This is a genomic window from Allobosea sp. 67-29 (assembly GCF_001898115.1).
Lineage (GTDB): Bacteria > Pseudomonadota > Alphaproteobacteria > Rhizobiales > Beijerinckiaceae > Allobosea.
The window spans coordinates 528,579-583,364 of the sequence record NZ_MKSQ01000007.1; the positions used below are offsets into that span (position 1 = coordinate 528,579).

Below are 54,786 nucleotides of genomic sequence, written 5' to 3' on the forward strand. Positions count from 1 at the left end.
CGCCTGTCACTTCACCTGCTGGTAGTTCTGCGCGTTGAAGGCGTCGAAGGGCAATTCGGCGATGCGGAACCAGAGCTGCTCCTTCTTCCAGTACGGCAGGAAGGAATCATAGAAGGTCTTGAAATTGGCGTTGCTGGCGGCCAGCTCGCCATACATCGCGAAAGCCTCCTTGAACGCCGCCGCCATCACCTCCTGCGGGAACGGCCGCAGCTCCGCGCCGGTGCCGGCAAGGCGAATCAGCGCGTCGGGATTGTTGTGGTCGTACTTGGCGACGCAGAGCGCATTGGCCTCGGCGCAGGCCGCTTCCACGATCGCCTTGTAGGAGGCCGGCAGCTCGTTCCACTTGTCCTGGTTGGCGAGGAAGCTGACATTGGCGTTCCCCTCCCAGAAGCCGGGATAGTAATAGTACTTGGCAACCTTCACGAAGCCGAGCTTCTCGTCGTCGTAGGGGCCGGAGAACTCGACGGCGTCGAGCGTGCCGCGCTCCAGCGCCGGGTAGATGTCGGCGCCGCCGATGGTCTGCGGCACGACGCCGAGACGCGCCATGATCCGCCCACCGAGGCCGGCGATGCGGAACTTCAGGCCCTTCAAGTCCTCCAGCGACTTGATCTCCTTGCGGAACCAGCCGCCCATCTGCGCGCCCGTGTTACCCGACGGAATGGTGTGGATGTTGTAGGTCTTCATGAAGGCGCGGCAGAGCTCGAGCCCACCACCCTGATAGAGCCAGGCATTCTGCTGGCGCGTGTTGAAGCCGAAAGGCAGCGAGGTCTCGAAGGCGAAGGCGGGGTCCTTGCCGATATAGAAGCTCGACAGGGTGTGGCTGCATTCGACGGTGCCGTTCTGCACGGCATCGAGCGCCTGCAGCGCCGGCACGATCTCGCCCGGCGCGAAGACCTGGATCTGGAAGTTGTTGTCGGTCGCCTCGGCGACGCGCTTCGCGACATGGGTCGAGATGCCGTAGAGCGTGTCGAGGCTCTTCGGATAGCTCGAGGTCAGGCGCCAGCTGATCTTGGGCTGCGACTGTGCGAGCGCGGGCGCGGCAATGGCGGCACTGCCCGCGGCTCCCGCTCCGGTGACCTTGACGAATTGACGACGATCCATGGGCAGTCCTCCGATCGATGCTCCCTTGCGAGGACGGCGAGCGCCGCGGGAGCATCGTTGGCGCCTAACTCGCATGCAGGTCGGGACGCGGCAAGAGCGCCCGACGCGCCGTCGCGATGCGCTGTGCGGCGATTCGGAGCGATCCGCGGCCCCGTTGGAGGAGCAGCAGGTCAAGGCGATGCCGACGAAAAAAGCAGCGCCCAGGAGGGCGCTGCCTTGTCGAGGATCGGAGATCGCGGTCTCAGTTCTTCGCGATGAAGCACTGCCCGCCCGCGGCCTGGAGCTGCGAGCACATCGAGGTCGCTCCATCGCGGGAATAGGGGCCGACGCGCAGCCGGTAGACGATCTTGCCGCCAGCGAGCTCCGTCCGACGGATGATCGGCGACTGGCCGTTGAGCTGCTGCGGGTATTTGCGCTGCAGCGCTGTGAAGGTCGCCTTGGCTTCCGCCTCGCTGCCAGGCGCACCGAGCTGAACCACAAAGTCGCCCGTGCCGGCGCGGATAGCGGCATTCGCGGGAGCCGGCGGAGGCGCCGCAGCCGCAAGCGGCGCACTGGCGAGGCGCATCGGCGGGACGGGCGTGGTCGCCGACGGCGTCGCGGCGCGCTCCTGGGCTTTCGGAGCCGGCGGCGCGGCGGCCGGCTGGCTCGTTCCCGCAGGAGCCGCCGCGATCGAACGGCTCGGTGCGGACCCGGTGGCGAGCGGACGGCTGCCATTGGCATCGGCAGCGGCCGCATTCTGCGCGGGAGTGCCGTCGGGGCGGATCGAGACCGTACGAACCTTGCGCGGCTCGCCGAGGCCCGGCACGGCCGGCATCGGCGTCAGGGCAGGCTCGGGCATCACGATGCTCGGCTGCGCCGCGCCTGCGTTCAGCGCCGGGGCCGCACTCGCCTCGCCCGCGGCGGAGCCTGGCCCGGGCAGCACGACCCGCGCCGGCATCGAGCGGGCGGCCTGCTGGATATCGACCGGCTGCTCCTGGTTGTCGACCAGCTTGGTCTGACCCTGCGGCGCCTCTGCCGAGCGCTCGTAGATCTGCTTGTTCTGATTCGGGACTTCGGTGCCCCCGGGATTCGTCGGCTCGACCTTGACCGGGCCGCTATCGGCCGCGATCACCGGCGGCTGGCCGGAGGTCGCGGACGAGCCGCCGCGCAGCAGCATCGCGCCGCCGACGCCGACGACGCCCACAGCGATCACCGCGGCGGCGGCCCACAGCCCCTTGCGCGAACGGCGCGGCTCGAGGTCAGGCAGGTCGTCCTCGGCATATTCCGGCTGGTAGGTCGCCTGTCCGGCGGCATAGCCGTGGGCCGGCATGTCGGCCTCATAGACCGGCTCCTGGTAGAAGCCCTGCGCCTCGTCGAGATCGCGCGGCTCCGGGGCGCCCTGCACCGGCATCGGCCGCGCATAGGCCGCCGGCGCTGGCTGGACGTAATCCTCGGCCGGCGCGGCGGGCCCCGGCTGATATTGTGGCTGCGGCTGATACTGCTGCTGCGGCCAAGACGGATCTGCCGGCGCAGGCGCGATCCGCCGCTCCGGCTCGGTCCGGCGCAGCAGGGCCTCGAACTCATCGAGCGCGCCGCGCATCTCGGCCGGCGGTTCGGAAACGGCCGGCGGCGCGGCGGCCGGGCGCGGCAGCACCACGGAGAGGCCGGGTTCCTGCCGCATCGCCGGCTGCGCGGCCTGTGGCCGCCGCTCGGCGAAGATGTCCCTGAGCGGGTCGTCCTGGCTGACGATGCGGGTCAGCTCCGCCAGCGGATCGGGCGACTGCGCGGGGCGCTGCCCCTGCCCGGCGCTCCGGAGCTGGCGCTCGAGATCTTCGAGATCGAGCGCGAAACGATTCCTAGCTGGCTCACTCATGGCATGATCCATTCCAGCACAAGCCGTTTCCTCCTATGGAAGAACCGGGAACTCTGTGCGGTCAACCTGACCTTGTGCGCGCCAGCGGAAAAGCGACCGTCAGCGCATCTCTTCCGGCGCCGCAACTCCGGCGACAGCCAGACCGGAAGCAAGGACGCTGCGCACCGCGTGCACGAACGCCAATCTTGCCAAGGTCGACTTTCGATCAGTTTGATTAACGAACCGTAATTGCGGCGAGTCCTTGCCCTTGTTCCAGAGCGAGTGGAAGGCGCTCGCCAGTTCATGCACGAAAAATGCGACGCGATGCGGCTCGTGCGCCGCTGCCGCCGCCTCGATCAACCGCGGATAAGCGGCGATCGACTTGACGATACCAACCTCCGCCTCGTCCGTCAGGATGGAAAGGTCGGCCTGCGACAATGCGGCCGGCGAGAGATCGAGATCCGGGAAGGCCTCGCGCGCCTGCCTGAAGATCGAGGCGCAGCGCGCATGCGCGTACTGCACGTAGAAGACCGGGTTGTCCTTCGACTGCTCGACCACCTTGGCGAGATCGAAATCCAGCGTGGCGTCGTTCTTGCGGAAGATCATCATGAAGCGCACCGCGTCGCGGCCGACCTCGTCGATCACCTCGCGCAGCGTGACGAAATCGCCCGAGCGCTTGGACATGCGCACCTGCTCGCCGTTGCGCAGCAGCCGGACGAGCTGGCAGAGCTTGACGTCGAGCGAGCCCTGCCCGTTCGTCACCGCCTTCACCGCCGCCTGCATGCGCTTGACATAGCCGCCATGGTCGGCGCCCCAGACATCGATCATCTCGGCAAAGCCGCGCGTGAATTTCGAGCGGTGATACGCGATGTCGTTGGCGAAATAAGTGTAGCTGCCGTCGGACTTCAGCAGGGGGCGGTCGACGTCATCACCGAACCGGGTGGCGCGGAACAAGGTCTGCTCGCGATCTTCCCAGTCCTCGTCCTTCTGGCCCTTGGGAGGCGGCAGGCGACCTTCGTAGACGAGATCGCGCGAACGCAGATCCTCGATCGTCTGATGCACGGCGTTGGTATTTCCGTCCCGCCCCTGCAGCGAGCGCTCCGAGAAGAACACGTCATGGACGACGCCGAGCGCGGCGAGATCGTCGCGGATCATCGCCATCATGCCGTCGATGGCCACCTGCCGGACGAGCGGGAGCCAGTCCCACTCGGCCTTGTCGCGCAACGCGTCGCCATACTGCTCGGCCAGTGTCTTGCCGACCGATACCAGGTAGTCGCCGGGATAGAGACCCTCGGGGATCGCGCCGATATCCTCGCCCAACGCCTCGCGGTAGCGCAGGAAGGCCGAGCGCGCGAGCACATCGACCTGCGCGCCGGCATCGTTGATGTAGTATTCCCGCGTCACGTCGTGGCCGGCGAAGGCAAGCAGGCTTGCCAGTGCGTCGCCGAACACCGCGCCGCGGCCGTGGCCGACATGCATCGGCCCTGTCGGGTTCGCCGAGACGTATTCGACGTTGATCTTCGGATCCGGCTTCGGCGCGCCGCGCCCGTAGTCGAGGCCCGCCGCGATCGCCGATCTCAGCACCGCGGTGAACACGGCAGGCTGCAGGGTCAGGTTGATGAAGCCGGGTCCGGCGATCTCCGCCTTCGCGATCTCGGCGTCCTTCGACAGCTCCTCGACCAGCAGCGCCGCAAGCGCGCGCGGATTGCTGCCGGCCTCCTTGGCGAGCACCATCGCGGCATTGGTGGCGACGTCGCCATGCGCCGGATCCTTGGTCGGCTCGACCACGACGCGCCCGAGATTGAGCCCGGCCGGAAGAGCGCCGCGCTCGGCGAGGACCGAAAGGGCGGCGTGGAGGCGGGCGGAATAGGTCTCGAACAGATTCATCGCGGTCTTGATCGTGAGGGAGAAGCCGCCCGGCCCTATCGCAGCGAGGGGGTGACGTCAAACAGCCGGCGATGCTCGTCGAGCGCGTACCAGTCGGTCATGCCGGCGATGTAGTCGGCGATGCGGCGCATGCGGCGCGCCTCGTCGAGCCCGTCGCATCCGGCCGCCCACTCCTGCGGCATCGCCCCGGGCTCGGCGCGGAAGCGGGCGAAGAGCTCTCGCACCACCTGCGCGGCCTGGGCCCGGATCGGCGCGATCCGCGGATGCCGATACATGTTGGGATAGAGGAAACCCTTGATGTCCCGGTCCGCCGTCTCGATCGCGGAGGAGAAGGCGACGACCGGCGCCGCCGCCCGGCGGATCGCGTCGGCATCCACCGGAGCGAGCCGCGCGAGGCGCGCCTGCGCTTCGCCGATCACGTCCTCGACGAAGCGGGTAATGATGCGGCGCACCAGTTCGTTGGTCAGCCGCGGCGCTTCCAGCCCCGGGTGCAGCCGCGCGATCTCGTCGAGCAGTTCCGCCAGGAACGGCACCGAGCGCAGTTCGGCATGGCCGAACAATCCGGCGCGCAACCCGTCGTCGATGTCATGGGCGTTGTAGGCGATGTCGTCCGCAAGCGCGGCAGCCTGCGCCTCGGCCGAGGCGTAGCTGTCGAGCCAAAGGTCCTGGCGATGCTGGTATTCGAAGATCGCCGCCGGGATGCCGGTCTTCGCATAGCGCGCCGTCGGCCGGCCTTCGCCGTCGAGCAGCGGCCCGTTGTGCTTGACCAGCCCCTCCAGCGTCTCCCAACTCAGGTTCAGCCCGTCGAAATCAGCATAGCGCCGTTCGAGCCGGGTCACGATCCGCAGGGTCTGCGCATTGTGGTCGAAGCCGCCGAACCCGGCCATGCATTCTTCCAGCGCATCCTCGCCGGTATGGCCAAAGGGCGTGTGCCCGAGGTCGTGGGCCAGCGCCAGCGCCTCGGCGAGATCCTCATCGAGGCCGAGCGCACGCGCCAGCGCACGCGCGATCTGGGCCACCTCGATCGTATGGGTCAGGCGCGTGCGGTAATGGTCGCCTTCATGCGAGACGAAGACCTGCGTCTTGTGCTTGAGCCGACGGAAGGCGGTCGAATGGATGATGCGGTCGCGATCGCGCTGGAACTCCCCGCGCGTGGCCGAGGCAGGCTCGCCGATCAGGCGCCCGCGGCTCCGGCTGGAGCGGCAGGCATAGGGCGCGCGCCAGCGCTCTCCGGGTTCGTGGCCGGCTGGCGGGAACGAGCCTTGTGATTGCGGCATGGCGGCCTCGTCGCGCCCGCCTGCTTGTGGAGGCGCTGCCGGGCCATTACCTTTCCGGGCAGCAAGGGTGCAAGGCGCATCTGCCCAGGGAGCCCCGAATATGTCGACCGATCTCGCGGTCAAGCCGCGCGGAATCGAAGTGACCGAAAGCGCCGCCAGGCGAATCCTGTCCGTGATGGCGCAGGAACCTCCGGGATCGATGCTGCGCGTGAGCGTCTCCGGCGGCGGCTGTTCCGGCTTTCAATATGTCTTCGACGTCGAGCGGGAAAAGGCGCCGGACGATCTCGTCATCGAGCGCGACGGCGCCACCGTCCTCATCGACGAAACCTCGCTCGACCTGCTCGAAGGCTGCACGATCGACTTCGTCGACGATCTCGTCGGCCAGTCCTTCCGGATCACCAATCCGAACGCGACGAGTTCCTGCGGCTGCGGCACATCCTTCGCGATCTAGCCTTTCAGGCCGCCTCTTCGGCCCCGCCGGCGCCGGGCGGCGTGGCCAGCCTGTCCAGTCGCTTGACCGAGGCGCCCAGAACGACGTCGCCAAAGGCGCGCACGAGGTCGACGTCGAGCTTGCCGCCCATTCCGACCAGCGTCGCGAAGGCGTCCGCGGGTGCCATCGGCGGCTTGTAGGAGCGCCGCTCGATCAGTGCCGCATAGATGTCGCAGATCGTCATGATCCGGACCGGATCGGATATCCTGTCGGCGCCGAGCCCCTGCGGGTAGCCAGAGCCATCGAGCAGTTCGTGATGGGAGAGCACGGCCGCTAGCACGGCCGGTGAAAAGCCGCCCTGGGCCACCAGCATGTCGTGGCCGATTTGCGGGTGCTGGCGCATCACGCCGCGCTCCTCCGCCGTCAACGGGCCCTCTTTGCGCAGGATCCCGAGTGGGATTCGCGCCTTCCCGACATCGTGCAGCACGGCTGCCGTCGTCATCAGCCGCCGGTCGCTTTCGCCGAAGCCGAGCTTGCGCGCGAAGGCGGCGACCAGGCCCGAGACCAGCAGGCAATGCTGGTAGGTCGCATCGTCGTGCTTCCAGACCAGATCCAGCCAGACGTCGAGATCCCCGCCATCGGCCGCCCGATTGATCGCCTCGACACTGTCGTCGATCGTCTCGACCGGCAGCGGCCCGCCGGAGCCGGCGGCATCGAGCAGTCCTGCGAGAGCGGCGGATGCCCTGACGAATCGCTTCTGCAGAACCGCGTTCGGCGTGTCCTCACGCAGCAGACCGAGCATGGCGCCGACCTTGTCGAGCAGAATTGGCGCCTGTGCCTCCGCCGGCAGGATGGCTTGCGCTCCGAGCGCGTTCGCCTGCATCTGGCTGCGCGGCGACATGTCCCGCAAGAGAAAGAGAGCCGGTGTGCCGGCCTGCCGATGCGCCGCCAGCGCACCGCGCGCCGAGCCGATCAGCTTGGGCTGCGAGAGGTCGAGATCGACGACGAGCAAGCGCCCGGCCGCCGCGCGCATCTGCTCGATTTCGGCGGGGCTGAAGGCTCTGCACGCCCCCCAGACAGAGAGCATGCGCTGCAGCGGCTGGCGCTGCTGATCACGATCGCTGAACAGAAGGACGATGACGCATGGTCTCCGGCTGACCAGCCAATCCTAGCGCAGCCGATTGACGAAGTGTAAAAATCGCGGCCGGAATCTGCCCAAATGCCGCGCAGACCCATGAAAACGCCGGCAAGATGCGATCTCTTTGCCGGCGTGCTTACCGAATTCTCAATCCGCTCAGTGCGCGGCGGCGACCCCGCCCGACTCCAGGCGAATCTCGGCTGCCATCAGCCCCTTCGGTCCCGGCCCGTAGCGCACCAGAACGGTCTGGCCGGGGATCAGCTCGACGAGCCCGTAGCGGCGCAGCGTTTCCATGTGCACGAAGACATCGGGCGCGCCCTCGCCCTTCGAAACGAAGCCGAAACCGCGCAGCCGGTTGAACCACTTCACCACCATGCGTTCCAGCCCGCTGGTCGCGGCGACGGAGACGTTGGTGCGGGCGAGCGGCATTTCGGAAGGATGCCGGGCAACCGTGGTGTCGATCGAGAGAACGCGAACGGCCTGGCGCCCGCGCGCCTTCTCCACCGCTTCGAGCACGATGCGAGCACCTTCGGCTATCGCGTTGAATCCGTCACGTTTCAGGATGGTGACATGGAGCAGGATATCCGCCCCGCCGGTCTCGGGAACCACGAAGCCGTAGCCTTTCGAGACGTCGAACCACTTGACGTATCCGGCGATCTCGATGGCGACCTCGGCCGTCCCCTGACCGGAGCCGTCGAGCCGCACGATGCGGTTGAGTGATTGAATCGGACCCATCGGTGGCCGCCCGCTCTCACCGAATTCGTCGGTCATGTGCCGCTCACCCCACGCACAACATCTTGATTCGTTGCACGACGATAGCACCGCTGCGGATTCGGGAAACAGCCCCCATCTTTTCGTCCACATGATCTGTGGCCGGGAAATGTCCGTGAGACCCTGATATTTGCGCCGGTCCGGCCTCTGCCGCCCATGACGCGGCGGAGCGTCAGCCCTGTCTTGCCGGGCCTCCCGGGCCGGACGCCAGAGGCGCCAGCGCTCTGCCGCTATCCGCCCGGATCACCAGATCCGCGATCGGGTCGAGTTCGGTCGGCTCGCGGTTGAGGATCACCAGCCGCGCGCCCTGGCGCTTCGCGATCACCGGCAGCGTCGCCGCCGGAAACACCACCAGCGACGATCCGACGACCAGGAACAGGTCGCATTCCAGCGCCAGCGCCTGGGCCCGCATCATCTGCTCCTGCGGCATCGCCTGGCCGAAGGAGATGGTCGCCGACTTCACCAGTCCCGCGCACATCAGGCAGACCGGCGGCTCCCCCGTCGCCTCGAAGACCGGGCGGATCGCCGCGAGCTCGTGGCGCCAGCCGCAGTCCAGACAGGTCGCATACGTCCCGTTGCCGTGAAGCTCGACGACCTTCTCGCCCGCGACGCCAGAGGCCTGGTGAAGGCCGTCGATGTTCTGCGTGACGATCGCCGGCGAGCGCCCGTCGGCAACCAGCGCGGCCAGCGCGATATGGCCGATATTGGGCTGTGCGTCACGATAATGGTCGTCCATCGCGAATTTGCGCCGCCAGGCTTCGATGCGCGCCTCGCGGCTTTGCACGAAGGCCTCGAACGGGATCGGCTTGTTCACCATCCAGGGCGAGCCGGGCGAACGGAAATCCGGCACGCCTGATTCCGTCGAGATGCCGGCGCCGGTGAAGCTGACGATCCTGTCCGCCCTGTCGAGCATGGCGTGGAGTTCGGCGATCGCATCCTCGGTCTCGTCATGCATTCGTTTCACCCGGTCGCTGGAGATGGCAGCCTCGCCCGATATGGCGAGGCGTTGCGACGGTTCCAAGGCGATTGACGCAAGGCCCGCGCCGCCGCAAAGCAGACAGACCATGCCGATGTCCTCGCCCGCCGCGCTGAACCCCGACCTTCTCGACACCGGCACCCCGCCCATCCCGGAGGCGCAGGGCTGGGCGCGTGCCTATGACGGCAGCCGCGGACCGCTCGTGGACCTTTCGCAGGCCGTGCCGGGCTCGCCCCCGCCCGATGCCCTGCTGCGCAAGCTGGCGGACGCGGCGGCAGAGCCGGGCAGCGCCCGCTATGGTGGCATCACCGGCGACGCCTCGCTGCGCGAACGCTATGCCGCCGAGATCTCCCGGATCTACGGCACCGCCTTCGCCCCGGCGGAAATCGCGATCACCTCCGGCTGCAACCAGGCCTATGTGGTGACGATGATGGCGCTGGCCCGTGCAGGCGACAACGTGTTGCTGCCGACGCCCTGGTACTTCAATCACGAGATGACGCTGACCATGCTCGGCGTCGAGCCGCGCCCGCTGCCCTGCACGCCCGGATCCGGCTTCGTACCCGATGTCGAAACGGCCGAGGCACTGATCGACGAGCGCACGCGCGCCATCGTTCTGGTCACGCCGAACAATCCGACCGGCGCCGTCTATCCGCCGGAGACGATCGCCGCCTTCGCGGCGCTCTGCGCAAGACGCGGCCTGTGGCTGGTGCTCGACGAGACCTATCGCGACTTCCTGCCCGAAGGCGTTGCCAGACCGCATGAAATGTTTGCCGCAAGCGGCTGGCAGGATTCCGTGATCGGTCTCTACAGCTTCTCGAAGGCCTACGCCGTCCCGGGCTGGAGGCTCGGCGCGATCACGGCCGGGGAACGGGTCATCGCCCAGATCGGCAAGGTGCTCGACTGCGTGCAGATCAGCCCGGTCAGAGCCGGCCAGGCCGCCGTGACCTGGGGCATCGACGGTATCCGCGCCTGGCGCGAGCGCAACCGCGCCGAGATCAACGCCCGCGCCAGCCTGTTCCGCGAGGCGATGGCGCCGCTGAACGGCTGGCGCGTGCTCTCGGCCGGTGCCTACTTCGCCTATGTCGCCCATCCCTTCGCCGGCGCGCGGGCAGCCGCCGTCGCCAGGCGGCTGGCGGAGGAGCGCGGCGTGCTCGCCCTGCCCGGCCCCTATTTCGGCCCCGGGCAGGAGGATCACCTGCGGATCGCCATCGCCAATGTCGCGGCCGACCGGATCGGCCTGCTCGGCGAGCGCCTGGCCGGATTGTCGGCTTGAAGCAGCCGCGTCAGCGGAACATCGCCGCGTAGCGATCGCGATAGGCCCAGACCAGCAGCAGGCCCAGCACCACGAGGATCGCCGCGACAGGCAGGCCCTGCGGGTTGATGGTGGCGTGGAACAGAACGATCACCGCCATGACCGGCGCGATCAGCGCAAGGCCGAAGGCCGGCGCGACGTTGAGCAGCAGGCTCAGCCCGCCGGCCAGGTTGACGACCTTGACGAAGGGCCAGAGGAAGCCGGAATTCTGCAGCGCCGTCTCGAAGACGACACCACGCTCGCTGGTCGGCGGGTGGATGAGCGTCGTCCCGGTCGCCAGCCACCAGAAGCCGTCGACGGCGCTGACGAGGAAGATGAGCCCGAGCAGGACGCGCGGGACGGTAACGAGAAGAATGCGCTGCATGGATGCCCCCAGCCGACAGAAAGACGGCCGGCCCGCAGGACTGCGGCGCCGGCCCGGATCTTGGTCGCGTCAGCCGTGCATCCGGTTCAACCGGCCGGCTGAGATCTACATCGTCGCGCCGATCTGCCAGGGCACGTATTCGGCGTCGCCATAGCCGAGCTCCTCGGACTTCGTCCGCTCGCCCGAGGCGACCTTGAGCAGCTTGTCGAAGATCTCGCGGCCCTTCTGCTCCAGCGAGACGCCGTCGAGCACGTCGCCGCAATTGATGTCCATGTCGTCGATCATCTTCTCGTAGATCGGCGTATTGGTCGCGAGCTTCATCGAAGGCGTCGGCTTGCAGCCATAGGCCGAGCCACGGCCGGTGGTGAAGGCCAGGATGTTGGCACCGCCTGCGACCTGCCCCGTCGCCGCGACAGGATCGTAGCCGGGCGTATCCATGTAGACGAAACCCTTCGCCTTCACCGGTTCGGCATAGTGATAAACCGCCGAAAGCGTCTTGGTGCCGCCCTTGGCCGCCGCGCCGAGCGACTTCTCCAGGATGGTGGTGAGCCCGCCCGCCTTGTTCCCCGGCGAGGGGTTGTTGTTCATGCTCATCCGGGCGCGCTCGGTATAGTCCTCCCACCATTTGATGATGTCGACGAGCTTCTCGCCGACCTCGCGCGTCGCGGCCCGGCGCGTCAGCAGATGCTCGGCGCCGTAGATCTCCGGCGTCTCGGAGAGGATCGCCGTGCCGCCATGCTCGACGAGGACATCGACGGCGGCGCCCAGCGCCGGGTTGGCGGTGATGCCCGAATAGCCGTCCGAGCCGCCGCACTGCAAAGCCAGCATCAGCTCGGAGGCCGGCACCGTCTCGCGCTTCGCCCGGTTGGCGATCGGCAGCATCACCTTCAGCGCCTCGATGCCGGCGGCGACCGCCTTCTTGGTGCCGCCCGTCTCCTGGATCGTGAGCGTCCGGAAGACGTCACTCTCGGTGACGCCGTAGGCCTCCTTCATGCGACTGATCTGGAAGCCTTCGCAGCCGAGTCCGACGACCAGAACCGCCGCCATGTTCGGATTGCAGGCATAGCCCCAGGTGGTGCGCTTCAGCACCTCGAAGCTCTCGCCGTTGTAGTCGATGCCGCAGCCCGTGCCGTGGGTCAGCGCGATCACCCCGTCGACATTGGGATAGTCGGCGAGCAAGCCGGAGCGCTTGACCTCCTCGGCCATGAAGCGCGCGGCCGAGGCCGAGCAGTTCACCGAGGTCAGGATGCCGACATAGTTGCGCGTGCCGGCCTTGCCATTGGCGCGGCGGAAGCCCTCGAAGGTCGCCTGCTGCTCCACGGGCAGCACGAATTCCGGCTTGGCCTCGGCGGCATAGGCATAGTCGCGCTCGAAGGCGTGGAAGCCGGTATTGTGTTCGTGCACCCAGTCGCCCGGCACGATGTCGGCCGTGGCGAAGCCGATGATCTGGCCGAACTTGCGGATCGGTTGATCCTTCGCGATCGGGGCGATCGCCATCTTGTGCCCACGCGGGATGCGCTTCAGCGCCTCGACGCCGGCGGCGGTCACGCCAACGTCCACCGGATCGACGGCGACGACGACATTGTCGGCGGCGTTGAGCTTGAGCGTTCGAGGCGGCGCGGATTTGTCGAGCATGGCGAACCGAAGATCCCTCTCACCGCAGCATACGGCGTTCCGCCTAGAGATGCGCTCAATCGCACCTGTTTTCAATCGGTTCAAAAGACGCCGCGGCCATGCGCCGGCAGGAAGGGTCGCCCGCCTGGGCGCGTATCCGCGCTCCGTAGCTGACGTCAACCGACACGGGAACGCGCTATATCGCCCCGCCAGCGTCGCAGCCGTCGAAAGGTGAGATCATGGATTCTCTTGCACAGATCGGCCTGGCGTTCGGCGCCTTTGCGCTCGGCATGCTCAGTCCCGGCCCGAACATCCTGTCCGTGATCGGAGCGTCGATGGCGCAGGGCAGAAAGGCCGGCATCGCGCTGGCGATGGGGATATCGGCGGGTTCGCTGCTCTGGGCGTCGATGACTGCGATCGGGCTCACCGCCCTGATCGCCGCCTATGCCGCCGCCCTGACGATCATCAAGATCGTGGGCGGCCTCTATCTGCTGTGGCTGTCGCTGAAGGCCTTTCGATCGGCTGCTTCGAGCCAGCCGATGCGCCGGGCCGGGGCGGACGAAGCCGACCATCCGGCGCTGTTCCTGCGAGGCCTCGTCGTCCAGATGACGAACCCGAAGGCCGCCCTGACATGGCTCGCGATCATGTCGATCGGCCTGCCCCAATCGGCCCCCGCATACGCCGCCGTCGTCATCGTCGCCGGCACCACCGTCCTCTCGGTGGTCGGCCATGTCGCTTACGCCGTGGCCTTTTCGAACAACGTGGTCGTCGCGGCTTATGGCCGCGCGCGCCGTTGGATCGATGCCGCGCTCGGAGTGTTCTTTGGGCTGGCGGGCTTGAAGCTGCTGAGCGGCCGGGCTTGAGCAGCGGCGCATCGGAAACGCCCGCGGCCTTTGCGACAAGGCCCTACCGCACAAACAAAAACCCCGGCCTTGCGGGCCGGGGCTCTAAAACGCAACTGAACTCTAGGGAGCACCGGCGGCGCGGAAGAGCCGCGCCACTGGATCAGTCGCCGCAGATCACTTGCCGGCAGCAGCCGGGACGGCCTTGGCGACGATGCCTTCGAACGGCTTGTAGGCGTCCTTGGCGAGGGCGGTGTAGAGCTCGCCCATCTTGGTCATCTGGGCGACGGCGCCCTCGAAAGCGGTCTTGACGTAGTCGGCCTGGATCTCGAGCGCCTTGTCGAAGGTCTTCACGCCAGCGAGCTTCTCGAGCGTGGCGGTGCCGGCCTCGAAGGACTTCTTGGCATAGTCGGTGGCCTCGACGGCGATGGTCTGGACACCCTTGGAGGTGGCGCCGAAAGCCTTCAGGGCGGCGTCGACGTTGTCCTTGGAGGCTTTCTGGAAGGTCTCGAACTGCTGCATCATGGTTTTCTCCTGGCACTCTGGGGTGCCGACTCTGGTGGCGAGCCGCGCGGCTCGGTCGTGTCGCCCCAAGGTCGTATGAAGAGATCACCACCGGGGACTGCCGCTATATTGTGCAGCGCAACATGAATGTCAAGAGAACGCTGCAATGCACCAAACGCAGATCGTTCCGACCGCAACCGTTCAACTTTTAACGGCTCCGTAACCGCATCCCCCTAACCTCTCCTGCTGTGTCCTTCGCGCCACGTCATGGCGCGCGGGTCGGACTTGTGAGTTCTGAGTTCGGGGCGTTTCATGGTTTTTGGTTGCGTTGGGTTGCGGCGGCCGCGTCTGCGGGTCGTCGCCGGACTGATCGGGGTGGTCGCCGTCGCAGCTACGATGGCCGCCTCCCCCGCAGAGGCGCGCAAGCGCCGCCATCACGCCTCCGGCGGCGGTTACACGCCGCCCTATGCCGCGATGGTCGTCGATGTGAAGAGCGGCCGCACGCTACATGCGGTGAACGCCGACGCGCCGCGTATCCCGGCATCGCTGACCAAGGTCATGACGCTCTACCTGCTGTTCGAGCAGATGGAGCGCGGCCGGCTCGACATGGATTCCGAGCTCAAGGTCTCGTCCTACGCCGCCTCCCAACCTCCGACCAAGCTCGGCCTTCGCGCCGGCACGACGCTGTCGGTCGGCGACGCGATCCGAAGCATGATCACGCTCTCCGCCAACGACGCCTCCGTCGTGGTGGCAGAGAACATCGCCGGCTCCGAGGACGCCTTCGCGGAGATGATGACGCGGAAGGCGCGGTCGCTCGGCATGAGCTCGACGCGGTTCTACAACCCGCATGGCCTGCCGCATTCGCCGCCGAACCTGACGACGGCGCGCGATCTGACCATCCTCGCCCGTGCCATCCAGGAGCGTTTCCCGCGCTATTTCCCGCTCTTCCAGACGCGCGCCTTCCAGTACGGCAGCCGCACGATCCGCGGCCATAACCGCCTGCTCGGCAAGGTCGAGGGCGTCGACGGCATCAAGACGGGCTATACCCGCGCCTCCGGCTTCAACCTGATGACCTCCGCCAAGTCGGACGGCCACCAGATCGTCTCCGTCGTGCTCGGCGGCCGTTCCGGCGCCTCCCGCGACAAGATCATGACCGATCTCGTGCTCGCCAACCTGCCCCGGGCCGCGACCGGCGGCCATTCGTCGGTGATGGTCGCCGAGGCGCCCGAGCGCGAGGAGCGTCCGCGCCCCGAGGAGCGCGTCCGTCCGGAGGAGCGCCCGCGCGTCGCCGCCGCCGAACCGGTTCCCGTCCCCGTTCCCCGGCCCGAGACGGTCGCGGCGCCGCTGCCGGCCGTCGCCCGGGCCTATGCCCCGATGCCGACCCAGACCCCGATCGCGCCGCCGCGCCCGGTTCCCGCCGGCCAGCCGCTGCAGATCTCCAACATGCGCCCGGTCACCGCGACCACGACGCCGTCGGCGATGCGCTGGTCGATCGGCGCCCAGCCGGCCGATGCCAAGGTCCTGCGGCCGCCGGCGAATGTCGACACGACCTCCTCGATCGCCAAGCTGCCGGAACCGGTCGCGGCACCGGTGAAGGTCGCCGAGGCCAAGGCCGAGCCGGCCGCCACCAGCGTCGCCCGCAAGGCCGAGCCCGCACCCGTCCGGGTCCAGGCGCCCGAGCCCGCTCCGGCCATGTCGCACCAGGCCGCCGTCGTCGCCTCCGGCAAATGGGTCATCCAGCTCGGCGCCACCGATGACGAGTCCAAGGCCAAGGAAATCCTGGCCCGCGCCCGGGCCAAGGCCGCGAGCTCCCTCGCCAGCGCCTCGCCTTTCACCGAGAAGGTCGAGAAGGGCGGCTCCACGCTCTTCCGCGCCCGCTTCGCCGGCTTCGACGACTCGAAGGAGGCGCAGAGCGCCTGCGCCAAGCTGAAGCGCGGCGGCTTCTCCTGCTTCGCCACGAAGAGCTGACCGGTCCGGGAAAGGAGTTCATGCCATGTCGCCGACCTACTCCCAGAACCCGGCGCTACCCCCGCTTCAGAAGGACGTCCTTGGCCTGATTGACGCGAGCGGCAAGGCCGCTCGTGCCGCCGGCATCCGGGTGAATGCGCTTCATCAGAGCCCGGTGGGCTTCGCGGATCGCCTCCTCGCCCGCCCCCGCCTGAAGCCCCAGGATCTCGTAGGCCTCCTGCTGCGTCATCGCGCCCGCGCCCGGCGCGCCGCGCTGCCCAGGGTCACGGTCACCCTGAGCGTCTTCACGCCAGCCGGGCGACCGGCGGTCGAGATATGCCTCTAGCAGCCGGGCCCCATCCGGGTCCCGCGCCAGACAATCCCGCATCAGCGCGCTGAGCTCGGCCGGTTCGAGGCTGTCCAGGTCGCGCCCCGCATAGGCGCCGCTCCGGACCTTGCCGCGCATCGCGCCGCTGTCATGGTCGAGCTCCATCTCCAGCAGGATCGACCCGACCTTGGAGGTGGCGCCCGGCGTCGGCCCGCCGCGGTCGGCCCAGGGAAAGCGGATGCCGCCCGGGCCCGTCGCACTCCAGCCGAGCAGCCAGGCGCCGATGCCGCCGAGGAAAACGGCCATGTCCATGCGGCCGCGCGCCATCAGCAGGGCGGCGACGCCCAGCGATGCGACGCCCCCCGCCGTCTTGCCGAGCTTGGCGAGGACCTTCGGATTGGCCCCGGCGAAGAGCTTCGCCAGCCACCAGACCAGGATCAGGACGGCGACACCGTAGAGCAGGCTCACCGGCGCGGCCCTTCCATCGACGCCAGCAGCCCTTTGACGGCCGGGCTCGCCGCAGCCAGCCGCAGCATCGCCTCGCGCCCGCCGGCGGCATAGGCGGCCGCGCCGCGCAGCAATTCGAGAAGGGAGGCCGGCGCGCCGACATCGAAGCGCGCATGCGCGCCGCCCGTCAGCCGGGCGATCATGGCAAAGGCCGTGCTCGCCGCCGGATCATGCCCTTCCTGGAAGGCAAAGCCGCGAATGCCGCGCAAACCGAGTTCGCCCGCCAGCGCAGCAAGCGCGTCGGCGTCCTCCTCCATCGCATCGCCGACGAGCACGAAGGCGCGGATCGGCACGCTGCGCGCCTCGTCCCTGACATGCCGCAGTACCCTGGCGATCTGGGTCTGGCCGCCCTCGCAGGCGATCCGCCCCATCAGGCCCTTGAGGCGCTCGGGCTCGCCGACCCAGCCGGAGGCGCGGCACTCGCCAATGCCGCGGAAATAGACGAGCTGCACCGCAAGGCCGCCGCTCTCCGCCGCCACCTCGAACATTCTCCCCTGCAACGTGCAGGCGAGATCCCATGTCGGCTGCCGGCTCATCGTCGCATCCAGCGCGAAGACGAGCCGCCCGGCCGTCCCGGCAGCCAGCGGCGCCAGCCGTTTGGCCGCGCCGAGAAAGCGGTCGATGTCGCCCGGCTTCGATGTCTCCGCCGGCGTGCTGCCGGTGGCCTTCCCTACGGCCCGGTCGTTCCGTTCGCCCATGATCTGCCGGCGGCCTTCCTGAATCGCGTCGTCTCCGGATCCTGATATTGGCCAGCGCGGCCGCATTTGCTACCCGTCCGTCGGATGGAGGAGACGATTGTGGCTGGGATCACGATTTTCGAGACGGTCGCGGCCATGCGTGAAGCGGTCGGCGGCTGGCATGCGGCCGGCGAAGAGGTCGCGCTGGTTCCGACCATGGGCGCCTTGCATGAAGGCCATATCGCGCTCGTGACGGAAGGTCGGCGCCATGCGCGACGCATCATCGTCTCGATTTTCGTCAACCCGACGCAATTCGCGCCGCATGAGGACTTCAAGAAGTATCCGCGCACCTTCGACGAGGATTGCGCCAAGCTCGTCGCCGCGGGCGCGGACGCGGTCTTCTTTCCCTCGGTCGAGGAGATGTATCCGGCCGGCTTCGCGACCCGCGTGCTGCTGCTGGGCCCGGCCGCGGTCGGGTTGGAAGATCGCTTCCGACCGACCCATTTCGAAGGCGTCGCAACGATTTGCTGCAAGCTCTTCACCCAATCGCGCGCCGATTATGCGATCTTCGGCGAGAAGGACTACCAGCAGCTCAAGGTCGTCACCCGCATGGCTGAAGATCTCGATCTCGGCATCCGCGTCGTCCCGCTCGCGACGATCCGCGAGGCGGACGGGCTCGCCATGTCCTCGCGCAACCGCTATCTCTCGGCCGAGCATCGCGCCCTGGCGCCGGCCCTCCATCGCGTGATGCAGGACCTCGCGGCCCGCATCCGCAACGAGGATCCGCTCTTCCAGGCGGTCGCCGACGCCCAGAATGAGATCATCACCGCCGGCTTCGAGCTCGACTATCTCGAAGCCCGCCACGCCGAGACGCTGGCCCCGGTCACCGCCTTGACCGACGGGCCGATCCGGTTGCTGCTCGCTGCGCGCATCGGCAGCACGCGATTGATCGACAACATCGCCGTCTGAGCGGCGGCCGCGGCAGTGCGCCGAAGCGGCGCCACGGCTTTGCAGACCCGCCCGGTCCAGCGCCTTCCCAACGCCCTGCGCTGCCGCGCGCCGGACAGAGCGAGTGCCCATGGCCGCATCGCGGTCAATTATCTTGATCATCAAGATAAATCGGGTCATGCTCCGCTCGCGCATTGTTGCAAGGAGGAGTCGGGATGGCGCCAACAGCTGCGGAGATTGTCATTGGACTGGCGATCCTGGCCGCCGCGATCGAAATCGGCGGCGGGCTCTATGAGTTCATCGTGATCGACCCGGCCTGGCCGCGCCGTCCCACGCTGGTTCAGCCGATGCATGGCGGAGTATCGCGCAAGCGCTTCTGGATCCCGGCGCATATGGTCTTCGAGATTCTGCTCCTCGCGGCGCTGACGGTCGCCTGGGGAGACGGGGATGTCCGGCGTTTGCTGCTGCTCGCGCTCGCCGCCCATGCGGCGATGCGCCTCTGGTCGGCCTTCGACTTCATTCCGAAAGCCCTCGCCTTCGAGCGGGCCGAAGCGGCAACCTTCTCTCGGGAAGCAGCGCTGCGCTGGACCCGCCGCAGCCGCTTCAGGATGCCGCTCGATCTCGCGACCTTGGCCGCGCTGCTCGCGGCCTTCTGGACAGCGATACAGAAGGCCGGGATCTGATCGCGATGCCCGATCGCGACAAGGATGAGCTGCTGCGCCTGCTCGGCGACGCCATGAGGCGGATGGGAGCGCAGAGCGTGCTCAGCAGCGCCGCAATGGCCAAGCATTTCGGCCTGCATCCGACCGATCTGGAAGTGCTCGACCTCATTTTCCTGCGCGAGACCGTCACGGCCGGCGCGCTCGCAGCCGCCACCGGCCTGACGTCGGGCTCGGTGACGGCACTGGTCGACAGGCTGGTGGCGCGCGGCTACGTCGCCCGCCGCCGCGACGAGGCCGATCGCAGACGGGTGCTGATCAGCGTGGAACGGGCTGCGACGGCGCCGATCGAGGCCGCCTACGAACCGCGCCGCATCGCCATGCAGGCACTTTGGTCGAGCTTCGACCACGAGACGCTCCGCCTGGTCACCGATTTCCTGACGCGCAGCACCGATCTGCTCGTGCGATCGACCGAGGAGATCGTGGCAGCCGACAGCGCAAGGGTCCGCGGGAGGGCGGCGCCGAGCTAGCGCGACGCAGACCCCGAGGGCGGCGATTACAGCAGCCCCAGCACCGCCAGCTCGCGCCGCATCGCCTCCGGCATCTCGCCGAGATCGCCGCCATGCTCGGCGAGATCGCGCGGCGCGTCCTTGGCCTGCAGATAGCGCCAGCCCTGGAACGGCCGGAAGGGGCGCGGCTCCACCGGCACGACCACCGGCTCCATCACCAGATGGCAGCGGCCGATCCCCTCCGGGTCGGTGAAGGGCCTGATGTCGATCAGGCGCTGGCGGGCCCCGATCTGGCCCTTGATCACCCAGTAGAGCGAGCCGCCGTCGAGGATGTCCTCGATCTTCTTCGGCACCATGCGCGTCGTGTGCAGTTGTTCGATCGGCTCTCCGCGCGCCCGGCGCTGGTCCATCCGTTCCTCGATCCACTCCTCGAGATCGGTGATCGATTCCGCGCCAACGCAGAGCTTGAGCAGGTGAAGGGCCATCGCCACAAAATAATCCCCGGCGGAGCGCCCGGCCAGCGGCCGCCGCGCTTCTCCACAGCCCGGCTTCAGGCACGGTGGGCCAGCACGTTGACGAGCCGCCCGAAGGGATCGCGCAGAAAGAAGCGCCGCACGCCCCACGGCTCCTCCGCCGGGCCATATTCGATCGGGAACCCGGCCGCCTCGACCTTTGCCAGAACCGAGTCTAGGTCCTCCACTTCGATCGACAGATCCGGCACCGGCGCGCCCGAGCCGCCCTCGCCCGCAAAGCTGAGTTGGGCACCGGCCGGGTCGCCGCCGGCCGCGTAGGTCTGGATCCAGCCATGGTCCATGACGGGGTGCATGTCGAAAATGCCGCCGTAGAAAGACTTCGCGCGGCCCGGTTCGGCGGTTAGCATGTTCGCCACGATACGCTTCACCGTCATTCACTCCTCCCGGACAGGCCACGGACACGTCATCATGCGCGGACTTGCAGACAAGGTCATCCTCGTCACCGGCTCCTCGACCGGCATCGGCTATGCGATGGCGGAACGGCTGGTCGCCGAAGGCGCGAAGGTCGTCATCCATGGCCGCGACAAAGCCGAGGTCGATGCCGCCGTCGCCCGACTCGGCTCCGCCACCAAAGGGACGACGGGCGACCTCGCCGAGCCCGACACGGCACAGGCCATCATCGACGCCGCCATCGACGCCTTCGGCCGCCTCGACGGGCTGGTCAACAATGCCGGCATCTATCCGCGCGGCATCCTCGGCGAGACCACCGCGGCGTTCTTCGACCACATCTTCGCGATCAACACCCGCGCTCCGCTGCTCTGCGCGGAGGCGGCGATCCGCGCCTTCCGCCGGCAGAAATCGCCGGGCGCCATCGTCACGGTCGGTTCGATCAACGCCTATTGCGGCCTGTCGAACCTCACCGTCTATTCGATGTCGAAGGGCGCGCTGATGACGATGACGCGCAACCTCGCCAACACGCTCGGCCCCGAGCGCATCCGCGCCAACCAGCTCAATGTCGGCTGGACCTGGACCGCCAACGAGGACGCGACCCAGCGGCGCGAGGGCCGTGAAGCCGGCTGGCAGAACCATCTTCCGCTGCGCGATGCCCCGACCGGCCGCATCATGCAGCCGGAGGAAATCGCCGCCCATACCGCATTCTGGCTGTCCGACGAGAGCGCACCGGTCTCCGGCCAGATCTACGAAGCCGAGCAGTTCCCGGTGATCGGACGGGGATGAGCCGGGTATCCACGAAGGTCTTCGAACACTGGCTCGCATGCTGGGGCCTTGTCCCGGCTGGCGAGCCGATCAGGACCCATGCCAGCCACCTGCTGCCCGTGAAACGCGGCGGCCTGCCGGCGATGCTGAAACTCCCGGATGTCGAGGACGAGCGGCGCGGCTACCTGCCCCTGGAGTACTGGAACGGCGACGGCGCCGCCCGCCTGCTTGCCCGCGGCGAGGATGGCGAGGCCATGCTGATCGAGCGTGCCACCGGCCGGCGATCGCTTGCGGCCATGGCCCGCAGCGGAGCCATGGGTGACGATGAAGCCACCGCCATCCTCTGCGATGCCATCGCATCCCTGCAGAAGCCGCGAGACCCGGTTCCCACGGGGCTGATCCCGCTGGACGTCTGGTTCAAGGACCTCGCTCCCGCAGCGGCGAAGCGTGGCGGTCTGCTCGGCCGGGCCGCGGCCGAGGCGAGCGAGCTGCTGGCGGCTCAGCAGGAGATCACGCCGCTCCATGCCGATCTGCATCACGACAACGTCCTCGATTTCGGGGAGCGTGGCTGGCTCGCCATCGATCCGAAAGCGGTGATCGGCGACCGCGCCTTCGAATACACGATCCTGTTCTGCGACCCGGACCTCGCCGATCCCGAGCCGCCGGTCGCCGTCGCGCCGGGCGCCTTCGAGCGCAGGCTGGAGATCGTGCTGGCGAAATCCGGGCTGGAGCGTCGGCGATTGCTGCGCTGGATCATCGCCTGGTGCGGTCTGTCGGCCAGCTGGTTCCTCGAAGACGAAGACCCGCTGGCGGAAATCAACCTGACGATCCTGGCACAGGCCGCTGCTGCGCTGGACGCGTAGCATATCGTCGCGCTCGCCCGCGTGGCGAGCAGCCCTTCTCCAGCTCCGCCTCCGATGGACGAGCAGGTGGCTGGTCGGGACAAGCCGGCGCACGACGAACAGCGGTTGAATCAAAAACGAAACGGTCGGCCGCAACCGATTCCGCCGGCTCGCCTATTCTCCGAGCACGACCACCTTCGCACCCTCGGCGACCTGCATCCCGGGTTCGCCGGCGACCTCGCTGACCGTGCCGTCGCGCGGGGCGGTCAGCACATGCTCCATCTTCATCGCCTCGACGATGGCGAGGCGCTGGCCCTTGGTCACCGCTTCGCCCGGCGCGACGAACAGCGCGACGAGCTTGCCATGCATCGGCGCCTTGACCACGCCGCCGGAGCCCGCCGCGGCATCGAGATCGACGCTGAAGGGATCGAACAGCGACACGGCCGTCTGCCGGCCGCGATGCAGCGCGTACCAGGTGCCGCCCTCGCCCTCGGCCAGGGAAACCTCATGCTCGCCCTCGCCGATCTCGTGGCCCGGCAGGCTGACGCGCGCGTCCTCGCCATGCCATTCGATCCGGGCCTCGACCCGCTCGCCATCCACCAGCAGCGGCAGCCCCAGCGGCTGTCGCGGCATCAGCGAGAAGGCATCCGGGTCGAGCCAGGGCGAGCGCGCCTCGCCCTCCGCGCGCCCGGCCGCCTCGACGATCCCGACCTCCTGCCGCTCTTCTTCCAATTGCAAGGCGGCGGCCGCCACTGCCGCTGCATCGAGCGGCTGCGGTTCGGCGCCGAGCGCGCTGATATTGCGGTCGATGAAGCCGGTATCGAACGGCCCCTTCCGGAAGCCCTCCGCCTCGGTCAGCTTCTTCAGGAAGGCGAGATTGGTGCGCGGGCCGGCGACCACCGTCTCGCTCAGAGCCGCGCCGAGCCGGTCGAGCGCCTCGTCGCGCGTCGCGCCATGGGCGATCACCTTGGCGATCATCGGGTCGTAGAACGGTGTCACCGTATCGCCGGCCTCGACGCCGGTATCGATGCGGATGCCCTCGCCATGCGGGAAACTCAAGGCCCAGAGCTTGCCCGTCGAGGGCAGGAACCCCTTCTCCGGATCCTCCGCATAGAGCCGCGCCTCGACGGCATGGCCGGACGCCGTCACATCGGCCTGCGTGAAGCCGAGCGGCTCGCCGGCCGCGACCTTCAGCTGCAATTCGACGAGGTCAAGCCCGGTGATCGCCTCGGTCACGGGATGCTCGACCTGAAGACGTGTGTTCATCTCCATGAACCAGAAGCCATCGGCCTTCAGTCCGTCGCGCCCGTCGGCGATGAATTCCACCGTGCCGGCTCCAACATAGCCGACAGCCTTGGCGGCCTCGGTCGCGGCCTTGCCCATCGCGGCGCGGACCTCCGCGCTCATGCCCGGCGCGGGCGCCTCCTCGATCACCTTCTGGTGGCGCCGCTGCAGCGAGCAATCACGCTCGTAGAGATGCACGACATTGCCGTGGCCGTCGCCGAAGACCTGGATTTCGACATGGCGCGGCGAGAGCACGTATTTCTCGACCAGCACGCGCGCATCACCGAAGGCGTTTTGCCCCTCGCGCTGGGCGCTGGTCAGCGCATCGTCGAAATCCTCGGGCCGGTCGACCTTCTTCATGCCCTTGCCGCCGCCGCCGGCGACCGCCTTGATCAGCACGGGGTAACCGATGCGCCGCGCTTCCGAGCGGAGGAAATCGGCGCCCTGCTCGGCGCCGTGATAGCCCGGCACCACCGGCACGCTCGCCTTCTCGACCAGCGCCTTGGCGGCGTCCTTCAGGCCCATGGCCCGGATCGCGGAGGCCGGTGGGCCGACGAAGACGATGCCCGCCGCCGCGCAGGCATCGGCGAATTCGGCATTCTCGGAGAGGAAGCCGTAGCCCGGATGGATGCAGGCGGCGCCGGCCTGTTTCGCGACCGCGAGGATCTTGTTCGCATCGAGATAGCTCTCCCGGGCAGGCGCCGGGCCGATATGATAGGCCTCGTCCGCCATCTGCACGAACAGTGCCTCGGCATCGGCATCGGAATAGACGGCGATGGTGCGCAGGCCGAGCCGCCTTGCCGTGCGGATCACGCGGCAGGCGATCTCGCCGCGATTGGCGATCAGGATGGAAGGCAGCTTGGCGGCGATCGTCATGGCGGCGGCATCCTCGGAAGACGTGCCGCCTTTATAGCCCGCCCGTTGCGTCTGTCTGCGCCTTGTTGCGCAAACCGGATTGGGACGCTTCTGCCTCCTCGCTCCGCCGCAGCGAGCGCCAGATCGCCCAGGTCGCCTGGAAGCAGATGCCGGTGACGACGAGGTCGAACAGATATTCCGGCCAGCGCATCGGCGCGACACGGGCGGCAAGCCCGACCAGCGCGAAGCCGGTCGTCGAGATGGTGTCGTTGCGGCTCGACAGCCAGGTTGCCTTGATGACCGGATTGTCCTCGCGCCGGAAGCGCCAGAGCGCGACGACAACGAGGAAGGCGATAATGATCGCGCTCGCCGCCGCGAAGCCGAGCGTCCAGATCTCGATCGGCCTTGGCCGGACGATCTTGTCCCAGAGGTCGTAGAGCGTATGCAGCCCGGCCACCGCCATGACGGCGCCGATCGCGATCGCCGCAAGGCGCTCGATCCGCGCATCGCGGCCGAACACGACCGCGGCGATGCCGTAGAGCGCGACGTCGTAGACCCAGTCCACGCCGTCCTTGAAGAGCTGGGCGTTGCCGACGGCGAGCGCCCAGGCGACGGTCGCCACCGCCTGGATCAGGATGCCGAGCGCGATACCCCAGATCGTCAGCGTATAGGCGCGGGCGACACGACGCTCCGTTCCGGGTGCTGCGGCAACGACGGGCGCCTTCTCGATCGTTGTCATCCCGGCTCCCGTCATGCTCGGGCTTGCCCCGGGGATCCCATCATCCAGCCGGACGAGACACCCGGGTCAAGCCCGGCCTGACGAAAGCGTCCTGTCCTCAGCCGCGGCCGACGAGCGGGGCCTTCGTCGCCATCACCGTGACGAAGAGGATGTTGGCGTCGAGCGGCAGCCCCGCCATATGCAGCACCGTGGTCGCGACATGCTCGACATCCATCACCGGCTCGACCTTGGTCGAGCCGTCCGCCTGCGGCACGCCGGTGGTCATCCGCCGCGCCATGTCGGTCAGCGCGTTGCCGATGTCGACCTGGCCGACCGCGATGTCGTATTTGCGCCCGTCGAGCGAAGCGGTCTTGGTCAGGCCCGAGATCGCATGCTTGGTCGCCGTATAGGCGACGGAGTTCGGCCGCGGCACCTGCGCCGAAATCGAGCCGTTGTTGATGATGCGCCCGCCGCGCGGCTCCTGGTCCTTCATCGCCCGGAAGGCCGCCTGCGTGCACAGGAACGGGCCGGTCAGGTTGGTGTCGACGACCTTCTGCCAATCGTCGAGGGAAAGGTCTTCCAGCAGCACGCCGCCCGGAGCGTTGACCCCGGCATTGTTGAACAGCACGTCGACCCGGCCGAAAGCGTCCCGGGTCTTCGCGAACAGGTTCTCGACCGAAGCCTTGTCGGTCACGTCGGTGGGGACGGCGAGCGCACGACCCTTCTCGACGCCGGAAAGCGCGATCGTCTCCTCCAGCGCATCCGCCCGGCGCCCCGCCAGAACCGTGCGGTACCCGTCCTTCAGGAAGGCGATGGCGACCGCCCGGCCGACGCCCGAGCCGGCACCCGTGATGATCGCGACCTTGTCGTGAGTGGCCATGCGTTTCCTCGTGCTTCTTGGGATTCAATCGTTTCGACCCAAAGCATAAGCGCAGGCCCGCGACAAGGAAGAGCGGCCGGCGCAGGCCGTGCCGGCGTCGGCTGCGGATATCGGCGGTCGCGTCAGGCGACGCCGTAGCGCTTGAACCAGGCCAGCATCCGGGCCCAGCCATCCTCGGCCTGCGCCTTGCGGTAGCTCGGCCGATAATCGGCGTGAAAACCATGCGGCGTGTCGGGGAAGATCACGATCTCGACCGTCTTTCCCGCCGTCTTCGCCGCCTCGCGCTGGGCCTCGACGCTGGCGACAGGGATGCCGTTATCGGCCCCGCCATAGAGCCCGAGCACCGGCGCCTTGAGATCCCCGACGACATCGGCGGCCGTCTTCGGCTGAATGTCGCTGCGGTTGCCGCCGAGCGGCCCGTACCAGGCGACGGCGGCCTTCACCTGCGGGTTGTGCGCGGCATAGAGCCAGACCGCTCGCCCGCCCCGGCAGAAGCCGGTGATGCCAAGCCGGGCGGCATCGCCCTTCGAGGAGGCCGCAGCCCATCTCGCCGTCGAATCGAGATCGGACAAGAGCGTCGCATCCGGAGCCTTCGAGATGACATCGCGCACGATGACCTGCGCATCCGTCATCTTCGAGAGGTCGCCGAGCCGGGCATAGAGTTCCGGCGCCACGGCGCAGTAGCCGAGCTTGGCGAGGCGCCGGCAGATGTCCTTGATGTATTCGTGAACGCCGAAGATCTCCTCGACGACGAGGATGACCGGGAAAGGACCCGCGCCTTCCGGCATGGCGCGATAGCCCGGCAGCTCACCATCGGCAGTCGGGATCTTCACTTCGCCGGCGACGAGGCCGTTGACGTCGGTCTTGATCGTCTGGCCGTGGACGACGGTGGTGGCCAGCGTGAAACCGCTGATCAGACCAGTCATCACGAAGCCTCGCCGTGAGAAAGGCTCGCTGACCAATCCGTCGAGTCCCTCGAGTGCTTCCCTTGCGGCGGTCCTGGTCGATGCGGGCATCACGGCGCTCCCTGGCTGGAAGCGCGGAGACTGCGGGGCCGGAGCCCATCTGCCAAGCAGCGCCGCCCTACGGCGGAGGTCACAGTGGCGTGATCACTTGCCCGGCGCGTCGGCAAGCGGCAGGTTGCGGCCGGCCAGCAGGAGACGACGGATGCAGCACCCCGGGACGAACGCCGCAGAGTTGATCGACGCACGGATCGCCGAACTCGGCGACTGGCGCGGGGCGACGCTGGCGCGAATGCGCGACCTGATCCGGCAGGCGGTTCCCGAGATCGTCGAGGAATGGAAATGGCGTGGCGTGCCGGTCTGGTCGCATCACGGCATCATCTGCACCGGCGAGACCTACAAGGCCGTCGTGAAGCTGACCTTCGCCAAGGGCGCCGCGCTGGACGACCCGGCGAAGCTGTTCAACGCCAGCCTGGAGGGCAATACCCGGCGAGCCATCGACATCCGGGAAGGCGCGGCGATCGAGGAGACGGCGTTCGTAGCGCTCATTCGCGCCGCATCCGCTCTGAACGCCTCCCGCAAGCGCTGACGACCGGCCCCGGCAGCAGCTCGTCCGAATTTCCGGCCGAAGCAAAACCCGGAATCGGCATGACCGGCAGGCCGGCTGCGGCTCGTGCCGTTACATCCGGAACACGCCGAATCTCGTCTCGGGGATTTCGGCATTGAGCGTCGCCGAGAAGGCGAGCGCCAGCACCCGGCGCGTCTCGGACGGCAGGATGATGCCGTCGTCCCAGAGCCGCGCGGTGGCGAAATACGGCGAGCCCTCCTCCTCGTATTTCTCGCGGATCGGCGCCTTGAAGGCCTCTTCCTCCGCGGCAGGCCAGCTCTTGCCCTCTGCCTCGATATTGTCGCGGCGCACGGTGGCGAGCACGCTCGCCGCCTGCTCGCCGCCCATCACCGAAATCCGCGAATTCGGCCAGGTGAACAGGAAGCGCGGGCTGTAGGCCCGGCCGCACATGCCGTAATTGCCGGCACCGAACGAGCCGCCGACCAGCACGGTGATCTTCGGCACGCGCGCCGAGGCCACCGCCGTGACGAGCTTGGCCCCGTCCTTGGCGATGCCGCGGGTCTCGACATCGCGCCCGACCATGAAGCCGGTGATGTTCTGCAGGAAGAGCAGCGGAATGCGCCGCTGGCAGCAAAGCTCGATGAAATGCGCGCCCTTGAGCGCGCTCTCGGAAAACAGGATGCCGTTATTGGCGATGATACCGACCGGGATGCCGTGGATGCGGGCAAAGCCCGTCACCAGCGTCGTGCCGTAGAGCTTCTTGAACTCATCGAACTCCGAGCCGTCGACGAGCCGCGCGATCACCTCGCGGATATCGTACTGCTTCTTGAGGTCGGTCGGGACGACGGCCTCGAGCTCGGCCGGGTCGTAGAGAGGCTCGACCGGCTCGGCGATGTCGATATCGGGCCGCTTGACGCTGTTGAGGTTGCCGGCGATGCGCCGGGCGATGGCGAGCGCATGGGTATCGTCGCCGGCATAATGGTCCGCGACGCCCGAGAGGCGGGCGTGGACATCGGCGCCGCCGAGATCCTCGGCCGAGACGACCTCGCCGGTCGCGGCCTTCACCAGCGGCGGGCCGCCGAGGAAGATCGTGCCCTGCTTCCTGACGATCACCGTCTCGTCCGACATCGCCGGCACATAGGCGCCGCCGGCGGTGCAGGAGCCCATCACCACCGCGACCTGCGGGATGCCCTCGGCCGAAAGCGTTGCCTGATTATAGAAGATGCGGCCGAAATGCTCGCGATCGGGGAAGACCTCGGTCTGGTGCGGCAGGTTCGCGCCGCCGGAATCGACGAGATAGATGCACGGCAAGCGATTCTCGCGCGCGATCTCCTGGGCGCGCAGATGCTTCTTCACCGTCATCGGGTAATAGGTGCCGCCTTTGATCGTCGCATCGTTGCAGACGATCATGCATTCGCGCCCAGCGACGCGGCCGATGCCGGCGATCATGCCTGCGGCATGGACATCGCCCTCATACATGCCGAAGGCGGCGAGCGAGCCGATCTCGAGGAAGGGCGAACCCGGATCGGTCAGGCGCAGCACCCGCTCCCGGGGCAGAAGCTTGCCGCGCGCCGTATGGCGTTCGCGCGAGCGGGCGTTCCCGCCTTGCGCGGCGGTGGCGCGGCGTTCCTGCAACTCGTCCCGCAGCGCGGCCCAGGCTTGCGAATTCGCTCGCGTCTCGGCCGAATGCAGGTCGACCTTGCTCTCGATGACTGGCACGGCGCGTTCCCTCGACGACGGTCTCCGCCGAGGTTATGGCGCGCCCTGCGGAAAACGCCAACCGGCGCGGACGCCCGGACGCGACCGGGCAATTCCGCGCCGAAAGCGCAGCTCAGTCGCTGGCCTTGTTGATCGAGCCGGTCACGGATGGCGCCGCCACGGCACCGATCGCCCCGCCGGCTACGGCGCCGATCGGGCCACCGACGAGCGCTCCGGCGCCCGCCCCGGCTGCAGCACCGGCGATGCGTTGCTCGGTCGTGTTGCAGGCGGCGAGCAAGACCGTGAGGCCACCCGCCAGAAGAAAAGCACGCATCGTCGTCCCCATGCGTTTGCCCAGTCCCCGGTCGAGAATGGGTTCGGCATGGCTAACGAGAGGTAAATCAGACCGAAACGGTGGGGCCGAACACCCGCTCGAAAGCTTCCCGCAGCACCGAATCGGCCTCGGCCATCGATACCGGCAATCCGAGATCCACCAGCGAGGTCACGCCGTGCCGGCTGACGCCGCAGGGGACGATGCCGTCGAAATGGGAAAGCTCCGGATCGACGTTGAACGAGATGCCGTGGAACGAGACCCAGCGCCGCACGCGAATCCCGATCGCCGCGATCTTGTCCTCGACATCCGCGCCGCGGTCGGGCCGGCGCACCCAGACGCCGACGCGGTCCTCGCGCCGCTCGCCCCGGATGTTGAAATCGTCGAGCGCACCGATCAGCCAGCCCTCGAGCGCCGCCACGAAGCGGCGCAGGTCGGGCTGGCGCCGCTTCAGGTCGAGCATGACATAGGCCACGCGCTGGCCGGGACCGTGATAGGTGAACTGCCCGCCCCTGCCCGAGCGAAACACCGGGAAGCGCTCCGGCGCGATCAGATCCTCGTCCTTCGCCGAAGTGCCGGCGGTATAGAGAGGCGGATGCTCGACCAGCCAGACCCGCTCGCGCGCCTCGCCGTCCGCGATCAGCGCGGCGCGCGCCTCCATTTCGGCGACGGCCTCGTCATAGCCGGTGAGCCCCTCGGTCACGACCCATTCGACCGGCTCCGACACTCCCTCCGGCAGGAATGAGACGGCCAGTTCCTCACGCATCTTCACCATGGCTTAACCATGTTTCGTTCAAGCTTTCCCTGCCGGCGACATCCGGCGCGACCATCACCGAGCCTCTTGCGCCCAAAAGCAGCCGGCAGGCAAGTTTCGCTGGTCCAATTCTGAAGTAGGGTTCCGGAGGCAGGACTTGAAGGCCGATCTCGATCTCGTTCCTGTCGAGCTCACTGTCGTGCTGGGGCAGACCCAGATGCCGATCTACAAGCTGCTGCGCCTCGGCCGCGGCGCCATCATCGAGCTCAATGCCAGCGAGACGGACGAAGTCCAGATTCTCGCGAACAACCACCCCTTCGCCAAGGGCATCGTGGTGGTCAGCGGCGCGAAGATTTCGGTCGAGATCACCCAGATGCTGAAGCGCCCGACCGTCTACACCCTCGAGACCGTCGCGGAGGCCGCCTGACGCGCAGTTTTCAGGGAAAAGACGAAAGGCTTCGCTTTTCCACAATGACACTCTTGTGGCGGCGGATTCGATTTGCTAGATCGGCGCCGCTCACCGGATGCACCGCCTGCAACCGGAACCGAGCTGCGGTCGTGGCGGAACTGGTAGACGCACTACCTTGAGGTGGTAGCGGGGAGACCCGTGGAGGTTCGAGTCCTCTCGACCGCACCAAATTCGGATGCAAGTCCCGACAACGGCGACCCGCGAGGGTCGCCGTTGTCGTTTGCGGCCTGCCATGCGATTCGCCGCTTCGCGCGTTGCCGGGCTGACAGGCGTCAGAACTTTGGTAACGTAAATCGGCGATCACCATGTCTCGTCCGATCCTCGAGAACGTCCCCTCGCATGCCACGCCTCCGCATTCTGCCCGTCCTGGCCGCCGCCGCGCTCGCGGTGCTCGGCGGCTGCGTGGCCCTCGATACGGCCGGCGACCGGCGCCCCCATCCCGGCGTCGCCGAAGCCCATAGCTACGGCATCCACGGCATCGACGTCTCGCGCTGGCAGGGCGACATCGACTGGGCCGCGGTGAAAGCCTCCGGCATCCGCTTCGTCTACATGAAGGCGACCGAAGGCGGCGACCATGTCGACCCCGCCTTCCAGCGCAACTGGGAAGGCGCGCGCCGCGCCGGCATCGCGCGCGGCGCCTACCATTTCGTCTATTGGTGCCGTCCCGCGCATGAGCAGGCGCTGTGGTTCAAGCAGCAGATCCCGAACGATCCCGACGCCTTGCCGCCGGTGCTCGACGTCGAATGGAACGGTCATTCCAAGACCTGTCCACAGAAAGTCAGCCGCGAGCTGGCGTTGGAAAAAATCCAGCTCATGCTCACCGAGCTAGAGCAGCTCACCGGCAAGAAGCCGGTGATCTATACCGACATCACCTTCCACCGGGAGGTGCTGGAGGGCCAGTTCAACGACTACGCCTACTGGATCCGCTCCACGGCGGCGAAGCCCGAGACCCGCTATGCCAACCGCCCCTGGGCGTTCTGGCAGTTCACCACCACCGCCCGGGTTCCCGGCATCCGCGGGGATGTCGACCGCAATGCCTTCTTCGGCAGCGAGAAGCAGTTCGCGGGCTGGCGGCAGGGCGAGTTCGACATCGCCAGCCGCAGCTGGGAGCGACGCCGCCCGGCGGCGCCGCAGCCCGCTCCCGCCGCGGACCAGCCGGCATCTCCCGTTCCGCTGCCTTCCGAACCCGTGCCCGGCTCGCCTGCCCCCGCTCCGGAGCAGGATATGGAAGACCTGCCGGTCGCACGCGTTCCCGGCAGCGTGCCGCCGGTGGCATCGGCCTTCCAGCCGCTCGGCGATCAGACCATCTCCGACTGACGGATGCATCACGGCGCGGAGGTCTGGGGCCGAGCTCGCATTCGGCCGGTTAACCAAGGCTGAAAAACATCCGTCGACGACGACCCAATTCTAACCGGCGCTTAACCACGCTCTCCGCATCTGGACCTGTGATGCGGGAGAAACACATGCCGGCGCGCGAGCTGATCAGCGGCAGACGATATCTGGGAGCCCTCGCCTTCCTGGCCTCGCTCGCCTGCGCGGTCGAGCCCGCACTGGCCTTCTATCCGAAGAAGGGCGACAGCGCGCCGCATCACGGCGTGCGCGACGCCCGCCGCAAGGTCATCCAGGGCATCGACGTCTCGCGCTGGCAAGGCGACATCGACTGGGCGAAGGTCAAGGACGCCGGCACCCGCTTCGCCTTCATCAAGGCGACGGAGGGCGGCGATCACGTCGACCCCAATTTCAAGCGCAACTGGATCGAGGCGAAGAAGCACGGCGTGCCGCGCGGCGCCTACCATTTCGTCTGGTGGTGCCGCCCCGCCAAGGATCAGGTCCGCTGGATCAAGAAGCACATTCCGCGCGACCCCGACGCCCTGCCGCCGGTACTCGACGTCGAATGGCAGAACGATTCGCAATGCGCCCGCCGGGTCTCGCGCGAGGATGCCCTCGAGAAGATCCAGATCATGCTGAAGGGGCTGCGCGAGCACACCGGCAAGAAGCCGATCATCTACACCGACATCAATTTCCACGAGGACGTGCTGGAAGGCGCGTTCAACGACCATCCCTACTGGCTGCGCTCCACCGCTGCCCCGCTGGCGAAACGCTATGCCCGCGACCGCTGGGAATTCTGGCAGTTCACCACCACGGGCCGCGTGCCCGGTATCACCGGCCATGTCGATCGCAACGCCTTTTTCGGCAGCGAGCGGGAGTTCGACGCCTGGCGCCAGGGGCGTTTCGACATCGGTTCGCGCACCTGGCATGGCGGCCCGCGGGTCGCGATCCGCACCCCGCCGCCGACGCCGGCGGGGCTGAGGGCGCCCAAGGCGGCCGGCGGAACACGGCTGCACTTCGTTCCGCCCGGCCGGATCCCGTCCCGCACCGCGGACAATCGCGACATCGGCACCACCGGCTCGCTCCGGCGCGACTGAGGCCAGCCCGACGGACCGTCATGGTGCTGTCATGTCGGCGGAGCCCTGTGCCGGCCCCGCCACCGCAGCACGCGATCGAGACCACACCGATGCCGACCGACCTGCAGTCCCAATCCGGCGTCATCTGGGCCTATCGCTTCGATGCGGACGGCAATCCCGCCATCGTGCCGCGAGACGTGCTGCCGGATCTGGCGCCGGACGCGGGCTTCGTCTGGCTGCATCTCGACCTCGTGCATACGCGCGCTCAGAGCTGGATCGCGGAGCAGCCTCTCCCGGACGCGGCGCAGGAGGTCTTCCTGTCGCAGGAAAGCCATCAGCGCCTCGACCATTCGGCGCAGCTCGCCTGGGGCGTGTCGCACGACCTGATCCGCGGCATCGGCGAGAAATCCGACAATGTCGGGGCGCTGCGCTGGATCATCGGCGACAGCTTTCTGCTGACCGGCCGGCGCGAGGCCCTGCACTCGATCCGGATGACGGCCGATGCGCTGAACCGTGGCGAGCCGGCCGAAAGCCCGAGCGCACTCTTCGAGCAGATCATCGAGTACATCATCGACGATCTCACCGACAGCGTCGTGCGCCTGATCGACGAAACCGACAGCGTCGAGGACCACATCCTGCTCGACCGCCTGCACGACGGTCCGCAGCGCGTCGGCGCGATCCGCCGCATCGCCGTCCGGCAGCATCGCCAGCTCAGCGGCCTGCATGTCTTGTTCCGCCGCTTCGCCGAGACCCAGTCCGGCCGCAGCGCGCCCGACGCGGTCAAGGCCACGGCGGCGCGCCTGCTGCAACGGATCGACACGCTCCACCACGACGTGCAGTCCGTGCAGGATCGTGCCCGCCTGCTCCAGGACGAGATCGCCGCTCGCTCGGCCAACCGCACCAACCGGCAGCTCTACGTGCTCTCGATCCTGACGGCGCTCTTCCTGCCTGCGACCTTCATCACAGGCCTGTTCGGCATCAACGTGAAAGGCCTGCCCTGGGTCGAAAGCGAGGCCGGCGCAGCCTATGTCACGCTCGCCTGCGTCCTGGCCTCGCTCATGGCGCTGTTCCTGCTCAGGAGGCGCGGGGTCATCGGCCAGTAGGACCCGCCCCCCGGCCAGCGTTTGCTCGCCCGAGGGTACGGAGCGACATTCGGAGGCGCCGGCGGCCGCCGGATCATCGCGCGTCCTGTCGGACGGGATAGCGATGATCTATCTCATTGCCAGAGCATCGAATTTTTCCGAAAAGTGGATTCCACTTTTCGATCCGATGCTCCGGGCCGCAGGCACCTCGCTGCGATCGTCGCGGCCTACCAGGTCATCCGAAGGCCGACACGGCCGCCGAGACTGTGGCCTTCCCCCTCGCCCACCGCGACACTGTAGTCCGCCGCCGCGAACAGGTTGACGTTGTCCGCGACACGGCCGGAAACGCCGAGCCCCAGCTGTGCCCAGCTGCCGCCGAGCCCGGTCTTCAGCGTGACCGGGAAGTTGCCGGCCAGATTGGTGAAGGTGGTCTTCGCATCGGCGCCGAAGCCGTGCCAGAGATTGGCCCGTGCCCAGGTCGTCACCAGGCGCCCGCCGAGCGACCAGTCCTTGGTCAGGCGCGCGCCGATGCGACCGTAGAGCGCGTCGGCATCGTCATATTTGGTCCAGCCGAAGCTGTCGGCGCCGCCGTCCAGCGAGACGTGCTGATAGATGAGCTGGGCCTGCGGTTCGATGGTCCAGCCGGCGCCCAGGGCAATCGGGTAACCGCCCTCGAGCGAGGCCGCGAAACCCCATCCGTCCGGCTTCAGACGCTGGCCGAACATCGAGGTCGCCTCGGCCTGATCGTACCAGGTGCCTTGCGCGACGGCATCGACATACCAGCCGCCCGCTCCCTTGCGGGTCCAATAGCCGCCCAGCGAGTAGCCGTACATCGAGGCCGAGCCGGCCCTGCCGCCGTAGACGGCGTCGACGTCGCCGGCGATGCGGCCGGCGCCGACATAGAGGCCGGCAATGTCGCGGGTGCCGTCGGCGCCCTGCCGGCGGAACAGGTCGAGCCCGGTCTGAATGCCTGCGACATCGAAGTCGTAGTTCGGGCCGTTCTTGGAGAAGTCGTTCAGGCGGCCGAAGGCGCCGGCCCCACCCTGCTTCACAGCCCCGGTCTCGCCGAAGACACGGCCCCAGGCAGCGTAGCGTCTTTCGCCCGACGACGAACGGGTGTCGGCATAGTCCTCGCCGTTGCGGTCGTGGTAGGTCCCCAGCATGACGAGGCCGAAGCGGCTGGCCATCGCCGGCACCGCCATGTTGACGGGCACCTCGACGCGGTAGTTGGGAAGACTGGCCGCTGCCGGCGCCGTCGCGGGCGGCGCACTTCCCTGCGGGGTTTCCTGAGCCGCTCCGGGCACGGTCACGGGCCCGGTATAGATCGAGCGCAGGAAATAGTCCTGCGTATCGGAGGCGCCGCCGCGGAACAGGCTGTATTCATAGGCGCCGGCAGCCACACGCCCGGCGAGCGAGAAGGCGCCCGAAGCGGTGGTGCCGCCATTGATCGCATCGACGACACGGATACCGTCGCCCGTCGTCAGGGCCCCGCCGCCGCCGGCATTGCTGATGCGCAAGGCCGACGTGCCGGTCGCGCTGCCGCCGTCGATGACGAGCTGGTCGCTCGGCGAATTATCGCCGCCGAGAACGGTGTTGAGCGCGATCGTGCCGCCCTGGCCGACATAACTGCCGGTCGTGAGCGTCGTGCCGGCCGTGCCGCCGGGCAGTCCGAGGATGACCGTTCCGGCATTGGTCAGCGAGGCGGCGGTCTGGTTGTTCCCCAGCAGGTCGAGCGTGCTGGCCGCCTGCACCGTGTAGTCCGAATTCGGGCTGAGGACGTTGGCAGCGCCCGCAGCGACCGTGCCGCCGTACAGCGTCGTCGGACCGGAATAGGTGCTCACGCCGGTCAGGCGGGTGTAGCCGTTATAGAAGTCGACAGCGCCCGTGCCGCTCATCGCGGCCGCAAAGCTGTAGCCGCCGCTCGTGTCGCTATGGTTGAACACCAGCCTGCCGGCGCCGGCGCCGAAGGCGACCGTGGGCGTGTTCAGCACGCCCGCAGCCGTGGCCGCCGCCCCGGCCGCCGCGCCGATGTTGAGCGTGCCGGTCGAGCCCGCCTGCGCCGCGATGGTGGTGCCGCCGGCGGCGTTGACGACGGCCTGGTTGGCGATCGTCAGCGCACCCGCGCCGGCATCACCCACGGCGAGCGAGGCTGCGGTTATGGACGTGCCGGCGCCGTCGATCAGGGCGGTTCCGGTGCCCGTTGCCAGGGTACCGATCGTGAAGGCGCCGCCGGCCGTCGCCGTCGCGCCGGCAAGGAGGCTCAGCGTGCCCTGGCCAATGAAGCCGATATTGATGTTCTGGCCGGCGGTCATGGCCGAACCGGGACCCGTAACTGTTATCATCCCAGTTGCAGTGGTGGGGCCGCCCGCATAGCCACCAGCATTGATGAAGCCATCAGCGTGAAGCAGGCCACCGTTTTGAACGGTTGCCGAGCCGGTTCCGCCCATGCCGCCAATATAGACATTGGCGACGCTGTTCACGGCCGAGCCAGCGCCATCGATCAACAAGAAGCCGCGAGCCCCGCTGCCGATGTGACCGACGTACAGTCCACCACCGACGGGGTTGGTGATGTTGACCTGACTGCCGCTCAGCACGTTCAGGGTGCCGGTCGAGTTGTCGTTCTGGCCGACGCCGATCGAGCCGACCGAATTCCAGACCGAGTTGTTGCTCAGGGTCATCGTGGCGGAGGAGCCAGTGCCCTGGGCGATGACGCCGGCGGCCGGGATGGCCGCTGTCGTGTTGACGGTGCTGCCGTTCGTTATGAGGATATTGCTCTGCGACCCGGCTGCATTGGCCATGAACAACACGAAACTGGTCAGCGAACTGTTATCGACGGTGATCTGCCCCGAAGTGCCGGTGGAATTGCCGAGGACGAGCCAGTTGCTGGCCGACACCGCAGCGCCGTTCTGTATGCCCAACGAGCCATTGGCCACGTTTCCGACGGTCAGGTTGCCAACCACGTTCCACGGATTGGTACCCACCGGGTAGGCGGGCGTCACGTCGCCGGTCGTGGTGATCTGCTGCGCCTGTCCCGCGGACGGAGCCAGCAACAGCGTCAACGCCGTCGCCGTCAGCAGGGAAAGTCGCAGCGACCTTCCAGGTGAATCGAAATTCTCAGCGGGTCCGCATCTCCGAGCCACAGATTCTCTCCCCCATTTTGAACATCAGCGGGGAATTCTGAGCGAGGCAGGAGGCCATGCATACCCACGGTTGCAGGCAGAGAACCCGCGTCCAGCGCATGGCGTTTCGCAATAAAAGACTTGACTCGGATAGATTGCAAAAACGCGATATACCCGATTCGAGAAAAAATTTACGTATAATTCTACAATTATTTGTATGATGAAAAATTAATCATCTTGATTACTTGGCGTACATAGTTGGGTATATGCCAGAAATCGAGTATGACAACTTGAGTAATGAATGTCATATTCAGGTATTATAGAATGTATTACCGAACGTAACTGTCGAGGCGAATTTCACTCGGGGATCGAGACAGATATCCGATCGAAAGCAGGCACGCGCCGATCGGGTCCTTTTTGCCGGCCTCGGCGCAGGTCCCGACGCAACGTCGCGCCGCGTTTCGCTGTGCCCCGCAACGATCGGAAGACGAGCCGGCGCAAAATATGGCCGACCATGCGGGGCGGCTCGCGCGAGCCGTATCACCCCGGAATGCCATCGCGACTTCGCCGGAAGCCCCGAAGCCGGTGGAGGCGCGCGCGAGCCTGCCTGTCCGATCGTTCCACCGCCTATCGGCGCAAGCCTGCGCATCGGCGCAGAGCCATCTGCCACCTCCCGCCCGCTGACTTGGCGGCCAACCGCGCTATAACCGGGCAAATGCTCCATCCGAGCCGGGAGGCCCTCATGCTCGCCAACGCGCCGCGCCCCTTCAATTTCGATCTCGGCGAAACCGCAGACGCCATCCGCGACACCGTTCATGCCTTCGCGCAGGAGAAGATCGCCCCGCGCGCCGCGGAGATCGACAAGACCAACCAGTTCCCGCGCGATCTCTGGCCGGAGATGGGCGCACTCGGCCTGCACGGCATGACGGTCGAGGAAGAGTATGGCGGCACCGGCCTCGGCTATCTCGAGCACTGCATCGCGGTCGAGGAGGTCAGCCGGGCCTCGGCCTCGGTCGGCCTTTCCTACGGCGCCCACTCCAATCTCTGCGTCAACCAGATCCGCCGCAACGGCAACGAGGCGCAGAAGCGGAAATACCTGCCGGGGCTGATCTCCGGCGAGCATGTCGGCGCCCTCGCCATGTCCGAGCCCGGCTCCGGTTCCGACGTCGTCTCGATGCGCACCCGCGCCGACAAGAAGGGCGATCGCTACGTCCTCAACGGCAACAAGATGTGGATCACCAACGGCCCGATCGCCGAGACGCTGGTCGTCTACGCCAAGACCGATCCGGAAGCCGGCTCGCGCGGCATCACCGCCTTTCTGATCGAGAAGGGCATGAAGGGTTTTTCGACCCACCAGAAGCTCGACAAGCTCGGCATGCGCGGCTCGGACACCTGCGAGCTCGTCTTCCAGGATTGCGAGGTGCCGGAGGAGAACGTGCTGGGCACCGTCGGGCGCGGCGTCAACGTGCTGATGTCGGGCCTCGACTACGAGCGCGTCGTGCTGGCGGCCGGCCCCCTCGGCATCATGCAGGCGGCGCTCGATGTGGTCATGCCCTATGTCCACGAGCGCAAGCAGTTCGGCCAGCCGATCGGCGAGTTCCAGCTCGTCCAGGGCAAGGTCGCCGACATGTATGTCGCGATGAATTCCTGCCGCGCCTATGTCTATGCCGTCGCCAAGGCCTGCGACCGCGGCGAGACCACCCGCGAGGACGCCGCCGGCGCGATCCTGATCGCGGCCGAGAAGGCGACGCAGGTCGCGCTCGACGCGATCCAGCTCCTCGGCGGCAACGGGTACATCAACGACTATCCGACAGGCCGCCTGCTGCGCGACGCCAAGCTCTACGAGATCGGCGCCGGCACCAGCGAGATCCGCCGCATGCTGATCGGCCGGGAGCTGTTCAACAAGACGAAGTGAGGCTAGAGGGCCTCATGCCGCTCTATTTCGCCTATGGCCTCAACATGGACCCGGACGGGATGGCCGGACGCTGCCCGAACGCGCGGCCGCTTGGCACGGCCCGCCTGCCGCGGCACCGCTTCATCATCACGCGCGACGGCTACGCCTCGGTGATCCGCGATCCGCGCGAGGAGGTCCATGGCGTGCTCTGGGACTGCTCGCTCGGCGACATGCGCGTCCTCGACAAGTTCGAGGAGCTGGCCAGCGGGCTCTATGTGAAGATCAGCCAGCCGGTGATCGTGCCCGGCGGCGCCAAGCGCGCGCTGATCTATATCGGCCGCTCCGGCGATCCGGGACGATCCAAGCCGGGCTATATGGAAACAGTCATCGCCGGAGCGAAACATTTCGGCCTGCCAGAGGCTTACGTCACCGGCTTGAATCGTTTTCTGACCAAGCCGACTCTCGATCTCAAGAGCTTGAATCAGGATGCGAACGCCCCGCTGCCGCCCGGCCCGGTCAAGGGCGTGCGGCCGAGGGCGCTCGCTCCGAAGTAGCCTCGCTCCAAAGTAGCTCGGAGAACGAAAAGGGCCGCTCTCGCGGCCCTTTCCTTGTTGGAGAACACCGGCGGCGATCATGCCGCCAGCCCCTTGGCCAACTCGCTGACCTGCTTCTCGAACAGCGCGCGGTAGGCACCCTCCGGACGCGCGAGCAGAGCCTCGTGCGGGCCTTCCTCGATCACCCGGCCGCGATCGAAGACCAGGATGCGGTCCATGGCGCGCACCGTCGAGAGGCGATGCGCGATCACGATCGTGGTCCGGCCTTCCATCAGCCGCTCGATCGCTTCCTGGATCAGCGCTTCCGATTCCGAATCCAGGCTCGAGGTCGCCTCGTCCAGGATCAGGATCGGCGCATCGGCCAGGAAGGCGCGGGCCAGCGCGACACGCTGGCGCTCGCCACGTTCGCCGACCAGCGTGGCGTAGCCCTTGGGCAGGCGCATGATGAAATCATGCGCGTTGGCGAGCTTCGCCGCCTGCTCGATCTGCGCGTGCGAGGCGCCCGGCCGGCCATAGGCGATGTTCTCGGCCAGCGAGCGGTGGAACAGCACCGGCTCCTGCTGCACGATGGCGATCTGCCGGCGCAGGCTCTCCTGCGTCACGCCCGCGATGTCCTGCCCGTCGATCGCGATGCGGCCGCCGGTGACGTCGTAGAGGCGCTGCACCAGCTTGACGAAGGTCGTCTTGCCGGAACCCGAACGGCCGACGAGGCCGACCTTCTCGCCGCCCCTGATCGTCAGCGAGAAATCGCGGTAGAGCGGATCGTGATGCCCCCCGTAGTGGAAGGTCACGCCCTCGAAGGCGATCTCGCCTCCGGCCACGACTATCGCCACGGCGCCCTTTCGGTCCGGCACGCCATAGGGAAGATCGTGCATCCAGACGAGTTCCTCCATGTCGTTGACCGAGCGCTGCAGGTTATGGACGTGCTGGCCGACATCGCGCAGATAGCCGTGCACCACGGCATAGGCTGTCAGCACGAAGGCGACATCGCCTGCGCTCGCCTGCCCCTTCAGCCACAGCCAGATGACCAGCCCGATGACCGCCGCGCGCAGGAACAGCAGCACGACCAGCTGGCCGGTGCCCGACCAGGTGCCGCGCAGCCAGGCGCGCCGCGTCCTGACGCTCCACTTCGCCACCACGGTCGCGAGACGCAGATCCTCGCGCGTCTCGGCGCCATAGGCCTTCACCACGGGATTGCAGGTTATGGCGTCCGCGAGCGAGCCGCCGAGGCGCGTGTCCCAGGCATTGCCCAGCCGCGCCGCCGGCGCGACGAAGTTCAGCGAGAGCGCGAGCGTCAGCCCGATATAGGCTAGCGCGCCGACCGCCACCACGAGCCCCATCGAAGGCCAATGCCAGGCCAGCAGCGCCGTCATGCCGAGCAGGATGACCAGCGACGGCAGCAGCGCGATCAGGATCGTGTCGGTCAGGAGGTCCAGCGCCCACATGCCGCGCGTGATCTTGCGCACCGTCGAACCGGCGAAGTTGTTCGCATGCCAGTCGGTCGAGAACCGCTGCAGGCGCGCGAATGCCTCCTGCGCGACGTCGCTCATCGTCCGCAGCGTCATCGTGGTGAGGCCGACGAAGGCAAAATGCCGCCCGGCGACGCTGACGGCGGCGAGCGCGAGCATCCCGCCGAGCGCACGGAAGGCGGCATCGGCACGGTCGACGCCGCCCGCCACGGCATCGACGAGGCGCCCGGCATAGATGGGCGTGAACAGCTCGGCGAGCGTGGCGGCAATGGTGACGCCGGCCACCCAGCCGACCTGCCCCGGCCGGCGCGCCCAATGGCTGAAGGTGAAGCCGAGAACGGCTCGGAACGGCTCCCGCCGCCCGGTTTGAGTATCGAGAGACATAGCGTCATTCGGCGCCGAGACGGCAGCCGACTCCGAATCTGGAGGAGACGACGGCACGCGTCGGCTCCGGCAATGAACAGATGGATTTGGAAAAATGGCTCAGGAGGCGGCCGTCAGGCGGACCTCGCGCGAGGCCGACCTAGTGCCGGGATGCTCGCATGGGAGCGACGAAGATGGTGAATCCCATTCAGCCCTCCCTTTCTCGAGTTGGAGCCAAGGCAACGAAAATGCCTGAAGTTCAGGCAGGCGGCAACCCCGCCTCTCATGCGGCCGCCGCAAGGCGCCCCTTCGCGGAGCTCAGGACCCGGGGCCCCTCCTCACCACAAGAGCGCGACAAGTCGCAGGGCGATGACGATCAGGAATGCGGCGATGATCGTGCCGAGCACCTGCTGACGCTTGGCCCGATTCGGAAACTGGCGGACGAGGATGCGGCCAAGCGGCTTGCGGAAGATGAAGGCGGCGACCAGCAGGACGATGACGATATGAGACAAGTTGGGGCTCAGCCCTGCTTCTCGACCGCAGGCGCGACCGGCGCGCCCGCCTTCTTCCACGCGCCGAAGCCCCCCGCCATATGCGCGACCGGCTTCAGCCCCATCTCCTGCGCCGCCAGCGCGGCGAGCGCGGAACGCCAGCCGCCACCGCAGAAGAAGACGAAGCGTCGATCGTGCTGGAAGATCGGCTTGGCATAGGGACTCTCCGGGTCGATCCAGAATTCCAGCATGCCGCGCGGGCAATGGAAGGCGCCGGGCATGCGCCCTTCCCGCTCCAGCTCGCGCGGGTCGCGCAGATCCACGAAGACGACATCGTCCCGGCCGTGCAGGGCCTGCGCCTGCTCCACGGACAGCGTCTCGATCTGGCTCTCGGCCTCCGCGACGAGAGCCTTGTAGCCCCTCGTGATGGTCTGCGGCATGGCGTCGTCCTCCGGCGTTTCGGCGGCACCGTGGCTGCTTGCCGGGCACACGTCAACGCCGGCCGCGCCTTGCCGAGATGCCCGCTCCGTCGCAAGCTGCTTGCCCCTGCACCGGATCGGGTGGCAAAGCGGCACGATGATCGGATTCAGCAACCTGGACCTGGTGGCACTGGCGTTCTTCGCAGCCTCCTGGGTCGGCTATCACTATGCCGTCGAGCTCGGCCCGCACGCCGGCAAGAGCCTGAACATGCGGATGAACCTGCGCCGCGCCCGCTGGATCCGCGAATCCTTGCTGCGCGAGAACCGCATCGTCGACACGCAGGTGATGAACGGCCTCCAGAACGGAACCGCCTTCTTCGCCTCCACCTCGATGATCGCCATCGGCGGTACCCTCGCCCTGCTGCAATCGGCCGAGCGGGTGGTGGCGATCTTCGCCGACCTGCCGCTCAACAGCGCCCCGACCCGCACGGTCTGGGAGATCAAGGTCATCGGGCTGGCGATGATCTTCGGCTACGCCTTCTTCAAGTTCGCCTGGGCCTACCGGCTGTTCAACTACTGCGTCATCCTGATCGGTGCCCTGCCGCCGGCGCGCGGCCATGACGAACGGGAGGCGGAACGGGCCATCCACGAGACGGTGGAGATGAACGTCGCGGCCGGGCGTCACTTCAACCGCGGCCAGCGCGCCTTCTTTTTCGCGCTGGCGTATATGGGCTGGTTCCTCGGCCCGCTGAGCTTCATCTTTTTCACCGCAGCGGTGCTTGTCGCCATGTACCGGCGGCAGTTCGCCTCCGATGCCGCACGCGTCTTCCGCTATCCGGAGGGAGCATGACGACCGGGCCGGCAGAGCTCGAGACGGCGATCCTCGATCTGCTCGCCGGGCAGGAGCGCGGTCGCACGATCTCGCCCATGGATGTCGCCCGTGTGCTCGGCGGCGACCATCCCGACGGCTGGCGCCCGCTGATGCAGCCGCTGCGCCGCGCTGCGGTCAAGCTGATGAAGGAGGGCCGGCTCGTGATCACCCGCAAGGGGCGCCCGGTCGACCCTGACGATTTCCGGGGCGTCTACCGGCTGTCCCTGCCCGGCTGAGCCGGCGCCGGCCGTGCGAGATCAAGGGCCGGGAAAGAGGGCGTCCGTGTAGCCGGCAAGGCGATAGGCGACGAGGCCGATCCATTCCTTGAAGCCGTTGTCCGCGATCTCGAGCGCGCGCGGCGCGCGGCTGTAGGGCCGGATGAAGTCCGCCGGCTTGCCGGCTGACCAGTAGTCGACGGGAAAGGCCTCGATCGGGAAGCCGGCCTTGCGGAACACGCCCATCGCTCGCGGCATATGCCAGGCGGACGTCACGAGCAGCCAGCGCTCGCCGGGCTTGGGATCGACGAGGTTGCGGGTGAAGACCGCGTTCTCGCGCGTGTTGCGCGACTTGTCCTCCAGGATCAGCCGCCCCGGCGCAAGGCCGAGGCCCTCCATCAGGCGGCGGGCTCCGTCCGCCTCGGTCACTGTGACCTGCGAGATCAGGTTGGCCGCGCCCCCGGCGAACACGATCCTGGCTTCGGGATGCAGCCGCGCGAGTTCCACGGCCTTGGTCATCCGCGAGGCCGAGGCATTCAACACGACGTCGCCGCGCGCGAGCCCGATCGCGCCGCCGAGCACGACGATTCCGGCGACAGGCCCCTTGACCGCATCCTGCTGGGGGAACCGATCCTCCAGAGGCCGGATCACGGCTCGCGGCAACGGGCTGAACGCCATCAACCCCAGCATCACGACCGCGAACAGGCCGAGCCAGCGCGCTGGCCGCGCGAAGCGCGTGAAGGCCAGCAGCGCCGCCAGCCCCGCCAGCAGAATCACGAGGTTCACCGGCGAGAAGACGAACCAGACGATCTTGGACAGGATGAAGAACATCGCCGGCTCCGGGAAAAGACGATGGTCTTCTAAACCGGAATGCCGAAGAGTTTCTGAACCGGCCCGGGCTCAATCCGCCGGATCGTCACGGCGCGGCACGGACCGCAGCCGACGCTCACTTGATCGGCAGCGGCAAGGCCGGCCCCGCAGCCTCGCGGCCCGCGATGGTCTCGTACCAACGCTGGAGGTGCGGTCGCGGCGCGCGCTCGACGGGCATGTTGAGCCAGCGATGCACGCTCGGCCCCACCGCGATCTCGGCCATGCCGAAGCGCTCGCCACCGAGATAGCTGCGTCCCTTCGCCAGATGCGCTTCCAGCATGTCGAGGCGCTGCTCGGTGCGGGCGATCGACTCGGCGATCCTGGCGGGATCGGCGGTCGCCGGCTCGCGCATCAGGCCCCAGAAGGCCGGCGTCATCGCCGGCTGCAGTTCGCAGATGGCCCAATCCATCCAGCGGTCGGCCTCACTGCGCCGCGCCGGATTCTCGTCCCAGATCAGGCCGGCTCCATAGCGCGCCGCGATGTAGCGGACGATGCTGTTCGATTCCCAGATGCAGACATCGCCGTCCTCGAGCACGGGAACCTGACCGTTCGGGTTCTTGGCGAGGTAGCACGGCTCCTTGTTGCCGCCGAAGGGCCCGCCGATATCCACGCGTTCGAAGGCCTGTCCGGCTTCGCCCGCAGCCCACACCACCTTCTGGACATTGACGGAGCTCAAGCGTCCGAGAATCTTCAGCACGACGAAACACCTCCCTGCGGCCGATGATGACAGGCACAGGGGCCGGGTCGCTCCTGCGACGGCTCGGCGCCCCACCTGCTGCCGGGCAGGCCGTCCCGGCAGACCGAGGGTTTAGCGGCTGAAACGATTGAAGCAACGCTCGGGGCACCCGTTCACCGCTTCGTGACGGGTGGCCGCGCCCGGCCGCACCTGCCTCACGCGAATTCCATGATCACGGCATCGACGGCGAGGGAATCGCCCTCCTTCGCCAGGATCTTGGCGACGGTGACGTCCTTCTCGGCGCGCAGCACGTTCTCCATCTTCATCGCCTCGACCATGGCGAGCGGCTCGCCGGCCTTGACCTCCTGCCCGACCGCAACCGCGATCGACTTGACCAGGCCCGGCATCGGGCAGAGCAGGAACTTGCCGGTATCGGCGGCGACCTTCTCCGGCATCAGCGCGGCGAGCTCCGCCTCGCGCTGCGTATAGACATGGGCATTGGCATAGGCGCCGGCATGGCCCAGCGCGACGCCGTTCAGGATCGGGCGGACCTGCGCCGCAACCTTCACCCCATCGAGCGTGCCGTGCCAGACCGGTTCGCCCGGCACCCAGTCGCTGACGACGCTGACGCTGTGGCCCGGGAAGGCGATGACGACCGCCCCGCCCTGCTCCGTCACCTCGCCCTCGAAGCGTTCGGGGCCGAGCTGGACGACGCGCTGCCGGTCGAAGGAAACCTTGCGCCAACCCTCCATCTGCGCCGAGACGTGGCGCTTGCGCTGGTTCATGCGGTGGTCGCAGGCGATCGCGATCGCCGCCATGCGCCGCGCCGTCTCCCCCTGCGGCACCGGCAGCGAGAAACCCTCCGGGAACTCCTCGGCAATGAAGCCGGTCGAGAGGTTGCCGGCGATCCAGCGCGGATGCTGCATCACCGCCGCGACGAAGGGGATGTTGTGGCGGATGCCGTCGATGGCGAAGGCATCGAGCGCGCGCGCCTGTGCCTTGATCGCGGCCTCGCGCGTCGGCGCATGGGTCACGAGCTTCGCGATCATCGGATCGTAATAGATCGAGATCTCGCCGCCCTCGAACACGCCGGTATCGTTGCGCACCATGGCCTCGCCATCCGGCCCTTCGCTCGGCGGACGATAGGTCACGAGCCGCCCGGTCGAGGGCAGGAAGTTGCGGGTCGGGTCCTCGGCATAGACTCTGGATTCGACCGCCCAGCCGTCGAGCTTCACATCCGCCTGCGTGATCGCGAGCGTCTCGCCATAGGCGACGCGGATCATCTGCTCGACGAGGTCGATGCCGGTTATCATCTCGGTCACCGGGTGCTCGACCTGGAGCCGCGTGTTCATCTCCAGGAAGTAGAAGGACTTGTCCTGCCCGGCGACGAACTCGACCGTGCCGGCCGAGTCGTAGTTCACGGCCTTGGCCAGCGCGACGGCCTGCTCGCCCATCTTCTTGCGGGTGGCCTCGTCGAGCAGCGGCGACGGCGCCTCCTCCAGAACCTTCTGGTTGCGGCGCTGGATCGAGCATTCGCGCTCGCCGAGATAGATGACGTTGCCGTGCTTGTCGCCGAGAACCTGGATCTCGATATGCCGGGGATCGACGATGAACTTCTCGACGAAGACCCGGTCATCGCCGAAGGAGGACGCGGCTTCCGACTTGGCGCGGGCGAAACCTTCAGCCACCTCGCCCGAAGAATGGGCGATGCGCATGCCCTTGCCGCCGCCGCCGGCCGAGGCCTTGATCATCACGGGATAGCCGATCTCGTCGGCGATCTCCACCGCGTGCTCGGGGCTCTCGATGATGCCGAGGAAGCCGGGGACCGTGGAGACCTTGGCGGCGGCCGCCGCCTTCTTCGACTCGATCTTGTCGCCCATCGCGGCGATGGCGCCGGGATTGGGGCCGATGAAGACGATGCCGTTATCCTTCAATGCCTGGGCGAAGGCCTCGCGCTCGGACAGGAAGCCGTAGCCGGGATGCACGGCCTGCGCCCCGGTCGCTTTGCAGGCCTCGATGATCTTGTCGATCAGCAGATAGGACTGGGCGGCGGGAGCGGCGCCGATATGCACGGCCTCGTCGGCCATCTCGACATGCAGCGCATCGCGATCCGCATCGGAATAGACGGCGACCGTCCTGATGCCCATCCGCCGCGCCGTCTTGATGACACGGCAGGCGATCTCGCCGCGGTTCGCGATCAGAATCTTCGTGAACATGCGCGGCCACTCCCGGCTTCAGGTCCAACTGCAATAGCCGGGGTGTATGGGACGCCGCAACCGGCGTCCACCGATGCGAAAGTCGGCCACGGCATCGGGACGGACGGCACAGCCTTCGATCCGACCCGGTGCTTCAGCGATAGGCCGGCCAGAGCCCTTGTCCAGCACGCGGTCGACGCGATCCATCGGCACATGGATGTGCGGGAATGCGCAGCCTCAGCTCGCCAGCAGGACGCGATGAGCTGCCCGGGCGCTCTTCGCAGCCCCCTTGGCGAAGGCGAAGGAGAGCAGCAGTTCGTCGCAATGCTCGGCCTCGCGAACGATCTCGAAGGCGATGCGCTGAGCCGTCGGGCTGGGCCCCTCGCCGGCCGAGAGCGTCGTCACCAGCCAGTGCGCTTTGTCGCGGTCGATGACGCCGGTCGGGCGGTTCGCCCAGACGGCGAAGTCGACGACCAGAGCGACCAGGCAATCCGCGAAGGCCTCGCAGCTTTTCGGAACCGCGCGGTCGAGCGCGATGAGGACATCGACGATATCGCGGGTGATGACGATATCGTTCAAGATCTCGCGCTGAAGAACCTTGACGTCGGCTTCGTCGATCGCGTGATGATCCATCACGCGATCGACGAATTCATGAAGCTCATGTCCAATCATCTCTGAACCCCTGTCCGGCGTTGTTTTATGCCGGTATGTCCCTGTTGTGGGACCACCATGAACCCGGGGTCGGCATCAGGTAGTTAACGCGAAAATCTGAACGGTTATTCAGGTTAAACGAGGCTGAGTCGTTTTGGTTGCGAGGATGTTACTCGACTTCGCCCGGCACGCGGCCCAGGCCCGCGATCTTGGCCGGGCGCCCGATCCGCTTCGCCTGGCGCGCTTCACGCCGCGGCCGGCTCTGCCAGCCCGAGCGTCCCCGGCAGCTCGGTGATCGAGGTCAGCCGGTGCCGCGCGCCCAGCGCGACCAGGTTCTCGACCGGCTGGAAGCCCCAGGAGACTGCGACCGGAATGGCGCCCGCCGCGACCGCCATCTCGATATCGAAGGAGCTGTCGCCAACCATGGCCGTCCGCCCGGGCGTTGCCCCCGTTTCGGCCATCGCGTTCAGGATCATGCCCGGGTGCGGCTTCGACGGCGCATCGTCGGCAGACTGGACCGTGTCGAACAACCCCTGCCAGCCATGGCGCTCGACGATGAAATCGGCCCCCTTGCGCGACTTGCCGGTCGCGATGCCGAGCTTCAGCCCCGGCACGCCCTTCAGTCGCATCAGTGTCTCCGCAACGCCGGGAAACAGCGGCTCGTCGAGCGACGGATCCAGATGGGCCTGCAACCGCATCGCGCCGAAGACCTCGCGATAGGTCTGCGTCAGCACGTCGTCGGGCTGATCGAGCCCGGCGAGCTGCGCCAGCGCGATGTCAAGCGTCAGCCCGACGATACCGAGCCCGGCGTTGCGGCCCGGATGGACACGGCCGCAACGCCGGAAGGCCTCATACTGCGCACCGAGGATGATCGCCTCGGAATTGATCAGGGTGCCGTCGAGATCGAAGATGATGAGATCCATGGCGGCGCTTTAGCGCGGATCGGCACGGCAGGCCATCGCCGCCGGCTCATGCCCCCGTCGCGCGGGTGCGCGGCTCAGCCCCTCGCCTCCCGCGCGCAGCCGTCGATCGCCTTGCGCAACTCGGCCCCGTCCAGGCCCTTGGCCCTCGCCTCCTTGCGGCAGACGGCGCGCTGGGCGAGGTCCGGCCGCTTGGCGTTGAAGCAGGCGGTCAGTGCCGCGAGGCGCTCGGCGCCCTGCAGCTTGCGACCATCTGCCTCCTCCTTGCAGGAGGCGCGCGCGGCGGCCGCCGTCGGCTTGCCGTCGCGCGTCACGCCGTCATGGGCATAGAGCTGGACGCCGGGAAACTTCGCTTGCATGCATAGCCGCATCGCGGCGCGCAGATCCTCCCCCGACAGGGCGACATTCTCCGACAGACAATCCTGCCTCGCCTTGGCGCGCTCGGCCCGCGGAACCGGCTCGTCGGTGGCGGCACCGGCCGAAGCAACCGGTGTTCTTGCGGGCGCCGGCGCAGCCGTCTGGGCCGCGGCGCCGGCGGAAATTCCACAAGCGATCAGTGAAGCCAGTGCGATCCTGTGCATGAGAACCCCTCCCCGTGAGAACAAAATTGGAACATAGATTTCTTTGTTCCGCAACCGTTCTCTTTGTCGCTTTCGCTAGGGAAGGCCTCGCAGGGCCGGAGCGGCTATTCGTCGGGCGCCTCGACGATCGGATCGTAAGGTGCGTCGTCGAAGCCGAGCAGGTTCCAGCTCTGGCGCATATGGGGAGGCAGCGGCGCGCTGACGTCGATCGTTCCCTTGCCGCGCGGATGGGGCAGCACGATCCGCCGCGCCAGCAGGTGCAGCCTGTTCTGGATGCCGCCGGGCAGCTCCCAGTTCAGGATGTTGAAATACTTGGGATCACCGACGATCGGGTGGCCGATATGGGTGGTATGGGCGCGCAATTGGTGCGTGCGCCCCGTCACCGGCTTGAGCGAGAGCCAGGCCAGCTTCTGCGCCGCCGTTTCCACGACCGCGTAATAGGTCACGGCGTGCATCGCGCCGTCCTCGCCGTGCTGGGCGACCGCCATGCGCTGGTCGCCGTCATAGGCTTCCTCGCGGGCGAGATAGGTCGAGATGCGCCCCTGCTTCACGCGCGGCACACCCGCGACGAGAGCCCAGTAGACCTTGCGGGCCGCACGCGAGCGGAAGGTCTTGGCCAGCGTCGCGGCAACGAAGCGCGACTTGGCGATGACGAGGCAACCGGCGGTGTCCTTGTCGAGCCTGTGCACGAGGCGCGGCTTCTGGCCATCCTTGTCGGTCAGGGCGGCGAGCATGCCGTCGACATGCCGGGTCGTGCCCGAGCCGCCCTGCACGGCGAGCCCTGCCGGCTTGTTGAGGACCATGACGTCGTCGTCCTCGTAGAGCGTGATCGAGTGCAGGAAGCCGATCGTGTCGGCATCGGCCTTGGCCGAGCGCGGCCGCTCGGCCTGCTGCTCGAGCTTCAGCGGCGGTATGCGCACGGTCTGGCCCGCCGCGAGCCGGTCCTTGCTGTCGGCGCGCTTGCCGTCGACGCGCAGCTCGCCCTTCCGGACGATGCGCTGGATATGGCTGAAGGAGAGCTGGGGAAAGCGCGCTTCGAGGAAACGGTCGATCCGCATCTCGTTCTCGTCCTGCGTCACAACGAGCTGCTGCACGCCGGTCGACAGCACCTGCGCCGTCTCGGCCTTGACCTCGGCCCGCGTCCGCCTCGGCGCCTCAGCCGCTTGCCCCTGCCGCGCAGGGCCGGCCGGGCGCTGCTCAGCCCCCGCCTTCGGCCGTGCCGCAAGGCGCCGCCGCTCGTCATGGCTCGGCCGCTTGCCGCGGCCCCCATCGGCTGCGCGCGGCCGTCCGCCCCGGCCGGGAGCGCCCGCGGCGCGGCCGCCGGCGCCCTTGTCCGCGCCCTTGCCCGGGCCCTTGCCGCCGGCCTTCATGCCGCACCCGTCGGAAGCGCATCGACGCGGCCCGGAGCAGCGTCGCGGCGGAGTTGTGAGGTCGAGATCATCGTCGTGGAATAATGTGCAAGCCGACGGCGCACAAACAAAATCCGCCGCAATCGATCGCTCTCTTGCCCGGTACACGAAAGGACAAGGCAGGCGGCGATGAGACGGGTGGACATGACGACGGCGCTGGCGTGGCAGGCCATCTTCGGAGCGCTCTGCCTCGGGGCCGGCTGGCTGGCCGCGAGCGCTCCCGCCATCGCGCAGCAGCCGGCGCCCCCCGACTGGCCGACCGAGAAATGCAACCGCTACAAGGCAGCTTACGAGCTGATCCTGAAGCGCCAGGGCAAGGCCGGCCTCGGCCCGGAATTCCTCGCCAGCCACGATGCCTTTCTGGCTTCCAATTGCCAGGCTCGCGCCGAAGTGTGCGCGCGCAGCCCCGAGGAGATCGATCTCGCCAACAAGCTGACGCTGATGGCGATGAATCGCGGCATGTCAGGCACCTTCCTGCCGTTCTATTGCCGCAGCTGACGGGCTGGGCGCCCTCATCCCTTGCGGCGCGCCCGCAGGCGCGGGTGCACATAGAGCTCGAAGGCGATCGTCAGAACGATGAACACCAGCGCGATCGCGAAGGCGATCACCCAGTAGGACACGTCCTCCTGCGAGACGAACCAGCCGGCGATCACGGAGGGGACGAAGAGCAGCAGGCGCGCGATCAGAACCATCGTCGGAACTCATGAGACATGTCCGCGGGGCGGCCGGTGAGCCTTCATCTGGGGCCAGCCGCCCGCAAAAGACAAGCCGCATCCGCGAATGGTCCTGCGGCTAGCGCCCGCGCTCCTGCCGGAGCTTCTCCCAATACTCCAGCCGCTTGCGTAGCTCGCGCTCGAAGCCGCGCTCCGGCGGGTCGTAGAAGTGCTGGCGGCCGAGCGCGTCCGGCCAGTAGTTCTGGCCGGAGAACGCATCCGGCTGATCGTGGTCATAGGCGTAGTCGGCGCCGTAGCCCTCCTCGCGCATCAGCTTGGTCGGGGCGTTGAGGATGGTCTTGGGCGGCGTCAGCGAGCCGCGCTCCTTCGCCACCCGCATGGCGGCCTTGTAGGCGTTGTAGGCGGCGTTCGATTTCGGCGCCGTCGCCAGGTAGATCACGCAATTGGCCAGAGCGAGTTCGCCTTCCGGCGTGCCCAGCTGCTCATAGGTCTGCGCCGCCGCGCGGGCATGGACGAGCGCCTGCGGATCGGCGAGCCCGATGTCTTCCACCGCCATCCTGACCAGCCGCCGCGCCAGGAAACGCGGGTCCTCGCCGGCGTCGAGCATGCGCGCGAAATAATAGAGTGCCGCATCGGGATCGGAACCGCGGATCGTCTTGTGCAGGGCGGAGATCAGATTGTAGTGGCCGTCCTGCGCCTTGTCGTAGATCGGCGCGCGGCGCTGGATCACCTCCGACAGCCCGTGCTCGTCGAGAATTTCGCCGGGCTTGGCCGCCCGCCAGATTTCCTCGGCCAGCGTCAGCACGGCGCGCCCGTCGCCATCGGCGAAGCGGGCGAGCGCGAGCCGCGCCTCCGGCGTCAGCGGCAGTTCCCGACCTTCCAGCACCTCGGCCCGGCCGAGCAGGAAGAGCAGCGAGCCCTCGTCTAGCGCCTTGAAGGTCAGGACGCGTGCCCGCGACAGCAGGGCCGCATTCAGCGCGAAGGACGGGTTCTCGGTGGTGGCGCCGATCAGCGTGATCGTGCCGTCCTCCATCACGGGCAGAAAGGCGTCGAGCTGGGCCCGGTTGAAGCGATGGATCTCGTCGACGAAGAGCAGCGTGCCCTTGCCGCCGAGTCTGCGCCCGCGCGCCGCCTCGAAGACCCGTTTCAGGTCGGCCACACCCGAGAAGATCGCGCTGATCTGCTCGAAGCCGAGGTCGACGAGCCCGGCGAGCAGCCGCGCCACCGTCGTCTTGCCCGTGCCGGGCGGGCCCCAGAAGATCAGGCTGCCGAGCGTGCCGGAGGCTACCAGCCGCGTCAGCGCGCCGTCCGGCCCGGTCAGGTGCTCCTGCCCCGCCACCTCGGCAAGCGTCGTCGGCCGCAGCCTGTCGGCGAGCGGGCGAGGCCCCGCCTTGTCGAGGCCGGAGGCGGAGAAGAGGTCGCTCACCCCGGGAAGACCGAGGTGATCGTCTGGCCCTTGCGCGAGATCGTCACCTCCCAGGCGCGGCGCCGCTCCCGCAGGATCGCCTCGACGTCGCGCGATGTCGCCATCCGCTCGCCGTTGAGTGCCATGATGATGTCACCCTTCTGAAAGCCGATATTGGCCGCGCTGCTGCCCTCCTCGACATCGCTGACGACCACGCCCTCATTGGCCGTCTCCATCGAGAGTTCCTCGGCCAGGGCCGGCGAGAGGTTGGCCACGGTCAGCCCTGCCAGCGGCGAACGGCTCGTCAGCTTCACGGGGTCGCGCGGGCGGCTTTCGGGTGCCGCGATCAGCTTGACCGGGACCGAGATGCGGTTGCCGTTGCGCAGCACGGTCAGCATGGTGGTGCCGCCGATCGGCCGCGTCGCGAAGCGATAGCCGAAAGCCTCCGGATCGTCGACGGCGACACCGTCGACGGCGAGGATCACATCGGAACGGCGCAGGCCCGCCATATCGGCAGGCCCCTTCTCGACCACGCTGGCGACGACCGAGCCCGCCGGCCGGTCGAGGCCGAGCCCATCGGCGACATCGGCCGTCAGCGCCTGAAGCCGCGCGCCGAACCACGGGCGCTTCACGGTCGTGGCGCCCGCCTTGGCGCTGTCGACGACCAGGCGGACCATGGCGGAGGGGATCGCGAAGCCGATTCCGACGCTGCCGCCCGAGCGCGAATAGATCGCCGTGTTGATGCCGACGACGCGGCCCTTCATGTCGATCAGCGCGCCGCCGGAATTGCCGGGGTTGATGGCCGCATCCGTCTGGATGAAGGACTGTGCGTCGCCGACGCCGATCTGCGTGCGCGCCAGCGCCGAGACGATGCCCTGCGTCACCGTCTGGCCGACGCCGAAGGGATTGCCCATGGCAAGCACGATGTCGCCGACCTGCAACTCGTCCGTATCGGCCAGTTCGATCGCGGTGAGGTTCTTCACGTCGGCGACCTTGAGCACGGCGAGGTCGGTACGCGGGTCGCGCAGCAGGATCTTGGCCTCGACCTCGCGCTTGTCGGCGAAGGCAACCTTCACCTCGCTCATATTCTCGATCACGTGGTTGTTCGTCACCACGAGACCGGCCTGCGCATCGACGACGACGCCTGAGCCGAGCGACCGCTGCACGCGCTCACGCGGGACGCCGAAGCCGCCGTCACCGAAGAACCGGCGGAAGAACGGATCGTCCATGAACGGGTTCTGCGGCCGCTTTTCGACGCGCGCCCCGTAGACATTGACCACCGACGGCGCTGTCCGCTTCACCAGCGGCGCAAAGGACAGCGTGATCTGCTCGCGCGTCTCCGGCACCTGGCGCGCCTGGCCGAAGGCCGGCCAGGGCGCGAGGGCGGCGCCGAGCGCGCATGCGAACGCGGCGGCGGCCAGCCTGTTGCGATATCCTGCAAAGCCTTCGGTCATGCTGTCCTCGTCTCGAAACAAGAGCCTGTCGCTGAAGCTCGCAACCGAGCGGTCGATCGGCATTCCGCACTCTGCCGGGCTCGATCGGCGCCGGCTTCTCATCGACATGTCGTGCAAGCGCGCCTCCTCGGCAAGAGCCGAAGCGGCAATCCGCCCACGCCGATGCCTCGCAGCTGCGGACAACCAAAAGAAAAAGGCGGCCCGAAGGCCGCCTTTCCGGAAAACTGCCGACGATGCAGCCGCTCAGGCGGCTTCGTCTTCCGCCGTGAAGACCGGGCCGGAATCCTTGCCCTTGGCCTCGACGTCGCGGTCGACGAACTCGATGATCGCCATCGGCGCGTTGTCGCCGAAGCGGAAGCCCGCCTTCATGATGCGGAGATAGCCGCCGTTGCGCTCCT

At 67.8% G+C, this 54,786-nt stretch carries 55 protein-coding genes and 1 tRNA gene (1 of these 56 cut by a window edge); 20 read left to right on the plus strand and 36 right to left on the minus strand.

Annotated elements, in window-relative coordinates; genetic code table 11:
• Window positions 1-6 precede the first annotated feature (6 nt).
• The 4 genes from BGO20_RS06210 to BGO20_RS06225 form a co-directional block, all read right to left on the minus strand.
• Window positions 7-1,101, minus strand: coding sequence for a TRAP transporter substrate-binding protein (locus BGO20_RS06210; protein ID WP_291661850.1), 1,095 nt, complete (start codon window positions 1,099-1,101; stop codon window positions 7-9).
• 241 nt (window positions 1,102-1,342) lie between these two features.
• Entirely contained in the window at window positions 1,343-2,953 is a 1,611-nt protein-coding gene (locus tag BGO20_RS06215; RefSeq protein WP_291661848.1) for an SPOR domain-containing protein, read from the minus strand.
• A gap of 99 nt (window positions 2,954-3,052) precedes the next feature.
• Window positions 3,053-4,819 (minus strand): arginine--tRNA ligase, encoded by a 1,767-nt coding sequence (gene argS / locus BGO20_RS06220; RefSeq protein WP_291661846.1) that lies wholly within the window; start codon window positions 4,817-4,819, stop codon window positions 3,053-3,055.
• A 35-nt stretch (window positions 4,820-4,854) separates the two neighbouring features.
• Entirely contained in the window at window positions 4,855-6,096 is a 1,242-nt protein-coding gene (locus tag BGO20_RS06225) for a deoxyguanosinetriphosphate triphosphohydrolase (RefSeq protein WP_291661844.1), read from the minus strand.
• A 100-nt stretch (window positions 6,097-6,196) separates the two neighbouring features.
• Between BGO20_RS06225 and BGO20_RS06230 the strand changes: the two genes are divergently transcribed.
• The gene (locus BGO20_RS06230) at window positions 6,197-6,547 is read left to right on the plus strand and encodes a HesB/IscA family protein (RefSeq protein WP_291661842.1); all 351 of its coding nucleotides are present in this window, start codon (window positions 6,197-6,199) and stop codon (window positions 6,545-6,547) included.
• A gap of 4 nt (window positions 6,548-6,551) precedes the next feature.
• On the opposite strand, the gene BGO20_RS06235 is transcribed toward BGO20_RS06230, so the two are convergent.
• The 3 genes from BGO20_RS06235 to BGO20_RS06245 all read right to left on the minus strand — a co-directional run bounded on the left by BGO20_RS06235 (window position 6,552) and on the right by BGO20_RS06245 (window position 9,390).
• Window positions 6,552-7,559, minus strand: a complete 1,008-nt coding sequence (locus BGO20_RS06235) for an HD-GYP domain-containing protein (protein ID WP_291661840.1) — start codon at window positions 7,557-7,559, stop codon at window positions 6,552-6,554.
• A gap of 261 nt (window positions 7,560-7,820) precedes the next feature.
• Window positions 7,821-8,435, minus strand: a complete 615-nt coding sequence (locus tag BGO20_RS06240; protein ID WP_440144231.1) for a cold-shock protein — start codon at window positions 8,433-8,435, stop codon at window positions 7,821-7,823.
• A gap of 172 nt (window positions 8,436-8,607) precedes the next feature.
• Window positions 8,608-9,390, minus strand: coding sequence for an SIR2 family NAD-dependent protein deacylase (locus BGO20_RS06245; RefSeq protein ID WP_291661838.1), 783 nt, complete (start codon window positions 9,388-9,390; stop codon window positions 8,608-8,610).
• A gap of 109 nt (window positions 9,391-9,499) precedes the next feature.
• On the opposite strand from BGO20_RS06245, the gene BGO20_RS06250 reads away from it, so the two are divergent.
• Window positions 9,500-10,684: an aminotransferase gene (locus tag BGO20_RS06250; RefSeq protein WP_291661836.1), complete on the plus strand. Its 1,185-nt coding sequence runs from the start codon at window positions 9,500-9,502 to the stop codon at window positions 10,682-10,684.
• 10 nt (window positions 10,685-10,694) lie between these two features.
• Here BGO20_RS06250 and BGO20_RS06255 read toward each other — a convergent pair whose 3' ends face one another.
• Together BGO20_RS06255 and BGO20_RS06260 are read right to left on the minus strand one after the other, a co-directional pair.
• On the minus strand, window positions 10,695-11,087 hold the full coding sequence (locus BGO20_RS06255) for a hypothetical protein (RefSeq protein ID WP_291661834.1): 393 nt from the start codon (window positions 11,085-11,087) through the stop codon (window positions 10,695-10,697).
• Window positions 11,088-11,192: 105 nt separating this feature from the next.
• Entirely contained in the window at window positions 11,193-12,722 is a 1,530-nt protein-coding gene (locus tag BGO20_RS06260; protein ID WP_291661832.1) for a UxaA family hydrolase, read from the minus strand.
• 218 nt (window positions 12,723-12,940) lie between these two features.
• Between BGO20_RS06260 and BGO20_RS06265 the strand changes: the two genes are divergently transcribed.
• Window positions 12,941-13,564, plus strand: coding sequence for a LysE family translocator (locus BGO20_RS06265; RefSeq protein WP_291661830.1), 624 nt, complete (start codon window positions 12,941-12,943; stop codon window positions 13,562-13,564).
• 156 nt (window positions 13,565-13,720) lie between these two features.
• On the opposite strand, the gene BGO20_RS06270 is transcribed toward BGO20_RS06265, so the two are convergent.
• Window positions 13,721-14,068 (minus strand): phasin family protein, encoded by a 348-nt coding sequence (locus BGO20_RS06270; RefSeq protein ID WP_291661829.1) that lies wholly within the window; start codon window positions 14,066-14,068, stop codon window positions 13,721-13,723.
• A 375-nt stretch (window positions 14,069-14,443) separates the two neighbouring features.
• On the opposite strand from BGO20_RS06270, the gene BGO20_RS06275 reads away from it, so the two are divergent.
• Window positions 14,444-16,015, plus strand: coding sequence for a serine hydrolase (locus tag BGO20_RS06275; protein ID WP_291661827.1), 1,572 nt, complete (start codon window positions 14,444-14,446; stop codon window positions 16,013-16,015).
• 55 nt (window positions 16,016-16,070) lie between these two features.
• Here the strand turns inward: BGO20_RS06275 and BGO20_RS06280 are convergent, their stop codons facing one another.
• Together BGO20_RS06280 and BGO20_RS06285 are read right to left on the minus strand one after the other, a co-directional pair.
• Window positions 16,071-16,790: a DnaJ domain-containing protein gene (locus BGO20_RS06280; RefSeq protein WP_291661825.1), complete on the minus strand. Its 720-nt coding sequence runs from the start codon at window positions 16,788-16,790 to the stop codon at window positions 16,071-16,073.
• Window positions 16,787-17,527 carry a VWA domain-containing protein gene (locus tag BGO20_RS06285; protein ID WP_291661823.1) on the minus strand — a complete coding sequence of 247 codons (741 nt, stop codon included), beginning with the start codon at window positions 17,525-17,527 and terminating at the stop codon, window positions 16,787-16,789. Before BGO20_RS06285 ends, BGO20_RS06280 begins: the two co-directional genes overlap by 4 nt.
• 84 nt (window positions 17,528-17,611) lie before the next feature.
• On the opposite strand from BGO20_RS06285, the gene panC reads away from it, so the two are divergent.
• The 3 genes from panC to BGO20_RS06300 all read left to right on the plus strand — a co-directional run bounded on the left by panC (window position 17,612) and on the right by BGO20_RS06300 (window position 19,643).
• Window positions 17,612-18,475 carry a pantoate--beta-alanine ligase gene (gene panC, locus BGO20_RS06290; RefSeq protein ID WP_465246000.1) on the plus strand — a complete coding sequence of 288 codons (864 nt, stop codon included), beginning with the start codon at window positions 17,612-17,614 and terminating at the stop codon, window positions 18,473-18,475.
• Window positions 18,476-18,669: 194 nt separating this feature from the next.
• Window positions 18,670-19,137, plus strand: coding sequence for a hypothetical protein (locus BGO20_RS06295; RefSeq protein ID WP_291661821.1), 468 nt, complete (start codon window positions 18,670-18,672; stop codon window positions 19,135-19,137).
• Between the two features lie 5 nt (window positions 19,138-19,142).
• Complete coding sequence (locus BGO20_RS06300; protein ID WP_291661820.1) at window positions 19,143-19,643, plus strand: MarR family transcriptional regulator; 501 nt, start codon at window positions 19,143-19,145, stop codon at window positions 19,641-19,643.
• A 26-nt stretch (window positions 19,644-19,669) separates the two neighbouring features.
• Here BGO20_RS06300 and BGO20_RS06305 read toward each other — a convergent pair whose 3' ends face one another.
• Together BGO20_RS06305 and BGO20_RS06310 are read right to left on the minus strand one after the other, a co-directional pair.
• Window positions 19,670-20,107: a DUF1489 family protein gene (locus tag BGO20_RS06305; RefSeq protein WP_291661818.1), complete on the minus strand. Its 438-nt coding sequence runs from the start codon at window positions 20,105-20,107 to the stop codon at window positions 19,670-19,672.
• Between the two features lie 65 nt (window positions 20,108-20,172).
• Window positions 20,173-20,529: a VOC family protein gene (locus BGO20_RS06310; protein ID WP_291661817.1), complete on the minus strand. Its 357-nt coding sequence runs from the start codon at window positions 20,527-20,529 to the stop codon at window positions 20,173-20,175.
• Window positions 20,530-20,563: 34 nt separating this feature from the next.
• On the opposite strand from BGO20_RS06310, the gene BGO20_RS06315 reads away from it, so the two are divergent.
• Both BGO20_RS06315 and BGO20_RS06320 read left to right on the plus strand, forming a co-directional pair.
• A complete protein-coding gene (locus tag BGO20_RS06315) occupies window positions 20,564-21,331 on the plus strand; it encodes an SDR family NAD(P)-dependent oxidoreductase (protein ID WP_291661815.1) in 768 nt (255 codons plus the stop codon).
• Window positions 21,328-22,173, plus strand: coding sequence for an aminoglycoside phosphotransferase family protein (locus BGO20_RS06320; RefSeq protein WP_291661814.1), 846 nt, complete (start codon window positions 21,328-21,330; stop codon window positions 22,171-22,173). The genes BGO20_RS06315 and BGO20_RS06320 overlap by 4 nt, the downstream gene beginning before the upstream one ends.
• A gap of 153 nt (window positions 22,174-22,326) precedes the next feature.
• On the opposite strand, the gene BGO20_RS06325 is transcribed toward BGO20_RS06320, so the two are convergent.
• From BGO20_RS06325 to BGO20_RS06340, 4 genes are all read right to left on the minus strand, one after another.
• On the minus strand, window positions 22,327-24,312 hold the full coding sequence (locus BGO20_RS06325; protein ID WP_291661812.1) for an acetyl-CoA carboxylase biotin carboxylase subunit: 1,986 nt from the start codon (window positions 24,310-24,312) through the stop codon (window positions 22,327-22,329).
• Between the two features lie 31 nt (window positions 24,313-24,343).
• Entirely contained in the window at window positions 24,344-25,030 is a 687-nt protein-coding gene (locus tag BGO20_RS06330; RefSeq protein ID WP_291661811.1) for a cation efflux transmembrane domain-containing protein, read from the minus strand.
• 97 nt (window positions 25,031-25,127) lie between these two features.
• Window positions 25,128-25,889 carry an SDR family oxidoreductase gene (locus BGO20_RS06335; protein ID WP_291661810.1) on the minus strand — a complete coding sequence of 254 codons (762 nt, stop codon included), beginning with the start codon at window positions 25,887-25,889 and terminating at the stop codon, window positions 25,128-25,130.
• Window positions 25,890-26,011: 122 nt separating this feature from the next.
• On the minus strand, window positions 26,012-26,905 hold the full coding sequence (locus BGO20_RS06340; RefSeq protein WP_291661809.1) for a dienelactone hydrolase family protein: 894 nt from the start codon (window positions 26,903-26,905) through the stop codon (window positions 26,012-26,014).
• A 151-nt stretch (window positions 26,906-27,056) separates the two neighbouring features.
• Between BGO20_RS06340 and BGO20_RS06345 the strand changes: the two genes are divergently transcribed.
• On the plus strand, window positions 27,057-27,440 hold the full coding sequence (locus tag BGO20_RS06345) for a DUF1801 domain-containing protein (protein WP_291661808.1): 384 nt from the start codon (window positions 27,057-27,059) through the stop codon (window positions 27,438-27,440).
• Window positions 27,441-27,530: 90 nt separating this feature from the next.
• On the opposite strand, the gene BGO20_RS06350 is transcribed toward BGO20_RS06345, so the two are convergent.
• The 3 genes from BGO20_RS06350 to lipB all read right to left on the minus strand — a co-directional run bounded on the left by BGO20_RS06350 (window position 27,531) and on the right by lipB (window position 30,223).
• Entirely contained in the window at window positions 27,531-29,138 is a 1,608-nt protein-coding gene (locus BGO20_RS06350; RefSeq protein WP_291661806.1) for a carboxyl transferase domain-containing protein, read from the minus strand.
• Window positions 29,139-29,250: 112 nt separating this feature from the next.
• Window positions 29,251-29,451, minus strand: coding sequence for a hypothetical protein (locus tag BGO20_RS06355; RefSeq protein ID WP_291661805.1), 201 nt, complete (start codon window positions 29,449-29,451; stop codon window positions 29,251-29,253).
• A gap of 67 nt (window positions 29,452-29,518) precedes the next feature.
• A complete protein-coding gene (gene lipB / locus BGO20_RS06360; RefSeq protein WP_291661803.1) occupies window positions 29,519-30,223 on the minus strand; it encodes a lipoyl(octanoyl) transferase LipB in 705 nt (234 codons plus the stop codon).
• Between the two features lie 136 nt (window positions 30,224-30,359).
• Between lipB and BGO20_RS06365 the strand changes: the two genes are divergently transcribed.
• From BGO20_RS06365 to BGO20_RS06385, 5 genes are all read left to right on the plus strand, one after another.
• Entirely contained in the window at window positions 30,360-30,629 is a 270-nt protein-coding gene (locus BGO20_RS06365) for a FliM/FliN family flagellar motor switch protein (protein WP_291661801.1), read from the plus strand.
• 125 nt (window positions 30,630-30,754) lie between these two features.
• Window positions 30,755-30,839 (plus strand) — tRNA-Leu (locus tag BGO20_RS06370).
• A 171-nt stretch (window positions 30,840-31,010) separates the two neighbouring features.
• Window positions 31,011-31,988, plus strand: a complete 978-nt coding sequence (locus BGO20_RS06375) for a glycoside hydrolase family 25 protein (protein WP_465246001.1) — start codon at window positions 31,011-31,013, stop codon at window positions 31,986-31,988.
• 146 nt (window positions 31,989-32,134) lie between these two features.
• Window positions 32,135-33,097: a glycoside hydrolase family 25 protein gene (locus BGO20_RS06380; RefSeq protein ID WP_291661799.1), complete on the plus strand. Its 963-nt coding sequence runs from the start codon at window positions 32,135-32,137 to the stop codon at window positions 33,095-33,097.
• 89 nt (window positions 33,098-33,186) lie between these two features.
• Window positions 33,187-34,179 carry a CorA family divalent cation transporter gene (locus tag BGO20_RS06385; protein ID WP_291661797.1) on the plus strand — a complete coding sequence of 331 codons (993 nt, stop codon included), beginning with the start codon at window positions 33,187-33,189 and terminating at the stop codon, window positions 34,177-34,179.
• A gap of 206 nt (window positions 34,180-34,385) precedes the next feature.
• On the opposite strand, the gene BGO20_RS06390 is transcribed toward BGO20_RS06385, so the two are convergent.
• Window positions 34,386-37,217 (minus strand): autotransporter family protein, encoded by a 2,832-nt coding sequence (locus BGO20_RS06390; protein WP_291661795.1) that lies wholly within the window; start codon window positions 37,215-37,217, stop codon window positions 34,386-34,388.
• Between the two features lie 802 nt (window positions 37,218-38,019).
• Here BGO20_RS06390 and BGO20_RS06395 point away from each other — a divergent pair.
• Both BGO20_RS06395 and BGO20_RS06400 read left to right on the plus strand, forming a co-directional pair.
• The gene (locus BGO20_RS06395; RefSeq protein WP_291661794.1) at window positions 38,020-39,192 is read left to right on the plus strand and encodes an isovaleryl-CoA dehydrogenase; all 1,173 of its coding nucleotides are present in this window, start codon (window positions 38,020-38,022) and stop codon (window positions 39,190-39,192) included.
• A 14-nt stretch (window positions 39,193-39,206) separates the two neighbouring features.
• Entirely contained in the window at window positions 39,207-39,725 is a 519-nt protein-coding gene (locus tag BGO20_RS06400) for a gamma-glutamylcyclotransferase family protein (protein ID WP_291661793.1), read from the plus strand.
• Between the two features lie 77 nt (window positions 39,726-39,802).
• Here the strand turns inward: BGO20_RS06400 and BGO20_RS06405 are convergent, their stop codons facing one another.
• The 3 genes from BGO20_RS06405 to BGO20_RS06415 form a co-directional block, all read right to left on the minus strand.
• Window positions 39,803-41,578, minus strand: a complete 1,776-nt coding sequence (locus tag BGO20_RS06405; RefSeq protein ID WP_299857058.1) for an ABC transporter ATP-binding protein — start codon at window positions 41,576-41,578, stop codon at window positions 39,803-39,805.
• Between the two features lie 317 nt (window positions 41,579-41,895).
• Window positions 41,896-42,069 carry a hypothetical protein gene (locus tag BGO20_RS06410; protein WP_291661791.1) on the minus strand — a complete coding sequence of 58 codons (174 nt, stop codon included), beginning with the start codon at window positions 42,067-42,069 and terminating at the stop codon, window positions 41,896-41,898.
• 8 nt (window positions 42,070-42,077) lie between these two features.
• Window positions 42,078-42,488 carry a rhodanese-like domain-containing protein gene (locus BGO20_RS06415; RefSeq protein WP_291661790.1) on the minus strand — a complete coding sequence of 137 codons (411 nt, stop codon included), beginning with the start codon at window positions 42,486-42,488 and terminating at the stop codon, window positions 42,078-42,080.
• 136 nt (window positions 42,489-42,624) lie between these two features.
• On the opposite strand from BGO20_RS06415, the gene BGO20_RS06420 reads away from it, so the two are divergent.
• Both BGO20_RS06420 and BGO20_RS06425 read left to right on the plus strand, forming a co-directional pair.
• The gene (locus BGO20_RS06420) at window positions 42,625-43,317 is read left to right on the plus strand and encodes a DUF599 domain-containing protein (RefSeq protein ID WP_291661789.1); all 693 of its coding nucleotides are present in this window, start codon (window positions 42,625-42,627) and stop codon (window positions 43,315-43,317) included.
• Complete coding sequence (locus BGO20_RS06425; protein ID WP_291661788.1) at window positions 43,314-43,574, plus strand: DUF3253 domain-containing protein; 261 nt, start codon at window positions 43,314-43,316, stop codon at window positions 43,572-43,574. The genes BGO20_RS06420 and BGO20_RS06425 overlap by 4 nt, the downstream gene beginning before the upstream one ends.
• 21 nt (window positions 43,575-43,595) lie before the next feature.
• Here BGO20_RS06425 and BGO20_RS06430 read toward each other — a convergent pair whose 3' ends face one another.
• From BGO20_RS06430 to BGO20_RS06460, 7 genes are all read right to left on the minus strand, one after another.
• On the minus strand, window positions 43,596-44,384 hold the full coding sequence (locus BGO20_RS06430; RefSeq protein WP_291661787.1) for a YdcF family protein: 789 nt from the start codon (window positions 44,382-44,384) through the stop codon (window positions 43,596-43,598).
• Window positions 44,385-44,499: 115 nt separating this feature from the next.
• Complete coding sequence (locus BGO20_RS06435; RefSeq protein WP_291661786.1) at window positions 44,500-45,120, minus strand: glutathione S-transferase family protein; 621 nt, start codon at window positions 45,118-45,120, stop codon at window positions 44,500-44,502.
• A 194-nt stretch (window positions 45,121-45,314) separates the two neighbouring features.
• The gene (locus tag BGO20_RS06440) at window positions 45,315-47,315 is read right to left on the minus strand and encodes an acetyl-CoA carboxylase biotin carboxylase subunit (RefSeq protein WP_291661785.1); all 2,001 of its coding nucleotides are present in this window, start codon (window positions 47,313-47,315) and stop codon (window positions 45,315-45,317) included.
• A 216-nt stretch (window positions 47,316-47,531) separates the two neighbouring features.
• Window positions 47,532-47,966 (minus strand): hypothetical protein, encoded by a 435-nt coding sequence (locus tag BGO20_RS06445; RefSeq protein WP_291661784.1) that lies wholly within the window; start codon window positions 47,964-47,966, stop codon window positions 47,532-47,534.
• A gap of 224 nt (window positions 47,967-48,190) precedes the next feature.
• Window positions 48,191-48,868, minus strand: a complete 678-nt coding sequence (locus BGO20_RS06450; protein ID WP_291661783.1) for an HAD-IA family hydrolase — start codon at window positions 48,866-48,868, stop codon at window positions 48,191-48,193.
• Window positions 48,869-48,942: 74 nt separating this feature from the next.
• Complete coding sequence (locus BGO20_RS06455; protein ID WP_291661782.1) at window positions 48,943-49,446, minus strand: hypothetical protein; 504 nt, start codon at window positions 49,444-49,446, stop codon at window positions 48,943-48,945.
• 104 nt (window positions 49,447-49,550) lie between these two features.
• Window positions 49,551-50,816: an RluA family pseudouridine synthase gene (locus BGO20_RS06460; protein WP_291661781.1), complete on the minus strand. Its 1,266-nt coding sequence runs from the start codon at window positions 50,814-50,816 to the stop codon at window positions 49,551-49,553.
• Window positions 50,817-50,984: 168 nt separating this feature from the next.
• On the opposite strand from BGO20_RS06460, the gene BGO20_RS06465 reads away from it, so the two are divergent.
• On the plus strand, window positions 50,985-51,353 hold the full coding sequence (locus BGO20_RS06465) for a hypothetical protein (protein ID WP_291667605.1): 369 nt from the start codon (window positions 50,985-50,987) through the stop codon (window positions 51,351-51,353).
• Window positions 51,354-51,367: 14 nt separating this feature from the next.
• Here BGO20_RS06465 and BGO20_RS06470 read toward each other — a convergent pair whose 3' ends face one another.
• From BGO20_RS06470 to rplQ, 4 genes are all read right to left on the minus strand, one after another.
• Entirely contained in the window at window positions 51,368-51,547 is a 180-nt protein-coding gene (locus BGO20_RS06470) for a hypothetical protein (protein ID WP_291661779.1), read from the minus strand.
• Window positions 51,548-51,647: 100 nt separating this feature from the next.
• A complete protein-coding gene (locus tag BGO20_RS06475; RefSeq protein ID WP_291661778.1) occupies window positions 51,648-52,955 on the minus strand; it encodes a replication-associated recombination protein A in 1,308 nt (435 codons plus the stop codon).
• Complete coding sequence (locus BGO20_RS06480; RefSeq protein WP_291661777.1) at window positions 52,952-54,388, minus strand: DegQ family serine endoprotease; 1,437 nt, start codon at window positions 54,386-54,388, stop codon at window positions 52,952-52,954. The genes BGO20_RS06475 and BGO20_RS06480 overlap by 4 nt, the downstream gene beginning before the upstream one ends.
• A 243-nt stretch (window positions 54,389-54,631) precedes the next feature.
• Window positions 54,632-54,786, minus strand: partial view of a 50S ribosomal protein L17 gene (gene rplQ / locus BGO20_RS06485; RefSeq protein WP_112581138.1) — the 3' portion only. The gene runs 262 nt beyond the window's last position; only the last 155 of its 417 coding nucleotides appear in the window; its start codon lies beyond the right edge, outside the window — the gene reads right to left on this strand; it ends in the stop codon at window positions 54,632-54,634.

Coding starts and splice junctions, on each gene's coding strand:
- BGO20_RS06430 (WP_291661787.1), bottom strand. CDS start 44,384: ATGTTCTTCATCCTGTCCAAGATCGTCTGGTTCGTCTTCTCGCCGGTG.
- BGO20_RS06460 (WP_291661781.1), bottom strand. CDS start 50,816: ATGAAGGCCGGCGGCAAGGGCCCGGGCAAGGGCGCGGACAAGGGCGCC.
- BGO20_RS06455 (WP_291661782.1), bottom strand. CDS start 49,446: ATGCACAGGATCGCACTGGCTTCACTGATCGCTTGTGGAATTTCCGCC.
- BGO20_RS06330 (WP_291661811.1), bottom strand. CDS start 25,030: ATGACAACGATCGAGAAGGCGCCCGTCGTTGCCGCAGCACCCGGAACG.
- BGO20_RS06230 (WP_291661842.1), top strand. CDS start 6,197: ATGTCGACCGATCTCGCGGTCAAGCCGCGCGGAATCGAAGTGACCGAA.
- BGO20_RS06315 (WP_291661815.1), top strand. CDS start 20,564: ATGCGCGGACTTGCAGACAAGGTCATCCTCGTCACCGGCTCCTCGACC.
- BGO20_RS06395 (WP_291661794.1), top strand. CDS start 38,020: ATGCTCGCCAACGCGCCGCGCCCCTTCAATTTCGATCTCGGCGAAACC.
- BGO20_RS06235 (WP_291661840.1), bottom strand. CDS start 7,559: ATGCGCGCGGCGGCCGGGCGCTTGCTCGTCGTCGATCTCGACCTCTCG.
- BGO20_RS06270 (WP_291661829.1), bottom strand. CDS start 14,068: ATGATGCAGCAGTTCGAGACCTTCCAGAAAGCCTCCAAGGACAACGTC.
- BGO20_RS06340 (WP_291661809.1), bottom strand. CDS start 26,905: ATGCCCGCATCGACCAGGACCGCCGCAAGGGAAGCACTCGAGGGACTC.
- BGO20_RS06295 (WP_291661821.1), top strand. CDS start 18,670: ATGGCGCCAACAGCTGCGGAGATTGTCATTGGACTGGCGATCCTGGCC.
- BGO20_RS06355 (WP_291661805.1), bottom strand. CDS start 29,451: ATGCGTGCTTTTCTTCTGGCGGGTGGCCTCACGGTCTTGCTCGCCGCC.
- BGO20_RS06275 (WP_291661827.1), top strand. CDS start 14,444: ATGGCCGCCTCCCCCGCAGAGGCGCGCAAGCGCCGCCATCACGCCTCC.
- BGO20_RS06385 (WP_291661797.1), top strand. CDS start 33,187: ATGCCGACCGACCTGCAGTCCCAATCCGGCGTCATCTGGGCCTATCGC.
- BGO20_RS06375 (WP_465246001.1), top strand. CDS start 31,011: ATGCCACGCCTCCGCATTCTGCCCGTCCTGGCCGCCGCCGCGCTCGCG.
- BGO20_RS06425 (WP_291661788.1), top strand. CDS start 43,314: ATGACGACCGGGCCGGCAGAGCTCGAGACGGCGATCCTCGATCTGCTC.
- BGO20_RS06440 (WP_291661785.1), bottom strand. CDS start 47,315: ATGTTCACGAAGATTCTGATCGCGAACCGCGGCGAGATCGCCTGCCGT.
- BGO20_RS06400 (WP_291661793.1), top strand. CDS start 39,207: ATGCCGCTCTATTTCGCCTATGGCCTCAACATGGACCCGGACGGGATG.
- BGO20_RS06285 (WP_291661823.1), bottom strand. CDS start 17,527: ATGGGCGAACGGAACGACCGGGCCGTAGGGAAGGCCACCGGCAGCACG.
- BGO20_RS06465 (WP_291667605.1), top strand. CDS start 50,985: ATGAGACGGGTGGACATGACGACGGCGCTGGCGTGGCAGGCCATCTTC.
- BGO20_RS06265 (WP_291661830.1), top strand. CDS start 12,941: ATGGATTCTCTTGCACAGATCGGCCTGGCGTTCGGCGCCTTTGCGCTC.
- argS (WP_291661846.1), bottom strand. CDS start 4,819: ATGAATCTGTTCGAGACCTATTCCGCCCGCCTCCACGCCGCCCTTTCG.
- panC (WP_465246000.1), top strand. CDS start 17,612: ATGGAGGAGACGATTGTGGCTGGGATCACGATTTTCGAGACGGTCGCG.
- BGO20_RS06405 (WP_299857058.1), bottom strand. CDS start 41,578: ATGTCTCTCGATACTCAAACCGGGCGGCGGGAGCCGTTCCGAGCCGTT.
- BGO20_RS06215 (WP_291661848.1), bottom strand. CDS start 2,953: ATGAGTGAGCCAGCTAGGAATCGTTTCGCGCTCGATCTCGAAGATCTC.
- BGO20_RS06445 (WP_291661784.1), bottom strand. CDS start 47,966: ATGATTGGACATGAGCTTCATGAATTCGTCGATCGCGTGATGGATCAT.
- BGO20_RS06415 (WP_291661790.1), bottom strand. CDS start 42,488: ATGCCGCAGACCATCACGAGGGGCTACAAGGCTCTCGTCGCGGAGGCC.
- BGO20_RS06480 (WP_291661777.1), bottom strand. CDS start 54,388: ATGACCGAAGGCTTTGCAGGATATCGCAACAGGCTGGCCGCCGCCGCG.
- BGO20_RS06470 (WP_291661779.1), bottom strand. CDS start 51,547: ATGGTTCTGATCGCGCGCCTGCTGCTCTTCGTCCCCTCCGTGATCGCC.
- BGO20_RS06225 (WP_291661844.1), bottom strand. CDS start 6,096: ATGCCGCAATCACAAGGCTCGTTCCCGCCAGCCGGCCACGAACCCGGA.
- BGO20_RS06450 (WP_291661783.1), bottom strand. CDS start 48,868: ATGGATCTCATCATCTTCGATCTCGACGGCACCCTGATCAATTCCGAG.
- BGO20_RS06210 (WP_291661850.1), bottom strand. CDS start 1,101: ATGGATCGTCGTCAATTCGTCAAGGTCACCGGAGCGGGAGCCGCGGGC.
- BGO20_RS06240 (WP_440144231.1), bottom strand. CDS start 8,435: ATGACCGACGAATTCGGTGAGAGCGGGCGGCCACCGATGGGTCCGATT.
- BGO20_RS06310 (WP_291661817.1), bottom strand. CDS start 20,529: ATGACGGTGAAGCGTATCGTGGCGAACATGCTAACCGCCGAACCGGGC.
- BGO20_RS06250 (WP_291661836.1), top strand. CDS start 9,500: ATGCCGATGTCCTCGCCCGCCGCGCTGAACCCCGACCTTCTCGACACC.
- BGO20_RS06380 (WP_291661799.1), top strand. CDS start 32,135: ATGCCGGCGCGCGAGCTGATCAGCGGCAGACGATATCTGGGAGCCCTC.
- BGO20_RS06420 (WP_291661789.1), top strand. CDS start 42,625: ATGATCGGATTCAGCAACCTGGACCTGGTGGCACTGGCGTTCTTCGCA.
- BGO20_RS06305 (WP_291661818.1), bottom strand. CDS start 20,107: ATGGCCCTTCACCTGCTCAAGCTCTGCGTTGGCGCGGAATCGATCACC.
- BGO20_RS06255 (WP_291661834.1), bottom strand. CDS start 11,087: ATGCAGCGCATTCTTCTCGTTACCGTCCCGCGCGTCCTGCTCGGGCTC.
- BGO20_RS06325 (WP_291661812.1), bottom strand. CDS start 24,312: ATGACGATCGCCGCCAAGCTGCCTTCCATCCTGATCGCCAATCGCGGC.
- lipB (WP_291661803.1), bottom strand. CDS start 30,223: ATGGTGAAGATGCGTGAGGAACTGGCCGTCTCATTCCTGCCGGAGGGA.
- BGO20_RS06335 (WP_291661810.1), bottom strand. CDS start 25,889: ATGGCCACTCACGACAAGGTCGCGATCATCACGGGTGCCGGCTCGGGC.
- BGO20_RS06320 (WP_291661814.1), top strand. CDS start 21,328: ATGAGCCGGGTATCCACGAAGGTCTTCGAACACTGGCTCGCATGCTGG.
- BGO20_RS06300 (WP_291661820.1), top strand. CDS start 19,143: ATGCCCGATCGCGACAAGGATGAGCTGCTGCGCCTGCTCGGCGACGCC.
- BGO20_RS06245 (WP_291661838.1), bottom strand. CDS start 9,390: ATGCATGACGAGACCGAGGATGCGATCGCCGAACTCCACGCCATGCTC.
- BGO20_RS06345 (WP_291661808.1), top strand. CDS start 27,057: ATGCAGCACCCCGGGACGAACGCCGCAGAGTTGATCGACGCACGGATC.
- BGO20_RS06260 (WP_291661832.1), bottom strand. CDS start 12,722: ATGCTCGACAAATCCGCGCCGCCTCGAACGCTCAAGCTCAACGCCGCC.